Genomic DNA, 53,976 nt, shown 5'->3' on the forward strand with positions numbered 1-53,976 from the left:
TGCGCATCGGCCGGAAAGAACGACTCCACCGCGAGTTCCTGCAACGTGATGTCGACCGGCGTGCCGAAGATGGTGGTGGTGCTGATGAAGCTCAGCACGCCGTTGGGCGTCACGAGCTGGAACGGCACCACCACGCCCGACAGCTCGCCGCCCGCGGGCGGGGTGTCGTGGCCGACGTGGGGCACGGGGTAGGCCGCGAGCTCGTCGTGCAGCTCGACCAGCACGCGGTCGCCGGTGGCGGCGATCTGCTGCTGGAGCCGCTCGAGCAGGTGGGCGCGCCACTGCGCGAGGTTGGCGATGCGCGAGGCCAGCCCGTCGGGCCGCAGGCTCAGGCGCAGCACGTTGACCGGCGGCGTCACCAGCTCGGCCGACGCGCCTTCCATCAACAGCGGCACCAGTGCGTTGTAGGCCACCAGGTTCCAGTGGCGGTCCACCGCCAGCGCGGGGAAGGGTTCGTGGCCCTTGAGCACCAGGTCGACCGCGCGGCGCGCCGAAGCCATGGCCGGGTCGTCGAGCGAGCGCTGGCGGTACATGGGCGCGAAGCCCGCGGCCACCAGCAGCGCGTTGCGCTCGCGCAGCGGCACCTCCAGCCGCTCGGCCAGCCGCAGCACCATCTCGCGGCTGGGCGCGGCACGGCCGGTTTCCACGTAGCTCAGGTGCCGGGTCGAGACCTCGGCCTCCTGCGCCAGGTCGAGCTGGCTCAGGCGGCGGTGCGTGCGCCAGTGCCGCAGGTGCACGCCGAAGGGATCGCGCGCGCCCGGCTGGCCGGGCTTCGTGGGGTGGGGGCGGGGGGTGTTCATGGGGCCGCATTCTGGCGCGCGGGCCGCGCGTCGCCATGACCTGGCAGGTCATGGACGCTGTGCGCCGGTCCCGGAATCATCGACCCCAACGCAGCAGGACAGTCTTGCGGCGTACCACCCGAACCGAAGGAGAAACCTCATGACCGCACGTTCCACGCTCTTCGCCTCGCCGCGTTTCCTGCCCCGCGTGATGTGGGCCGACGCCGCCTCCTGCGCCGGCACCGGCGCGCTGCAGGTCGCTTTCACCGACACCCTGGCCCGCCTCACCGGCTTGCCGGCGGCGCTGCTGCTGGGCACCGGGGTGTTCCTGCTGGCCTATGCGGCGGCCGCCGCCTTCATGGCCAGCCGCGCCACCCCGCCGCGCACGCTGATCGGCGTGGTCATGCTCGGCAACCTGGGCTGGGCCGTGGGCTGCGCCGCCTTGCTGGCCGGCGGCCTGTTCCCGGTGACGGCCCTGGGCGTGGCCTGGGTGCTGGCGCAGGCGGTCTGCGTGCTGGTGCTGGCCGAGCTGCAATGGAGCGGACTGCGCGCGAGCCGGCCGGCGGCCCGGATGGCACTGGCCTGAACGCCTTCCGTCCGCATGCCGTCGAGGCGCCCGCGGGGCGCCTTTTTCATGGCCGCTCGAGAGGGCTTTTTGTCAATGGCGGCCATAGCCTTCGGTGGCCTTCCGAAGCGATGCCTGACTACAGCAATTGACATTCATCCCTGCTAACCTTTGAGGCGCTTCACGAACACATTCCCCAAGGAGTCCCACACATGGCCAAAGCACCGGCTCACGCCTTTGCGTCCACCCTCAAGACCTTCAAGACCGCATCGGGCAAGGCCGGCAAGTACTGGTCCCTCAAGGAACTGGCCAAGCAGCACCCGAGCGTCGAGCGGCTGCCGGTGTCGATCCGCATCGTGCTCGAGTCGGTGCTGCGCAACTGCGACGGCCAGAAGGTGTCGGCCAAGCATGTCGAGGAACTGGCCCACTGGGCGCCGAACGCCGAGCGCACCGACGAGATCCCCTTCGTCGTGACCCGCGTGGTGCTGCAGGACTTCACCGGCGTGCCGCTGCTGGCCGACCTGGCCGCCATGCGCAGCGTGGCCGCCAAGCTCGGCAAGTCTCCCAAGACCATCGAGCCGCTGGTGCCGGTCGATCTGGTGGTCGACCACTCGGTGATGGTCGACTACTACGGCACGCCCAAGGCGCTCGACCTCAACATGAAGCTCGAGTTCCAGCGCAACAACGAGCGCTACCAGTTCATGAAGTGGGGCATGCAGGCCTTCGACACCTTCCGTGTCGTGCCGCCCGGCTTCGGCATCGTGCACCAGGTCAACCTCGAGTACTTCGCGCGCGGCGTCTACTCGAACCCGAACGACAAGGGCGACGTCCCGGTCTACTACCCCGACTCGCTGGTCGGCACCGACAGCCACACGACCATGATCAACGGCGTGGGCGTGGTCGGCTGGGGCGTGGGCGGCATCGAGGCCGAGGCCGCGATGCTCGGCCAGCCGGTCTACATGCTCACGCCCGACGTGGTGGGCTTCGAGCTCACCGGCAAGCTGCGCGAGGGCGTGACCGCCACCGACCTGGTGCTCTACGTCACCTCGATCCTGCGCGCCGAGAAGGTGGTGGGCAAGTTCGTCGAGTTCTTCGGTCCGGGCGCCGCCTCGATCGCCGTGCCCGACCGCGCCACCATCGGCAACATGGCGCCCGAGTACGGCGCCACCATGGGCTTCTTCCCGGTCGACGAGATGACCGTCGCCTACTTCGAGGGCACGGGCCGCACCAAGGAGGAGGTCGAGCGCTTCGAGGCCTACTACAAGGCGCAGGGCCTGTTCGGCATGCCCAACCCCGGCGACATCGACTACACCAAGGTCGTGCGCCTCGACCTCGGCACCGTCTCGCCGAGCCTGGCGGGCCCGAAGCGGCCGCAGGACCGCATCGACCTGGGCCACCTGTCGACCAAGTTCTCGGAGCTCTACAGCAAGCCCAACGACGCCAACGGCTTCAACCAGCCGGCCGACAAGCTCAAGCTGCGCTATCCGCTCGCGCCGGCCGGTGCCGGCAACGACGAGGAAACCGCCGCGCCCGCCCCGGGCGCGCCGCGCGACCTGGTCGAGATGGTGGCCAACCGCACGACCAAGGCGGCCGCGCACGTGAGCGCCACCGCGCCGGCGGCGCCGTCCAAATCCAAGGGCGAGGTGACCATCGGCAACGGCGACGTGCTGATCGCCGCGATCACCTCGTGCACCAACACCTCGAACCCGAGCGTGATGCTGGCCGCGGGCCTGCTGGCCAAGAAGGCGGTGGAAGCCGGCCTCTCGGTCAAGCCGCACGTCAAGACCTCGCTGGCGCCCGGCTCGCGCATCGTGACCGAGTACCTCGAGAAGGCCGGCCTGCTGCCCTACCTCGAGAAGCTGGGCTTCTACCTCGCGGGCTACGGCTGCACCACCTGCATCGGCAACGCGGGCGACCTCACGCCCGAGATCAACGAGATCATCACGAAGAACGACCTGATCGGCGCGGCCGTGCTCTCGGGCAACCGCAACTTCGAGGCGCGCATCCATCCGAACCTCAAGGCCAACTTCCTGGCCTCGCCGCCGCTGGTGGTGGCCTTCGCGATCGCGGGCAACGTGATGGTCGACCTGATGACCCAGCCGGTGGGCAAGGGCAAGGGCGGCAAGGACGTCTACCTCGGCGACATCTGGCCCACGCCGAAGGAGATCGACGAGAACCTGCGCTATGCGATGAACGCCAAGTCGTTCCGCGCCAACTACGACAAGGTCAAGACCGACCCGGGCAAGTTCTGGAGCAGCATCAAGGGCACCACGGGCCAGGTCTACGACTGGCCCACCTCGACCTACATCGCCGAGCCGCCGTTCTTCGAGGGCTTCAAGATGAAGCCGCATGCCGCGGACGCGGGCTTCAAGGGCGCGCGCATCATGGCGCTGTTCGGCGACTCGATCACCACCGACCACATCTCGCCGGCCGGCTCGATCAAGGAAAGCTCGCCCGCGGGCATCTGGCTCAAGGCGCACGGCGTGCCCAAGGCCGACTTCAACAGCTACGGCTCGCGCCGCGGCAACCACGACGTGATGATGCGCGGCACCTTCGCCAACGTGCGCATCAAGAACCTGATGATTCCGCCGGACGCCAACGGCACGCAGGAAGAGGGCGGCGTCACGCTGTTCCAGCCAGGCAACGAGAAGATGTTCATCTACGACGCGGCCATGAAGTACATCGCCCAGGGCACGCCCACGGTGGTGTTCGGCGGCGAGGAGTACGGCACCGGCTCGTCGCGCGACTGGGCCGCCAAGGGCACGCAGCTCTTGGGCATCAAGGCCGTGGTGGCGCGCAGCTTCGAGCGCATCCACCGCGCCAACCTGGTCGGCATGGGCGTGCTGCCGCTGCAATTCCGCGGCGCGGATTCCTGGCAGACGCTGGGCCTCACGGGCGACGAGCAGATCGACGTGGTGATCGGCGGCGAGCTCAAGCCGCAGATGGACGTGAAGCTGGTCGTGCACCGCCCCGACGGCACGCACCAGGAGGTAACGGTGCGCCTGCGCATCGACACGCCGATCGAGGTCGACTACTACAAGCACGGCGGCATCCTGCCCTTCGTGCTGCGGCAGCTGCTGGCCGCCTGATTTCGGTGACGCGCGTCGGACTGATCTCCGACACCCACGGCCTGCTGCGCCCGCAGGCCGTGGCGGCCCTGCAAGGCTGCGACTTCATCGTGCATGGTGGCGACATCGGCAGTCCCGCCATCCTCGAGGCCCTGCGCGCGATCGCGCCGCTGACCGTGGTGCGCGGCAACAACGACCGCGAGGCCTGGGCCGAGGGCATTGCCGAAACCGAGCGCGTGGCCTTCGGCGGCGTGCATCTCTATGCCATTCACGACCTCGCGCAGCTCGCCATCGACCCGGCCGCGGCCGGCGTGCGCGTGGTGGTCTCGGGCCATTCGCACAAGCCGAAGATCGAGGAACGCGGCGGCGTGCTCTACGTGAACCCGGGCAGCGCGGGGCCGCGGCGCTTCAGCCTGCCGATCGCGGTCGCCGAGCTGCGCATCGAGGGCGGCGCGGTCGATGCGCGCATCGTCGAACTGCCGGTCTGACCCGTCCCGTCACAGAGCTTTCATTACCATCCGGTAAGAAAAGCCCATCGGATGAGAATGGTTCTTGTTTGATGGGTTATCCTCGTCCGCTCCTCCGTGGAGTCGACATGCAGCGCCGCTGATCGCGCCGGTTCCGGAGGGCTCCTCTCGCCCTGATTTCCGAAGCCGATGCTCATCCCCTTTCTCATCATGCTGCGCGAAGGCATCGAAGCCGCGCTGATCGTCGGCATCGTCGCCAGTTACCTCAAGCAGAGCGGGCGCGGCGCGCTGATGCCCGCGGTGTGGGTCGGCGTGCTGCTGGCCACCGCGCTGTCGCTGTTCGCGGGCGCCGGGCTGCAACTGCTCGCGGCCGAGTTCCCGCAGAAGCAGCAGGAGCTGTTCGAGGGCGTGGTCGGGCTGATCGCGGTGGTGATGCTCACTTCGATGGTGTTCTGGATGCGCAAGGCCGCGCGCTCGATCAAGGGCGAGCTGCAGGCCTCGATCGACCAGGCGCTCGCCAAGGGCTCGGACGGCCAGGGTTGGGCGCTGATCGGCATGGTGTTCCTCGCGGTCGCGCGCGAAGGCCTGGAGTCGGTGTTCTTCCTGCTCGCGATCTTCCAGCAGAGCAGCGGCTGGGAAGCGCCCGTGGGCGCGCTCGCCGGCATCGCGGTGTCGGTGGTGGTCGGCTACGGCCTCTATTCGGGCGGCGTGCGGCTCGACCTGCGGCGCTTCTTCCGCTTCACCGGCCTGTTCATCCTGCTGGTGGCCGCGGGCCTGCTGGCCGGCGTGCTGCGCAAGCTGCACGAGGGGGGCGTCTGGAATCACCTGCAGACGGTGGTCTTCGACATGAGCGAGACCCTGCCGATGGACAGCCCGCTGGGCGCCGTGCTGTCGGGCCTGCTCGGCTACCAGGCCGCGCCCGTGGTGGGCGAGGTCGTCGTCTACCTGGCCTTCCTGGCCGTCGCCCTGTTCTTCTTCCTGCGTCCGGCCGCGCCGGCGCCACGCGCGGCCGCGGCCCGCTGAAACCCCTCGATGTCCTCTTCCTCTCCCGAATCCAAGGCACCTTCTTCCCACCTGATGCGCGTGGCGGTCGCCGCGTCGGCCCTGCTGGCGCTCGCCGGCCTCGCGGCCTTCTGGTATGCCTCCAACCACGCGCGCCAGGCGCCGCCGAAGGCCGCCGACAACGCGGTCACCGTCACGATCCGCGGCAATGTCTGCGAGCCCAACGAGATCACGGTGCCGGCCGGGCGCACCACCTTCACCATCGTCAACCAGTCGAACCGCGCGCTCGAGTGGGAGATCCTCGACGGCGTGATGGTGGTGGAGGAACGCGAGAACATCGCGCCGGGCTTCTCGCAGACCATGACGGTGAAGCTGCAGCCCGGCGATTTCGCGATCACCTGCGGCCTCCTGAGCAACCCGCGCGGCAAGCTGCGCGTGACACCCTCGGCCGCCTCCGAGGCCGAGGCGGCGCGGCCTTCGCTGGTCAACTACGTGGGCGCGCTGGCCGAGTACCAGACCTTCCTGCGCCTGGAGGCCGGCTCGCTCGAGGACGCGGTGCGCGCGCTGGCCGACGCGGTCCAGGCCGGCGACCTGCGGCAGGCGAGGGCGCTCTATGCGCCCGCCCACCAGGCCTACAAGCGCATCGAGCCAATGGCCGAGCTGTTCGCCGACCTCGACACGCGCATCAACGCGCGCGCCGACTACTTCGAGAAGCGCGAGGCCGATGCCGGCTTCACGGGCTTCCACCGCATCGAGTACGCACTGTATGGCCAGAACGACCTGAAGCCGCTCGCGCCCGTGGTGGCGCAGCTGATCGCCGACATCGGCGTGCTCAAGGAGCGGCTGCGCGGCCTGAACATGCCGCCCGAGCGGCTCGCGAGCTCGGCCTCGAAGCTGCTGCGCCGCGTGGCCGACAACCTGCCCGCGGGCGGCGAGGACCACTACGGCCATGCCGAACTCGCGAACCTGCAGGGCAGCTACGAAGGCACGAAGAAGATCGCCGACCTGCTGCAGCCGCTGCTGGTAAAGGCCGCGCCCGCGCTGCAGAAGAGCCTGGACGAACGCTTCGCCGCCTTCGACGCCGCGCTCGCGCCGTACCGCGAAGGCGAGGGCTTCAAGCCCGCGCCGCTCGACGAGGCGCAGCGCAAGGCCCTGGCCGAACCCGTGCGCGCGCTGGCCGAGGAACTGGCCAAGGTGAATGCCGCGCTCGGCCTGGAATGAGGCTGCTGCCGACCGACCTCTCATGACCACGAAGAACGAATCTCTCCCCACCGACGGGCCACCCGCCTCCCCGCACCGCCGCCGCATGCTCGGCGCGGCCGGTGCCGCCTTCGCCGGACTGGCCGCGGCCGCGCATGCCGCCGCGCCTTCGGGCCCGCCCAGCGCGCCCGACGCCGGCGCCCAGGTCACCGACGCGCCGCAGAGCACCCACACGCAGGACCGCGTGCCTTTCCGCGGCAAGCACCAGGCCGGCATCGTCACGCCGCGACCGACGGCCGGCATGATCGCCTCCTTCTTCGTGCTGGCCGAGAACCGCGCCGACCTCGAGCGCCTGTTCCGCACCCTGACCGAGCGCATCGCCTTCCTCACGCAGGGCGGCCCGCAGACCGATCCCGATCCCAAGCTGCCGCCCGCGGGCTCGGGCATCCTCGGGCCGGTGGTGCAGCCCGACGGGCTCACCGTCACCGTCTCGGTCGGCACCTCGCTGTTCGACGAACGCTTCGGCCTCGCGTCGAAGAAGCCGAAGCGGCTGAACCAGATGCAGCGCCATCCGAACGACGCGCTCGATGCCGCGCTGTGCCATGGCGACCTGTCGATCCAGTTCTGCGCCAACACGCCCGACACCAACATCCACGCGCTGCGCGACATCATCAAGAACACGCCCGACCTGCTGGTGCTGCACTGGAAGCAGGAAGGCACCGTGCCGCCGATCCCGGCCGTGCCCGGCAAGCCGGCCGAGAGCGCGCGCAACTTCCTCGGTTTTCGCGACGGCTCGGCCAATCCCGACTCGGCCGACGACACGCTGATGGACCGCATCGTCTGGGTGCCGCCCGGCGGCGACGAGCCGGCCTGGGCCGTGGGCGGCAGCTACCAGGCGGTGCGCATCATCCGCAACTTCGTCGAGCGCTGGGACCGCACGCCGCTGCAGGAGCAGGAGGCCATCATGGGCCGGCTCAAGCCCACGGGCGCGCCGATGGATGGCGGCAGGACCGAGCACGACGTGCCCGACTACGCGAAGGACCCCGAGGGCAAGACCACGCCGCTCGACGCGCACATCCGGCTGGCCAATCCGCGCACCAGGGCGTCCGACAAGAACCTCATGCTGCGGCGGCCCTTCAACTATTCGAACGGCGTCACCAAGTCGGGCCAGCTCGAGATGGGCCTCTTGTTCATCTGCTACCAGGCCAACCTCGAGGACGGCTTCATCGCGGTGCAGACGCGCCTCGACGGCGAGCCGCTCGAGGAATACATCAAGCCCATCGGCGGCGGCTTCTTCTTCACGCTGCCGGGCGTGCGCGACGAGGCCGACTGGCTCGGCCGCAGCCTGATGGCGGCCTGAGCGCGCCGCGCGCCCCCAAAAAGTTTTTTCACCACCGTCAGAACCCAAGGAGATCCATGACCGTGCAGTTCCGCCGTCGCTTCCTCGCCACCTTCCTCGCAGGCATCGCCGGCCTCTACGCCGCCGGCGCGCAGGCCGCCGTGTCGCCGCTCGAGCTGGTCGGCCCGATCTCCGACTACAAGATCTACGTGGCCGAGAACGTGCGCAAGCTGGCCGCGGACACCCGTGCCTTCACCGCCGCGGTGAAGGCCGGCGACATCGAGAAGGCGAAGAAGCTGTACGCGCCGACGCGCACGAGCTACGAGCGCATCGAGCCGGTGGCCGAGCTGTTCAACGACCTCGACAAGTCCATCGACTCGCGCGCCGACGACCACGAGAAGGCCGAGAAGGACCCGGCCTTCGGCGGCTTCCACCGCATCGAGTACGGCCTGTGGGTGCAGAAGAGCACGAAGGAACTGAACCCCGTGGCCGACAAGCTGCTGGCCGACGTGCTCGAGCTGCAGAAGCGCCTGGGCGCGCTGACCTTCCCGCCCGAGAAGGTGGTGGGCGGCGCCGCCGTGCTGATGGAGGAGGTCGCGGCCACCAAGATCTCGGGCGAGGAGAACCGCTACAGCCACACCGACCTGTGGGACTTCCAGTCCAACTTCGAGGGCGCCTTCAAGATCGTCGAACTGCTGCGTCCGCTGGTGGCGAAGGAGAACAAGGCCTTCTCGGACAAGGCCGACGCCAACTTCAAGGTGGTGTTCGACACGCTCGCGAAGTACCGCACGCCCGACGGCGGCTTCGAGACCTATTCGAAGCTCAGCGAGCGCGACCGCAAGCTGCTGGCCGGCCGGGTCAACACGCTGGCCGAGGACCTGTCGAAGCTGCGCGGCATGCTCGGCCTGAACTGACCCGGTTCCGCCGGGGTCGAAACGGCCCGGCGCCCGGCGCGGTCGGCGCGTTTGTGGGGTCTTGGTCAGGTTTACGCGATTGAGAATTGATAGCATCCTGGTTTTGCTAACTGGCGCTCCCGGGGTTCCGAGCGCACTCCCACCGTGCAAACCAACAACACTGCGGCTACGCAGGCCTCCGCAGGCCTGCGCCTCGATCAGCTTCCCGACCACCAGTGGGCCACCGTGCTCGACGTCGCCCGCCCCGACGGCGCGGAGGACCGCGAGCTGGTGCTGCGCCTGACCGAGATCGGCTTCGTGCCGGGCGAGTCGGTGCGCATCGTCGCCAGCGGCATGCCGGGCCGCGAGCCGATCGCGGTGCGGCTGGGCCACACCACCTTCGCGCTGCGTCGCCACGAGGCCGCGCTGATCCACGTGGCGCCGGGCGCCGAGGTGGCCGGAGGTGCGCGCCATGGTTGAAGCCGTGATCCAGGGCCCGGGCGGTTTCGCCGCCACCGGCCAGCCCAACCGCATCGCGCTGCTGGGCAATCCCAACTGCGGCAAGACCGCGCTGTTCAACCTGCTGACCGGCAGCCGCCAGAAGGTCGCCAACTACGCGGGCGTGACCGTCGAGCGCAAGGAAGGCAGCCTGCGCACGCCCGCGGGCCGCCGCGTGTTCGTGCTCGACCTGCCCGGTGCCTACAGCCTCAACGCGCTGTCGGCCGACGAGGCCGTCACGCGCGACGTCGTCACCGGCCAGAGCCAGGAAGCGCTGCCCGACCTGCTGGTCTGCGTGACCGACGCCACCAACCTGCGCCTGAACCTGCGCCTGGTGCTCGACGCCAAGAAGCTCGGCCTGCCGATGGTGGTCGCGCTCAACATGACCGACATGGCGCGCAAGCAGGGCATCGCGGTCGACACGGCGGTGCTGTCGCGCGAACTCGGCCTGCCGGTGATCGAGACCGTCGGCGTGCAGTCCGGCGGCGCGAAGGCGTTGCTGGCCGTGCTCGACACCCCGGTGGCCGCGGCCACGCCGCAGCCCTGGCAGGCGCCCGGCCTCGACGACGTGCTCGCCACCCAGCGCGAGGTGCGCCGCATCCTCGGCCTGGCGGTGAAGGAGCCCGCGAGCAGCCTGGTCACCAGTGACCGCATCGACCGCATCGTGATGCATCCGGTCTGGGGCATGCTGGTGCTCGCGGTCACCATGTTCCTGATGTTCCAGGCCGTGTTCAGCTGGGCCAACGTGCCGATGGACGCCATCAAGGCGGCCACCGAAGGCCTGGGCGAGCTGCTCAAGGCCCACATGCCCGAGGGCATGCTGCAGAGCCTGCTGGTCGACGGCGTGATCGCGGGCGTGGGCGGCGTGATCGTCTTCCTGCCGCAGATCCTGATCCTGTTCCTGTTCATCCTGGCGCTGGAGGATTCCGGCTACCTGCCGCGCGCGGCCTTCCTGCTCGACCGCGTGATGGGCACCGTGGGGCTGTCGGGCCGCTCGTTCATTCCGCTGCTGTCGAGCTTCGCCTGCGCCATCCCGGGCGTGATGGCCACGCGCACCATCAGCAACTGGCGCGACCGCATCACCACCATCATGATCGCGCCGCTGATGACCTGCTCGGCGCGGCTGCCGGTCTATGCGCTGCTGATCGCGGCCTTCATCCCGGCGCGCACCGTGGGCGGCGTGTTCAACCTGCAGGGCGTGGTGCTGTTCGCGCTCTACGTCTTCGGCATCGTCTCGGCGATGCTGGTGGCCTGGGTGATGAAGCGCTTCCGCGACAACACGCAGCGCTCCTCGCTGATGATGGAACTGCCGGCCTACCGCTGGCCCAATCCGCGCAACCTGCTGCTGGGCCTGTACGAGCGCGCATGGATCTTCATCCAGCGCGTGGGCACGATCATCCTCACGCTGACCATCCTGCTGTGGTTCCTCTCGACCTTCCCGTCGCCGCCCGAGGGCGCGACCGGACCGGCGATCCAGTACAGCCTGGCCGGCATGATCGGCCGCGGCCTCGAGCACATCTTCGCGCCCATCGGCTTCAATTGGCAGATCTCGATCGCGCTGGTGCCGGGCATGGCCGCGCGCGAAGTCGCGGTGGGCGCGCTGGGCACGGTCTACGCGCTCTCGGCCACCGGCGACGACGTGGCCGGCGCGCTCGAGCCGCTGATCGCCGGCAGCTGGTCGCTCGCGACCGCGCTGTCGCTGCTGGTCTGGTACGTGTTCGCGCCGCAATGCATCTCGACCCTGGCCACGGTCAAGCGCGAGACGGGGCAATGGAAGTACGTGTGGATCATGGCGGGCTACCTGTTCGCGCTGGCCTACATCGCGTGCTTCATCACCTACCACGTTGCGGTGGCTCTCGGGGCGGGGTAAAACCGCCTCTGAAAGGCTAGCTTCCATGGCACAAGAACTGATCGTCGGATTGATCGTCGCGAGCGCCGCGTTCTACGCGGTCTGGCGCTGGATGCCCGCGGGCTGGCGCCGCAGCGCCGCGCGCAAGGTCGCCACCGGCACGCAGCGCGCCGGCCTCGTCGATGCCGAGCGCGCCGAGCAACTGGCGGCCTCGCTCGCCAAGACCTCGGGCTGCGGCTCGTGCGACAGCTGCAACAGCTGCGGTCCCAAATCCCCCCAGGCCCCGGCTTCCTCCTCCGCTTCTTCGTCCTCCGCGCGCTGAGGCCGATGCCCGCGCACATCCTCGTCGCCGGCGGCGGCATCGGGGGGCTGGCCACCGCATTGGCGCTGGCCGGCGGTGGCCATCGCGTCGACGTGTTCGAGCAGGCCGCCGCCTTCGGCGACATCGGCGCCGGCGTGCAGCTCGGCCCCAACGTCACGCGGCGCCTGTCGCAGCTCGGCCTCGAAAGCTCCCTCGCCCGGGTCGCCGCGCAGCCCGAAGCGCTGGTGGTGCGCAGCGCCGGCAGCGGCGCCGAGATCGGCCGGCTCGCGCTCGGCGCCGCCATGCGCCAGCGCTACGGCGCCCCCTACCTCTGCATCCATCGCGCCGACCTGCATGGGCTGCTGCTCGATGCCGTGCGCGCGCGCGGCACCGGCGCGCTCGTGACCGGCGCGCAGATCGAGCGCGTGGAGCTCAGCGACGAGCTCGTGTGCGTCTCGAGCAGCGACGCGCGCGCCTGGGAGGGCGAGGCGGTGGTCGGTGCCGACGGCCTCTGGAGCGTGGCGCGGCGGCGCCTGGACGCGGCCTCGGCCGGCCAGCCGCCGCGCATCACCGGCCACACCGCGTGGCGCGCGCTCGCGCGGCAGGACGCGCTGCCGCCCGCGCTGCGCCGCGGCGGGGTCGAGGTGTGGCTCGGGCCGCAGCTGCATGCGGTGGCCTATCCGGTGCGTGCCGGCGAGTGGCTCAACGTGGTGGTCATCGCCGAATCGGCGCCGGCCGGCAATGCGCACGATTGGGACCAGGCCAGCAGCCTCGCGGCGCTGCAGGCCGCCGCGGGCCGCACGGGTGCCTCGTTGCAGGCCTTGCTCGAAGCCATGCCGGGCTGGCGCGCCTGGAGCCTCAGCGATCGCCCGCCGCTGGTCTCGGCCGCCGAGATGGCGCACGAGCGGCTGGCGCTGGTCGGCGATGCCGCGCATCCGATGGTGCCGTACCTCGCGCAGGGCGCTGGCATGGCGATCGAGGATGCGGTGGCGTTGTCGGAGGCCCTGGGCGAGGGCGGCAGCGACGCCGTGCCTGCGGCCTTCGCGCGCTACGCGGCCGCGCGCTGGCAGCGCAATGCACAGGTGCAGGCGAAGGCGCGGCGCAACGGCCAGATCTTCCATGCCAGCGGGCCGGTGCGGCTGGGCCGCGACCTCGCGATGCGCGCGCTCGGCGAGCGGCTGCTCGACCAGCCCTGGCTGTACGGCGGCTAGAACCGCGGCGGCTAGAGCCTGAACGACTGCAGGTGCTCGATGCGCTCGGCCAGCCCCTCGGGCCCGAGGTAGTGCCCCATCGAGCCGCTGCGCACCTGCATCAGCGTGCCCTCGAGCTCGGCCAGCAGCGCATCGCGGTCGACGATGAAGGCGGCCGGCACGTCGATGCCCGCGCGCGCGCAGGCCTCGGCGATCAGCCGCGCGCTCGCGGGCGCGCCGCAGGCCACGCAGGCGACCACTGCCGTCATGTTGGGCTCCGCGCCGTTGGCCAGCAGCGCGGTCGTGAGCTCGGGCGAGATTTGCCCGTCGATGTTCGCGAGCACCTCGGCCGAGACCGGTGCCCCCGCGCGCACCAGCGCCGCCGCGGCCGCATAGGCGCTGCGACTCACCGCCATGTCGGTGGCCAGCGCGCTGCCCTGCAGCGGTCCTTCGAAGCGCACGCCCGCGGCCGCGAGCTCGACCACCAGCGCCGCGTCGTCGACCGCAATCGCATGGCGCAGCGCCGTGCGCGCCACCGCGGGCTGGCGGCGCAGGCTGCCCTCGGCCAGCGGCGTGCGCCAGTCGACCACGGCGCGGCAGTAGAAGGTGACCAGCTTGTCCATCAGGTCGATGTCCAGCCCGTGGGCCTGGTGGCGATCGTCGACGTAGGCCAGCAGCGCGTGGCCCGAGTAGCAGTCGCCGGTGGGCGCGAGCGGGTCCTCGTCGAGGTGCAGCGCGGCGAAGGCGCCGAACAGGTCGCTCGCGACCACGCTCAGGCCGTCCTCGTGCAGCGCATGGGTCCAGGCCGGCGGCAGGCCCTGCTTCCAGGCCACGACCTGCCCGTGCTCCGCGCCCGGCTCGACCACCGTGTAGATGCGGTCGCAGTACTCGAAGCCGCCGAAGGGCAGGTGCGCGAGCTTGCCGCGCCAGCGCAGGCCATGGGTCTGCGCGCCTTCCTCGGCCAGTTCCTGCTCGTGCTCGATCCAGCCCTGCAGGTCGCGGTAGCCGTCGCTGCCGTCCCAGAACAGCTCCGACCAGCTGATGTTCTCGATGTTGCCGTTCATCTCGAGCGCGAGGTCGTAGTCGAGGCGCCCGCCGGCCGTGAGCCGCCACAGCGCGAGCAGCGGTTCGGGCAGCGGGCCCGCGCACATCGCCTGGATCGCCGAGATGCGGTGCGCCGGCATCGGCGGCTGCGCCTCGAAGATCACCCGCTCCGCGAACAGCACCACGCCGTGTTCGCGCAGGGTGTCGAGCTCATCGGCCGAAAACTGGATGTCGTTCATGGCGGCGCCTCCGTGGTTCCCAAAAATGTAGCGTGCTGGGCGGGAGCGGCAAGGGGTGGCACCCGGGGGTGCCGCCGAGAATCTACAGGTCGGTGCGCAGCTTCCAGATCTCGGGGAACAGCACCACGTCGAGCATCTTGCGCAGGTAGCTCACGCCGCCGGTACCGCCGGTGCCGCGCTTGAAACCGATCACGCGTTCGACGGTGGTGACATGGCGGAAGCGCCAGAGCCGGAAGGCATCCTCGATGTCGGTGAGCTTCTCGCCGAGCTGGTAGAGGTCCCAGTGCCGGTGCGGCTCGCGGTAGACCTGCAGCCAGGCCGCCTCGACGCCGTCGCTGGCCTCGTAGGGCTGGGTCCAGTCGCGCTCGAGGCGGTCGGCGGGCACCGGCAGGCCATGGCGCGCGAGCAGGCGCAGCGACTCGTCGTAGAGCGAGGGCGAGCGCCAGGCGGCTTCGACCTGGGCCAGCAGGTCGGGGCGGTGCGCATGCGGCTTGAGCATGGCGGGGTTCTTGTTGCCGAGCGCGAACTCGATGCAGCGGTACTGCGCGCTCTGGAAGCCGCTCGAGCTCGCGAGATAGGGGCGCATCGCGGTGTACTCGGGCGGGGTCATGGTCGACAGCACGGTCCAGGCGCCGACCAGCTGTTCCATGATGCGGCTCACGCGCGCCAGCATCTTGAAGGCATCGGGCAACTGCTCGCTCGCGATGCAGGCGGTGGCGGCGCGCAGCTCGTGCAGCATCAGCTTCATCCAGAGCTCGCTGGTCTGGTGCTGCACGATGAACAGCATCTCGTCGTGCGCGGGCGAGAGCGGATGCTGGGCGTTGAGGATCTCGTCGAGGTGCAGGTAGTCGCCGTAGCTCATCGACGCGCTGAAATCCAGCTGCGCCTTCTCTTCGTGGACGATCTCTTCGGGGCGCTTCTCGGTGCTCATGTCACTGCGTTCTTGCGGTTGAATTCGGGGCGTCGCCACTCTCCGGTCTCGAGCACCTGCACCAGCTGTTCGACGGAGTTCCAGACGTCCTCGAAGCCGAGGTACAGCGGCGTGAAGCCGAAGCGCAGGATGTCGGGCATCTGCGCGTCGCCGGCGCGGAAGTCGCCGATCACGTTGCGTGCGATCAGCGCCTGCACGATCGCATAGGCGCCTTCGTCGCGACTGAGGCACACCTGCGAGCCGCGGCGCGCATGCTCGCGCGGCGTGACCAGCGACAGGCCGTGGCCCGCGCAGCGCTCCTCGACCAGCGCGATGAACAGGTCGGTGAGCGCGAGCGACTTGGCGCGCAGCGCGCCCATGCCGCCGCGTTCGCCGTCGAAGGGTTCGGCCGCGAGCACGGTGTCGAGGCCGCATTCGAGCGCCGACAGCGAGACGATCGGCTGCGTGCCGCAGAGGTAGCGCGCCACGCCCGGCGCGGGCCGGTAGTGCGGCGTGAACTCGAACGGCGCCGCATGGCCCCACCAGCCCGACAGCGGCTGCTCGAAGCGATCGGCATGGCGCGTGTGCACCCACGCGAAGGCCGGCGCGCCGGGGCCGCCGTTGAGGTACTTGTAGCCGCAGCCGATGGCGTAGTCGGCCTCGGCCTCGTTGAGCGCCACCGGCACCGCGCCCGCGCTGTGGGCCAGGTCCCAGACCGCGAGCGCGCCGGCCTCGTGCGCGGCGGCGGTGATGGCCTTCATGTCGTGCATGGCGCCGGTGCGGTAGTTGACGTGCGTGAGCATCAGCACCGCGACCTCGTCGGTCAGTGCGCCGGGCAGCTCGTCGGCCTCGATCAGCTTGAGCGTGAAGCCGCGCTCGCGGCACAGCGACTCGGCGATGTAGAGGTCGGTCGGGAAGTTGCTGCGCTCGCTCACCACCAGCTTGCGGCCGCTGTCCTTCTGCTGCGAGAGCGCGGCGAACAGCACCTTGTAGAGGTTGACCGAGGTGCTGTCGGTGCACACGACTTCGCCGGGCGCGGCGCCGACCAGGCGCGCTACCTTGTCGCCCAGGCGCTGCGGCAGGTCGAACCAGCTCGCGGTGTTCCAGGAGCGGATCAGGCCTTCGCCCCATTCCTTGGCCACCACTTCGGCGATGCGCGCGGGCGCGGCCTTGGGCAGCACGCCGAGCGAGTTGCCGTCGAGGTAGATCACGCCGTCGGGCAGCGTGAACTGGTCGCGCAGGGCGCGCAGCGGGTCTTGCGCGTCGAGCGCGCGGCAGTCTTCGAGGGTGGTCTTCATGGGTCTTGGCGGATCAGAGTTCGCGCAGCACGGCGCGAACGGGGGAGGCATCGGCGCTCACCAGCCTGAGCGGCAGCGCGATGAGTTCGTAGTCGCCCTCGGGCACCTCGTCGAGCACGAGGTTCTCGAGCACGCGCAGGCCGCGGCGGCGGATCGCCTGGTGGCTGTCGAGCGTCTTGCTGTCGGCCGGGTCGATGCTCGCGGTGTCGATGCCGATGAGCTTCACGCCCATGGCCGCGAGGCGCTCGACCGTGGAGGGCGCGTAGGCGGCGAGCTGGCCGTCCCAGCGATCGACCGGCATCGCGGCATAGGTGCGCACCAGCACCCGCGGCGGCAGCTGGCTCGTGATCGCGTGGGCGATGTGGGCCCATTCGACCAGCGGGCCGCGGCCGATGGCGTGGATCACGCGGCAGGGGCCGATGAAGGCGTCGAGCGAGACGTCGCCGATGGTGGCGCCCTCGGGGTCGTAGTGCAGCGGCGCATCGGCGTGCGAGCCCACGTGCGGCGACATCGTGATCGCGCTCACGTTGACCGGACAGCCCGGCCCGATGGTGGCGCACCACTGTTGCGTATAGGGCGTGTCGCCCGGAAACACCGGGCTGCCCGCGTGCACGGGGGCGGAGATGTCCCAGAGTCGTCGTGGTGCGGTCATGGTGGCTGAATCGGTGTCACGAAGGGTGGGGTTCGGGTGGCAACAATGCCGGTGGGCCGAGGCAGCCAGTGTGGGCCGGATGCCGGCTTGCCACAAGCCGTTGCGCGGAGCCGGATGCTATTCGCAAGAGCTGCTTGAAGTCGAGAAGTTATCCATAGGTTCGAATGAAATTGGATAATCCATTCTCAAACGACCGAATCTGGAAAAAATCATGCAAGCTGACCTCGATCGCACCGACCTCCAGCTGCTGCGCGCGCTGCAGGACAACGCCCGCCTGACCTCGGGCGAGCTCGCGCAGATGGCGCACCTGTCGCAGTCGCCGTGCTGGCGGCGCGTGAAGAAGCTCGAGGACGACGGCGTGATCGGCGGCTACCACGCGGGCCTGAACCGGCGCGCGCTGGGCTTCGGCGTGATGGCCTTCGTGATGGTGGGCATCGACCACCAGACCGAGATCTCGTCGCGCGCCTTCGAGGACGCGGTCTGCGCCATTCCCGAGGTCGTGATGTTCCACGGCATCTCGGGGCCCGAGGACTTCATGCTGGTGGTGGTGGCGAAGGACCTCGACGCCTATTCGGAGCTGCTGCAGCGCAAGCTGCACCGCCTGCCGGGCGTGCGCCACGTGCAGACCTATTTCTCGCTGCAGGAATTCAAGGGCCGCGTGGGCGGCCTGCCGGTGCCGGCGGCCTGACGCTCAGTGCAGGGTGTCGGGCAGCGCGCCGAGCCCGTGGCGCAGCCGCGCGCGCTGGCAGGCGTCGCTGCCGGCCTGCAGCTCGTGGCAGGGATTGGGCCGCCACTCGTAGATGCCGCAGGCCACCGACTGGCCGATCCTGCCGGTGAGGGCCGCGCAGCGCGCGGGCGTGTGATCGGTGCCGCGCATGCGGCACAGCGTGTCGTTGACCTCGACGGCCAGGCCCGAAGGCACCCGGCCGCCGTTGTCGTCGAGCTCGTGCACGCTGAAGTCGACGCGGTAGCTGGCGCAGCAGGCGCCGCATTGCTGGCAGGCGTTCATGGCGGGCCGGTGCTGCCGAAGCGGAAGAAGAGGGCGCTCAGAGCCTGCCGAGCAGCAGGAACTCCATCAGCGCCTTCTGCGCATGCAGGCGGTTCTCGGCCTCGTCCCAGACCACCGACTGCGGGCCGTCGATGACCTCGGCCTGCACTTCCTCGCCGCGGTGCGCGGGCAGGCAGTGCATGAACAGCGCGTCGGGCTGGGCCACGCGCATCATCTCCTCGTCCACGCACCAGTCGGCGAAGGCCTTGCGGCGCGCCTCGTTCTCGGCCTCGTAGCCCATGCTGGTCCAGACGTCGGTGGTCACGAGGTCGGCGCCGCGGCAGGCTTCCATCGGGTCCTTGTAGACCTTGTAGCTGTCGCCCGAGCGGATGCCGGCGATCGACTGGTCGACCTCGTAGCCGCTGGGCGTGCTCACGTGCACGGTGAAGCCGAGGATCTCGGCCGCCTGCAGCCAGGTGTTGGCCATGTTGTTGCCGTCGCCCACCCAGGCCACCGTCTTGCCCTGGATCGAGCCGCGGTGCTCGATGTAGGTGAAGATGTCCGCGAGGATCTGGCAGGGATGGAACTCGTTGGTCAGGCCGTTGATGACCGGCACGCGCGAATGCGCGGCGAAGGCATCGATCTTGGTCTGCTCGTAGGTGCGGATCATCACCAGGTCGACCATGCGGCTGATGACCTTGGCGCTGTCCTCGATCGGCTCGGCGCGGCCGAGCTGGCTGTCGCCCGTGGTCAGGTGCACCACGCTGCCGCCGAGCTGGTACATGCCGGCCTCGAAGCTCACGCGGGTGCGCGTGCTGGCCTTCTCGAAGATCATGGCCAGCGTGCGGTCGGTCAGCGGCTGGTGCTTCTCGTAGGTCTTGAACTTCTTCTTGATGACCGCCATGCGGTCGAACAGGTAGGCGTACTCGTCGGCCGAGAAGTCCGAGAACTGCAGGTAGTGGCGGATGGCTGGCGTCGCGCTGGCACTCGTCATTTGGGGGCGGGCTCCGAGAGGAAGGTCTTCACGATCGGCGCGAGGATGGCGACGATCTCGTCGGCCTCGGCGATGCTCAGGATCAGCGGCGGCACCAGGCGGATCACGCTGTCGGCGGTCACGCTCAGCAGCAGGCCGGCGTCGCAGGCGCGGTTGAGGATCGCGCCGCAGGGACGGTCGAGCTCGATGCCCAGCATCAGGCCCTGGCCGCGCACTTCCTTCACGCCGGGCAGGCCGCCGAGTTCGCGCTCGAGCGCGGCCTTCAGGTGGGCGCCGACGTTGGCGGCGTTCTCGAGCAGCTTCTGCTCTTCCATGATGCGGATGGTCTCGATGCCGGCGCGCATGGCGAGCGGGTTGCCGCCGAAGGTGGTGCCGTGGTTGCCGGGGCCGAAGATGTGGGCGGCCTTGGGGCCGGCCACCACGGCGCCGATCGGCACGCCCGAGCCCAGGCCCTTGGCCAGCGGCATGACGTCGGGCTTGATGCCGGCCCACTGGTGGGCGAACCACTTGCCGGTGCGGCCCATGCCGCACTGCACCTCGTCGATCATCATCAGCCAGTCGCGCTCGTCGCACAGCGCGCGTACCTGCTTCAGGTACTCGATGCGCATCGGGTGGATGCCGCCTTCGCCCTGGATGGTCTCGAAGAACACGGCGACCACGTTGGGGTTGCCCTCGGTGGCCTTCTTCAGGGCCTCGATGTCGTTGAGCGGCACGCGGATGAAGCCCTCGACCAGCGGGCCGAAGCCCTTCTGCACCTTGGGATTGCCGGTGGCCGACAGGGTGGCGATGCTGCGGCCGTGGAAGGCGGCTTCATAGACCACGATCTCGGGGCGCTCGATGCCCTTGTCGTGGCCGAACTTGCGCGCCAGCTTGAGGGCGGCTTCGTTGGCTTCGAGGCCGGTGCAGCAGAAGAAGGCGTTGGTCAGGCCCGAGATCTCGGTCAGCTTGGTGGCGAGCTTCTCCTGGCCGGTCACGTGGTAGTAGTTGGAGCTGTGGATCAGCTTGCTGACCTGGTCCTGCAGCGCGGGCACCAGCTCGGGATGGTTGTGGCCCAGCGTGTTGACGGCGATGCCGCCGAGGCCGTCGAGGTAGGCGCGGCCGTTCGTGTCCCAGACTCGGCAACCCTGACCGTGCGACAGCGCGATCGGAAGGCGGCCGTAGGTGTTCATGACGTGGGGCGAGGTGGGCTCGACGGTAGCGCTCATTCGGTTCTCCAGTAAGGGAAGGCGGATTCTAGGCGGCGAGTTTGACGCTGGCGTTGAGGATTCCGCATCACAGCAATGCCCTGCGCCCGGTGGGAAGGGGGAGGGCGCGGATAGAATCCTTGTTGCACCGCAACAGCTCGCTACGGCGTGCGGTCGCCTCTTCCCAAACGATGATTTCCCCCACCGCCACCGAGATCTTCATCCAAGGCATCACGCACGACGGCCGCACCTTTCGCCCGAGCGACTGGGCCGAGCGGCTGGCCGGCGTGATGTGTTCCTTCCGGCCCGGCGGGGCCTATCCGGGCAGCCACCTGAGCTACTCGCCGTGGTGCGTGCCGACCACCATCAATGGCGTGAAATGCGTGGTGGTGAACAGCGCGCTGCGCGAGGCCGAACCCATGGCCTGGGACTTCTGCGTGAACTTCGCGCGCGACAACGACCTGCAGGTGGCCGAGGCCTGCCTGGTGCCCGATCCGGATCACCAGCACAAGGACGGGCTCCAGCGGACCCCGCCGACGCCGGTCAAGAAGCCCTGAGCGGTCGACCGCTTTCCTTTTTCGACAAACCGTTCGCCCATGAAAAAACCGCCCGAAGGCGGTTTTTCACTTTGCTGCAGCGCACCCCGATCAAACGGCGGACCGGCGCGAACCGGTCCGGGCTTGCCTGACAGGTGTCAGGCGGCGGCCTTTTCAGGCGCGAGGGCCAGGGCCTTGACCTTGGCCGACAGGCGGCTCTTGTCGCGAGCGGCCTTGTTCTTGTGGAAGATGCCCTTGTCGGCGACCGTGTCGACGATGCTCTGGGCCTTGGCGAACAGCTCGGTCGCCTTGGTCTTGTCGCCGGCCAGAACAGCCTTTTCGACGTTCTTGACGGCGGTGCGGTACTTCGAGCGCAGCGAGGTGTTCGCTGCGTTCAGCTTGGTGTCCTGGCGGACGCGCTTGCGGCCCGACGCCAGGCGCGGGTTCTTCTTCTTGGGCTTGGTAGATGCCATGGTAGTGTTCTCTCAGTGTCTGAGGATGATGCAGCAAAGCCCTCCATTATAGGCCGGGCGACGAAATCTGGCCAGAACCGCCATTTCACGGGCTTTGCGGGGCCTACACTCCCCCCGTGTCGCTGCTCAAATCCGCCTCCACCGTCTCCCTGCTGACCCTCGCCTCGCGCATCACCGGCCTCGTGCGCGACGTGCTGTTCGCCTCGGTGTTCGGCGTCAGCGCGCTGACCGACGCCTTCAACGTCGCCTTCCGCATTCCGAACCTGTTTCGCCGGGTTTTCGGCGAGGGCGCGTTCAGCCAGGCCTTCGTGCCGGTGCTGGCGGCTACCCGCACCGAGCGGGGCGATGCCGGCGCCAGGGAACTGGTCGACCATGTCGCCACGCTGCTGACCTGGATGCTGGTGCTGGTGTGCGTGGCCGGCGTGGTCGGCGCGCCGTGGCTGGTCTGGGCCATGGCCAGCGGTCTCGCGGGCTTCGACGCCGCGGTCGTCATGACGCGCTGGATGTTCCCCTACATCGGCTTCATGTCGCTGGTGGCGCTGGCGGGCGGCATCCTCAATACGTGGCGCAGGTTCGCGGTGCCGGCGGCCTCGCCGGTGCTGCTCAACATCGCGCTGATCCTCTCGATCCTGCTCGGCGCGCCGCTGTTCCGGCGCTGGGGCATCGAGCCGATCTATGCCCAGTGCGTGGGCGTGATGGTGGGCGGCGTGCTGCAGCTCGGGCTGCAGTTGCCCGCGCTGCGCAAGCTGGGGCTGCTGCCGCGCATCGGCGCGAGCTTCAAGGCGCTGCGCACCGCCTGGGCCGACCCCGACACGCGCAAGATCGCGCGCCTCATGCTGCCCGCGCTGCTCGGCGTGAGCGTGGCGCAGATCTCGCTGCTGATCAACACGCAGATCGCCTCGCACCTGGCCACCGGCAGCGTGACCTGGGTCACCAATGCCGACCGGCTGATGGAGTTCCCCACCGCCATGCTGGGCGTGGCGCTGGGCGTGGTGCTGATGCCGCAGCTGGCCGGCGCGCGCGCGGCCAAGGACGATGCGCGCTATTCGTCGCTGCTCGACTGGGGCCTGCGCCTGGTGCTGCTGCTCGCGGCGCCGTGCGCGGTGGCGCTGCTGCTGTTCTCGCAGCCGCTGGTGGCGGTGCTGTTCCACAACGGTGCCTATGGCGGCGAGGACGTGCGCCGCACCACCGTCGCGCTGATGGGCTACGGCGTCGGGCTGGTCGGCATCGTGGCGATCAAGGTGCTCGCGCCGGGCTACTACGCCAAGCACGACACCCGCACGCCGATGCTGATCGCGGTCGGCGTGCTGATCCTGACCCAGGTGCTCAACCTGTTCCTGGTGCCGGTGCTGCAGCACGCGGCGCTGACCCTGACCATCGGCATCGGCGCGCTGGTCAACGCGAGCTGGCTGCTGGTCGGCCTGATCCGCCGCGGCAGCTACAAGCCCGAGCCCGGCTGGGGCCGCTTCGCGCTGCAGGTGCTCGCGGGCTCGCTGGTGCTGGCCGCGCTGCTGGCCTGGGCCTCGGGGCATTTCGACTGGATCGGCCTGCGCGAGCAGCGCTTCTGGCGCATCGGCCTGCTCGCGATGCTGGTGACCGGCGCCGCGCTGCTCTATTTCGCGGTGCTGGCCGCCGCCGGCGTGCGGCTGCGCAGCTTCATGCGGCGCTGAGCCTCCGACGATCGGCACCGCCGGATGCCTTGGCAATCCGCATGTCCCCCGCCTTGACGCTGCCGGCCCCGCTCCTCTACAAAGCCACATGACGACGTTCAGCTTCCAGGTCCCCACCGCACTCGAGTATTTCGAGTCGCTCGTGCAGAGCGACGACCAGTTCCCGCTGCTCGAGGCCGCCGCCAGCATCGCGCAGGACGAATACCCCGACCTCGACGTCCAGCAGGTGCTCGGCGATGTCGACCAGCTGCTGGCCCGCCTCAAGCGCCGCCTGCCGTCCGACGCCGCACCGCTCGCGCGGCTGCGCGCGCTCAACCAGTTCTTCTTCAACGACCTGAACTTCGGCGGCAACGTCAACGACTACTACGACCCCGACAACAGCTACCTCAACGCGGTGCTGCGCACGCGCCGCGGCATCCCGATCTCGCTCGCGGTGCTGTGGATGGAGCTGGCGCAGGGCCTGGGGCTGCAGGCGCGCGGCATCGGCTTCCCGGGCCACTTCATGCTCAAGGTGACGCTGCCCAAGGGGCAGGTGGTGATCGATCCCTTCACCGGCAAGTCGCTCTCGCGCGAGGAACTCAGCGAGCGGCTCGAGCCCTACAAGCGCGGCAACGGCCTGGTCGGCGAATTCGACGTGCCGCTGGGCCTGTACCTGCAGCCCGCGAGCTCGCGCGAGATCATCGGCCGCATGCTGCGCAACCTCAAGGAAGTACACCGCGCGCAGGAGGACTGGCAGCGGCTGATCGCCGTGCTCGACCGCATCATCGCGCTGCTGCCCGAGGCCTGGGGCGAGTACCGCGACCGCGGCATCGCCCATGCCGAGCAGGGCAGCACGGCCGCCGCGGTGCGCGACCTCGAGGCCTACCTGGCCCATGCCGAGGACGCGCTCGACATCGACGCCATCGCGGAGCGCGTGGCCGCGCTGCGGCGCGCCGCCAGCTGATGGCCACCCGGGCGGGCCCCACCGGCGCGCCCGCCCTCGGCGCCGTGCACGGCTTCCATGGCATGGAGCCGGTGCTGCCGGTGGCCGATGTCGGCCGCGCCGCGCGCTGGTTCTGCGAGGTGCTGGGCTTCGAGCTCGACTTCATCGCGGGCGAGCCGCCGAGCTACGGCCGCGTCAGGCAGCTGCCGGCCGGCGCCGGCCAGCCGATCTACCTGCGCCTGTGGCAGACCGGCGCGCGCGAGCCGCGTCCCTGGCGCGGCGAGTTCGTGATCCAGGTCGGCCACGACATCGACGGCCTGCATGCGGCCTACCTGAAGCGCGGCGTCACGGTCATCGAGGCGCCGGTGTCGCAGCCCTGGGGCACGCGCGAGTTCGCGATCCGCGAGCCCGACGGGCATGTGCTGCGCTTCTGCGGCCGCCCGTAGCGCCGGGCTCGCTGAAATTGAAACGCTTTTTTACAACTGGGCCGGTCGATTCCTGTCGATCCGGCCGGCCGTCGCTCGACGTGTCAACAGGAGCAGGCAGATTCGAGACTTCGACGCCGTTCCCGATTTACTTCCAACCCCTCTAGGAGCAACGACATGCGATTCATGATTCTGGTCAAGGCCAATGCGGATTCCGAAGCCGGCGTGATGCCCAGCACCGAGATCCTCACCGCGATGGGCAAGTACAACGAGGAACTGGTGAAGGCCGGCGTGCTGCTGGCGGGCGAGGGCCTCCATCCCAGCTCGAAGGGCGTGCGCGTGCGCTGCGAGGGCCCGACCAAGCGCACCGTCATCGACGGCCCTTTCGCCGAAACCAAGGAGTTGCTGGCCGGCTTCTGGCTGTTCCAGGTGAAGTCGAAGGAAGAGGCCATCGAGTGGATCAGGCGCAGCCCGTTCCAGGAAGGCGAGATCGAGATCCGCCAGGTCTTCGAGGCCGCCGACTTCGGCGATTCGATGACGCCCGAGCTGCTCGCGCAGGAAGACCGCCTGCGCGCCGAGACCGAGGCCCGCACCAAGCCCGGCCACTGAATCCAGGAGAACCGCCATGCGATTCATGCTGCTGATGATCCCCCACGGCTACGAGAACGCCGCGCCCGGCACCATCCCCGACGACGTCGACGCGGTGTCGGCCATGATGGCCTACAACGCATCGATGCAGGAGGCGGGCATCCTGATCAGTTGCGACGGCCTGCATCCACCCTCGATGGGCGCGCGCGTGAGCTTCCCGGGCCGCAAGCCCACGGTGGTCGACGGCCCCTTCGCCGAGGCCAAGGAAGTGCTCGGCGGCTTCTGGATCATCGACGTGCCCTCGCGCGCCGCCGCCATCGAATGGGCCACGCGCTGCCCCGGCGGCGAGAACGAGGTCATCGAGGTGCGCCAGATCCAGGAGGTCGAGGACTATCCGGCCGAGGTGCAGGCGCTGACCGCCGAGGCCTTCCCCTCGATGCAGACCCTCAAGAAGCCCGCGAACTGAGCCGGTGAGCCACGACCCGCGCACCGCCGCGATCCATCGCACCGTCGAGGCGGTGTGGCGCATGGAGTCGGCCAGGATCATTGCCACCGTCGCGCGCATGGTGCGCGACGTGGGCCTGGCCGAGGAGCTGGCCCAGGACGCGCTGGTCTCGGCGCTCGAGCAATGGAGCGAATCGGGCGTGCCCGACAACCCCGCGGCCTGGCTCACCGCCGTGGCCAAGCGCCGCGCGCTCGACCGCCTGCGCCACCTGCAGTTGGCCGAGCACAAGGCCGGCGAGATCGGCCGCGAGCTCGATGCGCGGCACGAGATCGCGCAGGCCGATTTCGCCGAGGCGGTCGACACCGCGCTCGACGACGACATCGGCGACGACCTGCTGCGGCTGGTCTTCACCGCCTGCCACCCGGTGCTGTCGACCGAGGCGCGCGTGGCGCTCACGCTGCGCCTGCTCGGCGGCCTCGCCACCGACGAGATCGCGCGCGCCTTCCTGGTCACCGAGCCCACCGTCGCGCAGCGCATCGTGCGCGCCAAGCGCACCCTGGCCGAGGCGCGCGTGCCCTTCGAGGTGCCGCGCCGCGCCGAGTTCGAGCCGCGGCTGGCCTCGGTGCTCGAGGTGCTCTACCTGATCTTCAACGAGGGCTATGCCGCCACCGCGGGCGACGACTGGATGCGGCCCGCGCTGTGCGAGGAGGCGCTGCGCCTGGGCCGCATCGTGGCCGAGCTGATGCCCGCGGCGTCGGAAGTGCACGGGCTGGTCGCGCTGATGGAGATCCAGGCCTCGCGCACCGCCGCGCGCGTCGGGCCATCGGGCGAGCCGGTGCTGCTGCTCGAGCAGAACCGCGCGCGCTGGGACCACGTGCTGATCCGCCGCGGCCTGGCCGCGCTGGCACGCGCCGAGGCGCTCGGCGGCGCGCTCGGCCCCTATGCGCTGCAGGCCGCCATCGCCGCCTGCCATGCGCGGGCGCGCACGGCCGAGCAGACCGACTGGGGCCGCATCGCCGCGCTCTACGACGCGCTGGCCCAGCTCGCGCCTTCGCCGATCGTCGAGCTCAACCGCGCGGTCGCGCTGTCGATGGCCTTCGGCCCGGCCGCGGGGCTCGAGGTGGCCGATGCGCTGCTGGCCGAGCCTGCGTTGCAGGGCTACCACCTGCTGCCGGCGGTGCGCGGCGACCTGCTGTTCAAGCTGGGCCGGCTCGACGAGGCGCGGCGCGAGTTCGAGCGCGCGGCCGGCCTGACGCGCAACGGCCGCGAGAAGGCGCTGCTGGCGGCGCGCGCACGCGCCTGCCTGGGCTGACTCAGCCGCGCGCCAGCCCGGCCGCGTCCGACGGCGAACCCGGCAGCCCGAACTGGTGCCAGGCGCGGCGCAACTGCGTGTCGGAACCGAAGCCCGACAGCTCGGCCGCCCGCGTGACGCTGGCGCCCGAGGCCAGCGCCAGTTGCGCGGCCGCCAGCCGCAGCCGGCGCAGGTAGGCCAGCGGCGCCACGCCCGCGTGCTCGACGAACAGCCGCGTGAGGTGGCGCGCCGAGGTGTGGGCCACCTCGGCCATGCGCGGCACGTTCCAGTCGGCCTGCGGCCGTTCGCTGACCGCGTCCTGCACGCGGTGCAGGGCGGCGTGCAGGTGGTTGCGGTAGGCCAGGAAGGGCGACAGCTCCGGGTCGTGCGGGCCGCGCCGCAGCGCCACCACCATGGTCTGCGCGACCTGCGCCGCCAGCGCCTCGCCGCAGGTGTCGGCGATGCGGTGCAGCAGCAGGTCGATGCCGGTGGTGACGCCGGCGCTGCTGTAGACCGGCGGGTCGAGCACGAACACCCGGTTGCCCACCACCTCGCAGCGCGGTTCCACGGCGCGCAGCTCGTCGAGGTGATGGTGGTGCGTGGTGGCGCGCCGCCCGGCCAGCGCGCCGGCATGCGCGGCCAGCAGGCTGCCGGCGCAGATGGTCAGCAGCTCGAGCCGCCCCGCCTCGAGCCGCAGGCCGCGCAGCCAGTGCAGCAGGTCCTGGGTCTCGGGCGTGTCGATCGGGATCGTGTCGCCCGGCATGCCGACCAGCACCACCCAGGCGGCGCCGTCGGCACCATCGGCGGTGAGCAGGTCCGGCAGCGGCGCCAGCCCGGTCAGCGCGATGCCGACCGAGCCGACCGTGTCGGGCCGCGGGCTCGCGAACTCGATCGCGAAGCGCGGCGGCGCCCCGCTGGCACGCAGCCGCTGGTTGGCGATGCGCAGCGCTTCGGCCGGCCCGGCCCAGTCGAGCACCAGGCTGCCGGGCAGCAGCACGAAGACGACGCGGATCAGGGGGGGTTGTGCGTCCATGCGTAGTCCATCTGGCGCGCGGTGCGCTCGGCCAGTTCGCGGCCGGCCAGGCGCTCGACCAGGTGCAGGCTCATGTCGATGCCGGCGCTGATGCCGGCCGAGCTCAGGATCCGGCCTCCGTCGACCCAGCGCACGCCTTCGCGCACCTCGAGCGCCGGGAAGCGCTCGCGCAGATCGGCCAGGTCCTCCCAGTGCGTGGTGACGGCCTGGTCGGTGACCACGCCGCTGGCCGCGAGCAGGAAGACGCCGGTGCAGACCGAAGCCACCAGCCGCGCGCCCGCGGCCTGCCGCGCGATCCACTGCAGCGTGGCGGCGCTCGCGAGCGGCGCGTCGACCACGCCGCCGGGCACGAGCAGCAGGTCGGCCTGCGGCGCGTCGGCCAGGTCGTGCGCGGCCAGCAGCCGCAGCCCGGCGCGCGCCTGCACCGGCCGCGCGGGCGCGCCCTCGGCCACGGCCGCGACCTCGAAGGGCGCCGGTTCGTCCGGCCGCAGTCGCCGGTGCACGCGGGTCGCGGTGGTGAACACCTCGAACGGGCCCGCGAAGTCCAGGGCCTCGATGCCGTCGAAGGCCAGGATCAGCACGCGCAGCGCGGCGGCCGGCGACGGACTCATGCCGCGCGTTCCAGCGCCTGCGCCACGCCGCAGAGGGTCGCGAAGCGCCCCGCCAGCACGGTCGCCGTGCGGGCCTTGATGTCGGCGGCCGAAAGCGGCTTGCCGTCGGGCTGCACCATGTCGAAGGTCAGCGTGGCGTCGGTCACGTAGTCGACCTCCCAGCCCAGGTCGGAGGCATGGCGGGTGGTGGTCTCGCAGCACTGCTCGGTGCGGATGCCGCTCACGATCAGCCGGCCGATGCCCTGCTGGGTGAGCCAGATGTCGAGCCCGCTGTTGACCAGCGCGCTGTGGCGGTGCTTGGTGAAGGTGGCGGCGGCGTCGAAGCCGGCCAGGCCCTCGATCGGGCGCACGAAGCCCGATTCGACCGCGAAGGGGTTGGCGGCGGTGGTCGGGCCGTCGACGTGGTAGACGCGCACGATCGGCAGGCCGGCCTCGGCCGCGCCCGCGATCAGCGCGTTCTGGGCCGCGAGATAGGGCGCTGCGAGGCTTTCGTCCCAGTACGGGCGCTGGCGGAATGATTCCTGGGCGTCGATCACAATCAGACAGGTCTTCATGGCGGATTTTCCGAAGGCGAAGTGGATGATGCGCCCGATTCTTGGCGGTTTCACGCCTGAGGGCCGCTCCGGAGCGGACCAGAATCGATCAAATCAGGACATCGCCAGGCGCGCGGGGCGCCCGCCGCCTCAGACCAGGCCGCCGGCCTGCAGCTCTTTCTTGAGGTAGGCGTAGAACAGCGGCGCCGCCACCAGCCCGGCCGGGCCGAACACCGCCTCGGCCACGAACATCACGGCCAGCAGCTCCCACACGCTCATCTGCGTGCGGCTGCCCACCACCTTGGCGTTGATCACGTACTCGGCCTTGTGGATCAGGATCAGGAAGGCCAGGCAGGCCGCGGCCGTGACCGGCGACACCGACAACGCCACCAGCGTGATCACCGCGTTGCACACCAGGTTGCCCACGATCGGCACCAGCCCGGCGACGAAGGTCAGCGTGATCAGCGCGGGCGTGTAGGGCAGGTGCGGGCCCCACAGCGGCATCAGCACCAGCAGGAAGATGGCGGTCAGCAGCGTGTTGAAGGCCGCGATCCAGAACTGCGCCGCGACGATCTGGCCGAAAGCCTGGCCGAACATCGTGATGCGCTGGTGCAGCTCCTCCGCCAGCGGCCGGCGCGGCCCGCGCGCATGCGCCACCGCGGCCAGCCCGCCGATGATCAGCCCCACGTAGGCGAACAGCAGCGCCCCGAGCCAGGCGCGGCCGGTGAGTGCCAGCATGCCGGCCTGGGCGCGCATGTAGTTCGCCACCATGCGCTGGATCTCGGCCGCGCCCTCGGGCAGGTAGACCGCGATCTCGGGCGGCAGCTTCAGCCGCAGCTCGAGCACGGTGCGCGCCGTGTAGTCGAGCAGCTCGCGGTACTGGTCGGGTGCGTCGATGACGTATTCCCGCGCCTGCGACAGCCCCACGGTGACCAGCGCGATCGGCGCCAGCAGCACCAGCGTGACCGCCAGCACGCGCGCGATGCCGTCGCCGCGCGCGCGCAGCGGGGCGAAGCGCGCCAGGCCGCGGCCGATCAGCCGCGCGAAGAAGCGCGTGGCCAGGAAGCCGATGCAGGCGCACAGCAGCCCCGGCAGCAGGTGCTGCCACATCACGAGCATCAGGCCCGCGAGCATCAGCAGGTAGCTGGCGATCACCACGTTGCGCGGGGCGCTGCGTGGCGGCACGGGGGCGATGGGAGCGGTGGGCAGGGGCTTGGTCATCCGGGAGGGCGCTTGCGCGTCGAAACCCGGTGGGTTCAGGCGACGACCACGGCGGCGCCTTCGCCGCGCTCGGCGATCGCGCCGATCTCGTGCACCGTCTCGCCGGCCGCGCGCAGCGTGGCGGCGCAGGCGGCGGCCTCGGCCGCGTCGATCACCACCACCATGCCGATGCCGTTGTTGAAGGTGCGGTTCATCTCGATGTCGTCGATGCCGGCCACCTTCTGCAGCCAGGCGAACAGCTCGGTCTGCGGCCAGCTGCCCTTCTTCAGGTGGGCGGCGGTGCCCTCGGGCAGCACGCGCGGGATGTTCTCGAGCAGGCCGCCGCCGGTGATGTGGGCCAGCGCCTTGATCGGGTGCTTGCCGAGCGCCTCGAGCACCGGCTTCACGTAGAGGTGGGTGGGCTCCATCACGGCCTCGCGGAAGGGCTTGCCGTCGAGCGTGGCGGGCAGCTCGGCGCCGGCACGTTCGATCACCTTGCGCACCAGGCTGAAGCCGTTGGAATGCACGCCGGCCGAGGCCAGGCCCAGCACCACGTCGCCGGGCTTGACGTTCTGGCCCGTGAGGATCTTCGACTTTTCGACCGCGCCGACCGCGAAGCCCGCCAGGTCGTACTCGCCGGCCGGGTACATGCCGGGCATCTCGGCGGTTTCGCCGCCGATCAGCGCGCAGCCCGAGAGCTCGCAGCCGCGCGCGATGCCGCCGACCACCGCCGCGGCGGTGTCGACGTCGAGCTTGCCGCAGGCGAAGTAGTCGAGGAAGAACAGCGGCTCGGCGCCCTGCACCAGCACGTCGTTGACGCTCATGGCCACGAGGTCGATGCCGACCGTGTCGTGCATGTTCCATTCGAAGGCCAGCTTGAGCTTGGTGCCCACGCCGTCGGTGCCGCTCACCAGCACCGGCTCCTTGTAGCGCTTGGGCACCTCGAACAGGGCGCCGAAACCGCCGATGCCGGCCAGCACGCCTTCGCGCAGGGTCTTCTTCGCGAGCGGCTTGATGCGGTCGACCAGCGCGTCGCCGGCATCGATGTCGACGCCGGCGTCCTTGTAGCTGAGCGGAGTGGGCAGAGGGGAGGTCATGGCTGGTTGGAAGCGAGAGGAATGGAAAGCGCGCCGGCCGCGATGGCACCCCGGGGGGAGGGTCAAAGGGCGAAACGGCCGGGCCGATAGAATTCCGGACGATTTTACGGGCGTTGACCGCCCCCTCCATGAACCTTCCCGGGATGAAACAGCTCGCGCTCGATATCGGCATCGCGACGGGCCCCAGCTTCGACGCCTTCTTTGCCGGCCCGAACGAGGCGGCGCTGCGGCACCTGCAACTGTGGGTGGGCGGCGCCGGCAGTCCGGCGCTCCACTCGCCCGTGCCCACCTACCTGTGGGGCGAAAGCGGCAGCGGCAAGACCCACCTGCTCGAATCGGTGCGCGTGGCGCTGCGCGAGCAGGGCGCCAGCGTGGGCTGGCTGCACGCCGGCCTGCTGGAGCCGCCCGAGTTCGACGAGCGCTGGGTCGCCGTGCTGCTCGACGAGGTGCACCTCTACACCGCCGTGCAGCAGCACGCGGCCTTCAACTGGTTCGTCAATGCGCAGAGCCTGCAGCGCGGCGTGGTGGCCGCGGGCGCGCTGCCGCCGGCCGATCTGCCGCTGCGCGAGGACCTGCGCACCCGCCTCGGCTGGGGCCACGTGTTCCATCTGCAGGTGCTCGGCGAGAGCGAGCGGCGCGCCGTGCTGCGCCAGGCCGCCGATGCGCGCGGCGTGATGCTGTCCGACGATGTCCTCGACTACATGCTGCACCGCTTCAGCCGCGACCTCGGCAGCCTGATGGAGCTGCTCACGCAGCTGGACGGCTATGCGCTGCAGACGCAACGCGCGATCACCATTCCGTTGATCCGCTCCATGCTCGAAAACGAATAAGAAGAACCCTTCTCAACCAATGATCAAGAAATTCATCGACAAGCTGCTCGGCAAATCCGCCGGCGGCGCACAGGGAAAGAGCCGCTTCGGCAAGCGCGAGGAAGTGCCGGCGGAGGTTCACCGGATCGATCCGGCCCTGGTCGACGAACGCGCGAAGAATGTGGTCACCACCCTGCAGCAGGCCGGTTTCGAGGCCTACGTGGTGGGCGGCGCGGTGCGCGACCTGCTGCTCGGCCTGCGGCCCAAGGACTTCGACGTGGCGACCAATGCCACGCCCGAGCAGGTCAAGGGGCTGTTCCGCCGCGCCTTCATCATCGGGCGGCGCTTCCGCATCGTGCACGTGGTGTACGGGCGCGGCCGCGAGCACGAGGTGATCGAGGTCTCGACCTTCCGCGCCTACATGGACGCGGCCGCCGCCGGCCAGGTCAGCGGCAACGAGCGCACCAGCAAGGGCGAGCTCGCGGGCATGACCCATGCCGTGGACGCCAGCGGCCGCGTGCTGCGCGACAACGTCTGGGGCCCGCAGGAGGAAGACGCCGCGCGCCGCGACTTCACCGTCAACGCGATGTACTACGACCCGGCGCGGCAGGTGGTGATCGACTACCACCACGGCATCCGCGATGCCCAGAAGCTGGTGCTGCGCATGATCGGCGACCCGGCCGTGCGCTACCGCGAGGACCCGGTGCGCATCATCCGCGCCATCCGCTTCTCGGCCAAGCTCGCGGCCCTGGGCTTCAAGCTCGAGCCCAAGACCGGCGCGCCGCTGGTCGAGTCGAGCAAGCTGCTGGCCGACGTGCCGCAGAGCCGCCTGTTCGACGAGATGCTCAAGCTGCTGCAGACCGGCCATGCGATTGCCACCGTCGAGCAGCTGCGCAAGCTGGGGCTGGCCAGGGGCATCTATCCGCTGCTCGACGTGGTGGTGGAGCGCGCCGACCTGCCGTTCGTGAAGGCCGCGCTGCAGGACACCGACCGCCGCGTCGGCGAGGGCAAGCCGGTGGCGCCTAGCTTCCTGCTGGCTTGCGTGCTGTGGGCCGACGTGCGCGACGGCTGGGCCCAGCGCCAGGAAGGCCGCAACGGCCAGCGCGCGCAGCCGCCGTTCCCGGCGCTGCAGGACGCGATCGACGACGTGTTCAACGCGCGCATCGGCGACGTCTCGGGCCGCGGCAAGCTGGCCGCCGACATGCGCGAGATCTGGATGATGCAGCCGCGCTTCGACAAGCGCACCGGCTCCACGCCCTACAGCCTGGTCGAGCAGGCGCGCTTCCGTGCCGCCTTCGACTTCATGCGCCTGCGCGCCGACGTGGGTGAGGTGAGCGAGGCCATCGCCGAGTGGTGGCAGGAGTTCAGCACCTCGGACGACACGCGGCGCCAGGACCTGCTGGACCAGGTGCGCGACGAACAGAAGACGCGCCAGCGCGTGCGGGTGCGCAACACCGCGCCCGCGGCCGGTCCCGTGGTCGTCAAGAGCGCCGCCGCGCGCGGCGACGAGCGCGCGGACGACGAGGCGGCCGACGGCGAAGCCGGTGCTGCCGTGCCGCCCGATGGCGAGGCGGCCGCGCCGCGCAAGCGCCGGCGCCGCCGCAAGCCGCGTACCGGTGGTGAGGGCGGCGCGCCAGCCGCGTCCGAATGAGTACCACCGGGCGCCCGTCGGGCGGCAAGGGCGCGGGCGGCCGCAAGCCCGCGGGGGGCGGCGAGGGCCGTCGCCAGGCACCGCGCGATGCCCGCGATGGCGATCGCAAGCCCGGCGGCCGCGGCGCCAGTTCCGCCGGCCCGGCCCGCAAGGGCGCCGCGCCGGCGCGCAGGCCGGCCGGTCGCTCGGGCGGCTCCGGCCCGGCCCGGCCTCCGAGCCGGTCCCGCGACGAGTACCCCACGGTCCAGGCCTTCATCGCGATCGGTGCCAACCTCGGCGATGCCGCCGCGGCGGTGCGCGCCGCGATCCTCGCCATCGGCGCGATCGAGCGCACCACCGTGACGGCCAGCTCCTCGCTCTATCGCAGCGCGCCGGTCGATGCCACCGGCCCCGACTTCATCAATGCCGTGGTCGCGGTGCGCACCGGCCTCACGGCCGAGGCGCTGCTGGCCGACCTGCAGCAGCTCGAGCTCGAGGCCGGGCGCGAGCGGCCGTTTCCGAATGCGCCACGCACCCTCGACCTCGACCTGCTGACGCACGGCAACACGGTCAAGGACACGCCCGCGCTCACGCTGCCGCATCCGCGCATGCGCGAGCGCGCCTTCGTGCTGAAGCCGCTGGCGGAGATCGCGCCCGACAAGGTGCCGCGCGCCGCGCTGGCGCGCGTGTCGAAGCAGGTCATCGAGCGGCTGCGCGACACCGATCCCCAGGCTTGAGCGGGCCGCCAGGGCGGGCCTCGATCCCGCCGGCGTCGCGCCGGTGATGCTGCTGGCGGCTGCGCGGCAGCCACGCCGCGCGCATATACAACGAAAAGATCAACCCCCCAAGGTCCGGATCGCACGATCCGCCCGTTTAAACTTCGCGGGTTTTTCATCAAGGCGTCATGAAACTGTGATTGACGTCCTCCAGGAGTCGCCATGTTCGGCAAGCTGCTGCCCCGCGAGGGCAATTTCTTCGAGATGTTCAACCAGCACGCCGAGCGCATCGTCGAGGCGGCCCGGGCGTTCGAGCAACTCGTCACCAACTACAACGACGTGCACCTGCGCGAGCAGTACAACCGCGACGTCGACAACGCCGAGCGCGCGGCCGACCGCGTCACGCACGACGTCAACCGGCTGATCCACAAGACCTTCATCACGCCGATCGACCGCGAGCAGATCCACAAGCTCATCAACACCATGGACGACGTGGCCGACCTGATCCAGGACTCGGCCGAGACCATGGCGCTGTACGACGTGCGCCACATGACCGAGGAGATCGTGCGCCTCACCACGCTGAGCGTGAAGTGCTGCGACCGCCTCAAGGACGCCGTGAAGTACCTCGGCAAGATCGCCGACCCGGCCGTGGCCGAGGCCACCCTGAAGACCTGCGAGGAGATCGACCGCCTCGAGTCCGACGCCGACCGCGTGATGCGCAGCGCCATGAGCAAGCTGTTCCGCGAGGAGCCCGACGTGCGCGAGGTCATCAAGCTCAAGGCGATCTACGAGCTGCTCGAGACGATCACCGACAAGTGCGAGGACGTGGCCAACGTGATCGAGGGCATCGTCCTCGAGAACTCCTGAGCGGGCACGACCGATGGCAACGGTGCAGGTCGCCCTCTGGGTGGTGATGGTGCTGGTCGCGCTCGCGATCCTGTTCGACTTCATGAACGGCTTCCACGATGCCGCCAACTCGATCGCGACCGTGGTGTCCACGGGCGTGCTGCGGCCCGGCCAGGCCGTGGTGTTCGCCGCCTTCTTCAACCTGATCGCGATCTTCGTCTTCCACCTGAGCGTGGCCGCCACCGTGGGCAAGGGCATCGCCCAGCCCGGCGTGGTCGACGTGCACGTGGTGTTCGGCGCGCTGATCGGCGCCATCAGCTGGAACCTCGTCACCTGGTACTACGGCATCCCCAGCAGTTCCTCGCATGCGCTGATCGGCGGCATCGTCGGCGCCGTGATCGCCAAGACCGGCACCAGCGGCCTCGTCGCCTCGGGCATCTGGAAGACCGTGGCCTTCATCTTCGTCTCGCCGGTGCTGGGCTTCCTGCTCGGCTCGCTGATGATGGTGATCGTGGCCTGGACCTTCCGCCGCGCAACGCCTTCGCGCATCGACCGCTGGTTCCGGCGGCTGCAGCTGGTCTCGGCCGGCGCCTACAGCCTGGGCCACGGCGGCAACGACGCGCAGAAGACCATCGGCATCATCTGGATGCTGCTGATCGCCACCGGCTACGCCTCGGCTGGCGAGGCCGAACCGCCGACCTGGGTCATCGTGAGCTGCTATGCCGCGATCGCGCTGGGCACCATGTTCGGCGGCTGGCGCATCGTCAAGACCATGGGCCAGAAGATCACCAAGCTCAAGCCCGTGGGCGGCTTCTGCGCCGAGACCGGCGGCGCGCTCACGCTGTTCCTGGCCACCGCGCTGGGCATTCCCGTGTCGACCACCCACACCATCACCGGCGCCATCGTCGGCGTGGGCTCGGCGCAGCGCGCGAGCGCGGTGCGCTGGGGCGTGGCGGGCAACATCGTGTGGGCGTGGATCTTCACGATCCCGGCATCGGCGTTCGTGGCGGCGATTGCTTACTGGGTGAGCTGGCAGATCTTCTGAGTCCGGTTCTTCGGGGTGCATCGACATCGCCCCGATGCCGCGCGATCGCCGTGCGGCGCAGTGCGTTTCAGCACATCTTTCTGAGCCTGTTGTTATCGCGCCAAAGAGTCCCGTTTCCGTGAACGGACTCTAAGGGTTGTCACGGACTCTTCACCCGCGCACGAGACCATCACTGCACCCGATTGCAGATGCATCGCGTGCAACGTCGCTCGGAGCCGGTCCCACGCCGGCGCCGCATGAAACGCGATCCGATGCACGCGAGAAACCGCGGCGAGCCGCCGCGGAATCCCCGGTGTCCCCCCGTTCCGGGGTGGTTCCTCGAAGAACCGCCCAGGACGCTTGTTGTGCTTAAGAAAGAGGAAGCTGAAATGAAAAAATCCCTGGTGGCATTGGCCGCCGTGCTGGCGGCCGGCGGAGCGGCTGCTCAATCGTCGGTGACGCTGTTCGGCGTGGTCGATGCGAGCGTGAGCAACTACTCGACCAAGAGCGAGTACCGTGGCACGAACCCGCTGCTCTACGGCGCTTCGCGCAAGCAGAGCCAAACGGCCCTGGCGAACGGCAGCAGCAGCTCCAGCCGCCTCGGTTTCCGCGGCACGGAAGATCTGGGCGGTGGCCTGGCAGCGAGCTTCTGGCTCGAATCGGGCATCACCAACGATGACGGCAAGACCGGCGTGGCCGCGTTCGACCGTCGCTCCACCGTGAGCCTGTCGGGTGGCTTCGGCGAAATCCGCCTCGGCCGCGACTACACGCCCACCTACTGGAACGACAACGTGTTCGATCCCTTCGGTCTGCGTGGCGTGGGCACGAGCCTGATCAGCCGCGTCGGCGACTCGCTGTCGCGCAAGGCAGGCACCGCGCCCAACGGCGCTTCGGCCAGCGACAACTACGCGCGCGCCAGCAACAGCATCGGCTACTTCCTGCCGCCGAACCTCGGTGGCTTCTATGGCCAGTTCCAGTACGCGCTGCACGAGAACGTCAAGTTCGACGAGAACGTGATCGAGTCGCCCTCGAAGCGCGGTTCGTACTTCGGCGGCCGCGTCGGCTATGCCAACGGCCCGCTGGACGTCGCCGTTTCCTACGGCCAGGACAACAAGGACACCACGCCGCTGACCGCGACCACGGTCCTGACCCCGGCGCTGGCTTCGCAAGCGTTCAAGAACCGCATCAACACCTTCAACCTCGGCGCGAGCTACGACCTCGGCGCGGCGAAGCTGTTCGGCGAGTACTCGCAAGTCCGCAACAAGTTCGACACGGCCACCGCCCTGGGCGCCCTGACCTTCGTCGACAGCGTGACCGACAAGTACGACGGCTTCCTGCTCGGCGTCAGCGTGCCGGTGGGCCCGGGCCAGATCAAGGCTTCGTACGGCTACGTGAAGTACAAGGCCGGCCAGAACGGCTTCGTGAACCCGGCCACCGCGCTGTTCGGCAACCCCGAGCTGTCGACCAAGGCCAACCAGTTCGCGCTGGGCTACGTGCACAACCTGTCGAAGCGCACCGCCCTGTACGCCACGATCGCCCGCGTGCGCATCAAGGATGGCCAGAACAACACGGCCGTGTTCAACCGCGTGACCACCGGAGGCGCTCCGGCCTACCTGGCGACCGCCGGCTGGGCACCGCGCTCGTCGACGGGCTACGACTTCGGGCTGCGCCACAGCTTCTGATTCCCGCGTCTTTTTTGTCTCCAAGGTTTGCCACCCGGCTCTGGTCGGGTGGTTTTTTTGGTTGGTACCCGGCGTCGGCGCCGGGTGCCAATCCCCGGATCTACTGGGAAATCTTCCGTCCCTCTTCGACCTGGTGCTCGAAGTAGCGCTGGAAGCTGAACACGATGCTCGCCATGAGGATCGTGCTGCCGAAGAACAGTGCCAGCACCACCGCGCCGATGGTGGCCCAGCTCGTGCGACCCGGTTCCGCGTCGGGTGCCGCGCCCGCGTTGTAGCGCGCATTCCACTTCTCGGGCGTCATCAGGCCATAGACGATGGCCGTGAGCGCGCAGCCGGCGATGGTGAAGCCGAGGAAAGGGATCAGCACCCAGCTCCAGCCGTCGTCCACGCCGAACATGCGCACGCGCTCGATGCCGTAGAGGCCCAGCGCGGTCGGGATCGGCAGCAGCCAGCCGAGCCAGTCGCCCAGTCCGCGCAGGTAGAAGCGGTGCAGGCCCAGCGGGCCGCCCAGGAAGGCCAGCCAGGCCGTGGTCGTCTTGCTTTTCATGCGGTGCTCGATCCTGCTTTCGTTGCTTCGTTCATTCGGGATGGGTGCTGCTGCCCGCGCCGATGCTCTTTTCCATCAGCACGACGTCGCGCCACTGGCCGAACTTCCAGCCGCAGTCCTTGAGCACGCCGACCTGGGTGAAGCCCTGGCCGCGGTGCACGCCGATCGAGCCGGCATTGGCCGAGTCGCCGATCACCGCGATCAGCTTGCGCACGCCGGCGGCCTCGGCCGCCTCGCACAGGGCGGCCAGCAGCCGCGCGCCCAGGCCCTGGCCGCGCGCGGCCTCGGCCAGGTAGATCGAGTCCTCGGCCGAGAAGCGGTAGGCCGGGCGCGGCTTGAACCAGTTGCAGTAGGCGAAACCCAGCAGCGCGCCGTCGCGCTCGGCGACCAGGTAGGGCAGCCCCTTGCCCAGCACGTCGGCACGCCGGGCGGCCATCTCGGTGGGGGAGGGCGGCTCGGTCTCGAATGTGCCCGTGCCGTGCAGGACATGGTGGGCGTAGATGGCGGCGATCGCCGGGATGTCGTCTTCCCGGCTGGGGCGGATCGTTGTCATGAGGGGAAATTGGAGCGGCGAAATGGCCGTGAATGGGCCGGAAACTGGCCAGTGCAGGCAAGAATTCTCGGCCGGAACACGGTGCGGGCTATAATCGTGGGCTTTTCAGCGTGTCGCTGGCCGGGTGGCCATGTCGCGTGTCTCGACGCTGGAAGAACATCGTGAGCAGGTTTTCATCTTCAAACACGAAGGCCTGCGACCCACCCAAGGATAAATCATGGTCGTCATTCGACTCTCCCGTGGCGGTGCCAAAGGCCGTCCGTTCTTCAACATCGTCGTGTCGGACAAGCGCGTTCGCCGCGATGGCCGTTTCATCGAGCGCCTGGGTTTCTACAACCCGACCGCCAAGGAAAACGAAGAAAGCATCCGTATCGCTCAGGACCGCCTGACGTACTGGAAGAGCGTCGGCGCCCAGCCCTCGCCCACCGTCGCGCGCCTGATCCGTCAAGCCGCCGCGGCCGCTCCCAAGGCTGCCGCCTAAGCAGCCCGGCCACCGGCGATGCTGCCCGCGCTCGAAGCCGCCGAATTGCCGGCGGACGCGATCGAAGTAGGCCGCATCGCCGATGCCTGGGGCATCAAGGGCTGGTTCAAGGTCCTGCCCCACAGCGCCCAGCCCGAGGCGCTTTTTTCTTCCAAGCGCTGGTTCCTGCAGGCCCCCGGGGCTTCGGCGGCCACCGCTTTCCGGCTCGCGATCAGCGAAGCCAAGGAACACTCCGACTGCATCGTCGCCTCGTCGCGTGACGTGCCCGACCGCAACGCGGCCGAGGCGCTGCGTGGCGCGCGCGTGTTCGTGCCGCGCTCGAGCTTTCCGAGCACCGCCGACGACGAGTACTACTGGGTCGACCTGATCGGCCTCGAGGTGGTCAACCGCGAAGGCATCGTGCTCGGCGCGGTGCGCGAACTGCTCGCCACCGGCCCGCAGACCACGCTGGTGATCGCGGCCGAGCAGGACGGCAAGGCCATCGAGCGCATGGTGCCGTTCGTCTCGGCTTTCGTCGACGGCGTCGACCTCGCGGGCCGGCGCATCACGGTCGACTGGCAGCCCGACTACTGACCCCGGCCCCGCCGCCGCGGTCCGCGCGCATGCGCTTTGACATCCTCACGCTGTTTCCCGAGCTGTTCGCGCCTTTCATGGCCAGCGGCGTGACGCGCCGCGCCTACGAATCGAAGCAGGTCGAGGTGGTGCTGTGGAATCCGCGCGACTACGCGAGCGGCAACTACAAGCGCGTGGACGACCGCCCGTTCGGCGGCGGCCCCGGCATGGTGATGATGGCCGAGCCGCTGTCGGCCTGCCTCGCCGCGGCGCAGGCCGCGCGCGGCGTGCCGGCGCCGGTGGTGCTGTTCTCGCCGATCGGCGAGGCGCTGCGCCACGAATCGGTCGAGCGCTGGTCGGCCAGCGAGGGCGCGGTGCTGATCTGCGGCCGCTACGAAGGCATCGACCAGCGCTTCATCGACGCCCATGTCACGCACCAGGTCAGCCTCGGCGACTTCGTGCTGTCGGGCGGCGAGATCCCCGCGATGGCGCTGCTCGACGCGGTGGCGCGGCTGCAGCCCGGCGTGCTGGGCGACGAGGCCAGCCATGTGCAGGACAGCTTCAATCCCGCGCTCGACGGCCTGCTCGACTGCCCGCACTACACGCGGCCCGAGCAGTGGAACGGGCAGGGCGTGCCGGCGCCGCTGATGTCGGGCCACCATGCGCAGATCGAGCGCTGGCGCCGCGACCAGCGGCTGGCGATCACCGCCCGGGAACGCCCCGAATTGATCGACGCGGCCCGCTCCGCCGGACGCCTGAACGCCGCCGATGAGGCGGTGCTCAAAAAAAAGCTATAATCGCAGGCTCCCCGATCCTCTGGCCGGCCGCGTCCGGTGCGAAGTCATCCCGCATGACTGCGCCAACGACGCCTTTTGTGCAGCGCGGACACGATCGATATCAGGAAATCATGAACCTCATCCAGACTCTCGAGCAGGAAGAAATCGCTCGCCTCGGCAAGACCATCCCCGATTTCATGCCCGGTGACACGGTCATCGTCAGCGTGAACGTCGTCGAAGGCACCCGCAAGCGCGTGCAGGCCTACGAAGGCGTGGTGATCGCCAAGCGCAACCGTGGCCTCAACAGCGGCTTCACCGTGCGCAAGATCTCCAGCGGCGAAGGCGTGGAACGTACCTTCCAGACCTACAGCCCGCTGATCGCCAACATCGAAGTCAAGCGCCGCGGCGACGTGCGCCGCGCCAAGCTGTACTACCTGCGCGACCGCAGCGGCCGTTCGGCTCGCATCAAGGAAAAGCTGCCCGGCAAGTCGTCGAGCGCCGCGGCCGCGTAAGCTGCCCGCAGGCTTGCCTGTTGCGAAAAAGCCGCCGCTCTGGCGGCTTTTTGCGTTTTGCCCCCGTTTCCCTTTCGTCCGTTCACCCTTCGCCTCACGATCGATCACTTGACCGCCTCCAGCGCCGCCCCGTCCATGTCCTCCGCCACCTCCGAACCCGTCAATGCCGTCGTGCCCACGATGCTGCCGCCATTCGACCCGCGCAAGGTCCCGGTGGTGGGTGGCGGCACGGCCGACGGGCTGCCCGCGGTGGCGCTGGAGCAGCTGACGGCGCAGGCGCTGCGCGCGCGCTTCGCTTCGCCGCCGGCCTGGGCGCCCGAACTGCGCCGCGAGCCGCGCATGACCGGCCGCGAGCCCGCGCAGGCGGCCGTGCTGGTGCCGATCGTGCAGCGCCCGCAGGGCCCGACCGTGCTGCTCACCGAGCGCACCGCGAACCTCTCGACCCATTCGGGACAGGTCGCGTTCCCGGGCGGCCGCGTCGATCCCGAGGACGCCAACATCGCGGCCGCCGCGCTGCGCGAGGCCTGGGAAGAGGTCGGCCTGTCGGCCAGCTACATCGAGGTGCTCGGCAGCCTGCCGACCTACACCACCGTGACCTCGTTCATCGTCACGCCGGTGGTGTCGCTGGTCGAGCCCGGCTTCGAGCTCACCATCAATCCCTACGAGGTCGCGCAGGCCTTCGAGGTGCCGCTGGGCTGGCTCATGGACCCGGCCAACCACCGCCGCCATGCCGTGCCCGCGGGCGACGGGACGCAGCGGCACTGGTACTCGATGCCCTACCAGGACGGCAGCGAGGAGCGCTTCGTCTGGGGCGCGACGGCCGGCATGCTGCGCAATCTCTACCGCTTCCTGAGCGCCTGAGCCGCCTGAAGAAACGGCGAGTTCTGTCGGCCTCATAGGCCCGCAAGCCCCGAACGACGGGGCTGTCTCGCTATCATCTCTGGATGAGCTTCTTCGCCATCCTGTGTGCGTTGCTGATCGAGCAGGTGCGGCCGCTGGCCCCGCACAACCCCGTGTATGGCGGCGTGCTCGCATGGATGCGCTGGACCAGCCGCAACTTCGACGCGGGCAAGCCGCACCATGGATGGATCGCCTGGGGTCTCGCGGTCTTCGTGCCGACGCTGCTCGCGCTCGGCATCCACTGGCTGCTGGTGCTCACGCTGGGGCTGCCGTTCGCGGTGCTCTGGAGCATCGCGGTGCTCTACGTCACGCTGGGCTTTCGCCAGTTCAGCCACCACTTCACCGACATCCGCGACGCGCTCGACGAAGGCGACGAGCCGCTCGCGCGCTCGCTGCTCGCGCACTGGCAGGGCGTGGACGCCGCCGAGCTGCCGCGCAGCGAGATCGTGCGCCATGTGATCGAGCATTCGGTGATCGCCGCGCACCGCCACGTGTTCGGCGTGCTGGCCTGGTTCTCGGTGCTCGCCGCGGTCGGCCTGGGGCCGGCCGGCGCGGTCTTCTACCGCATGAGCGAATTCGTCGCGCGCTACTGGGCGCACAAGAACGGCGCCGCCGTGCAGCCCTCGAGCGAATCGGTGCAACAGGCCGCCGAGGGCGCCTGGCATGCGATCGACTGGCTGCCCGCGCGCATCACGGCGCTGGGCTTCGCGGTGGTGGGCAGCTTCGAGGAAGCCATCGATTGCTGGCGCAACGATGCGCGCCGCTTTCCGAGCGAGAACGACGGCGTGATCCTCGCGGCCACCTCGGGCGCGGTCAACGTGCGCCTGGGCGGCGGCCGGCTACGGCCGATTCCCAGCGTCGATCCGCTGCCGCGCGCGCAGGCCGGCGAATCCTTCGCCGACACCCGTCGCACCGACAGCGGCAGCACGCCGGGCCGCGAGCCCGAGCCCGGCCACCTGCGCAGCGTGGTGGGCCTGGTCTGGCGCTCGGTCGTGATGTGGATGGTGCTGCTCGCGCTGCTCACGCTCGCGCGGCTGCTGGGCTGAGCCCATGGTCGACGCGATCGATCCGGTGGCGAAGCGCGCGCCCTCGTTCTGGAGCCCGCGCATCGCGGACCTCGAGCCCTACGTGCCCGGCGAGCAGCCGCGCATCCGGGACCTCGTGAAGCTCAACACCAACGAGAACCCGTATCCCCCGTCGCCGCGCGCCATCCAGGCCATCCGCGAGGCGGCCGAGAACGGCCTCGAGCTCTATCCCGACCCCACCTCGCTCGCGCTGCGTGAAGCCGTCGCGCGCCGCCACGGGCTCGCGGTCGAGCAGGTCTTCGCGGGCAACGGTTCCGACGAGGTGCTGGCCCACGCCTTCTTCGCCTTCTTCCAGCAGCGCGAGCCGCTGCTGATGCCCGACATCAGCTACAGCTTCTACCGCGTCTATGCGCAGCTCTACGGCATCGCCTGCGAGCAGTTGCCGGTCGACGAGGACCTGCGCATCGACGTCGATGCCATGGCCGATCGCGCGCGCGAAGGCTGCGCGGGCGTCGTGGTCGCCAACCCGAATGCCCCCACCGGCATCGGCCTGCCGCTGGCGCGCATCGAGGAACTGCTGCGCGCCTGTCCCGAGCGCGTGGTGCTGGTGGACGAGGCCTACGTCGATTTCGGCGCCGAGAGCGCGCTCCCGCTGATCCCGCACCATGCCAACCTGCTGGTGGTGCAGACGCTCTCGAAGTCGCGTTCGCTGGCCGGCCTGCGCGTGGGCTTCGCCTGCGGCCAGTCGCACCTGATCGATGCGCTGGTGCGCGTGAAGGACAGCTTCAACTCCTACCCGCTCGACCGGCTCGCGAGCGCCGGCGCCGTGGCGGCGCTCGAGGACGAGGACTGGTTCCGCAAGACGCGCGACGACGTCGTCGACACCCGCGAGGGACTGGTGCTGCAGCTCGAGGACCTGGGCTTCGAGGTGCTGCCGTCTCAGACCAATTTCGTGTTCGCGCGGCATCCGTCGCGCGACGCCGCCGAACTGGCCGCCGCGCTACGCGAGCGCGCGGTGCTGGTGCGGCACTTCCGCCAGCCGCGCATCGCGCAGTACCTGCGCATCAGCATCGGCACGCGCGCGCAGTGCAGCGTGCTGGTGGAGCGGCTGCGCGAGATCCTGCAGGCTCAGTAGCGCGTCTCGCTGAGCTCCGCGAACAGGTCGCCGTAGATCCTGTAGCGCGAGGCGCTGATCGGCCCGTCGTTGGCCGCCGATTCCACGTGCGCGATCACGCCGCAGCCCGGCTCGTGCAGGTGGGTGCAGTTGTAGAACTTGCACTCGCCCGCATGCTCGGCGATGTCGGGCATCAGGCCCGCGAGCTGCATCGGCGCGATGTGGTTGAGGCCGAATTCCTGGAAGCCCGGCGAGTCGATCAGCGCGGTGCTGCGCGCCGCGTCGACCCAGTACCAGGTGGTGCTGGTGGTGGTGTGCTTGCCCGAATTGAGCGCCTGCGAGATCTCGCCGGTGAGCGCGGTGGCGCCCGGCACCAGCAGGTTGATCAGCGTGCTCTTGCCCGCGCCCGAGGGGCCGAGCACCAGCGTGGTCTTGCCCGCGAGGCGCTGCATGAGCGAGGCGTGGTCGACCTCGCCCGAGGCCTTGAGCGACAGCGGCAGCACGCCGTGGTGCATGCGCCGGTAGGGCGCGAGCTTGCGCCAGGCGCGTTCGAAGGGCTCGACCAGGTCGCTCTTGTTGAGCGCGATGATCGGCGTGATGCGCTCCGCCTCGGCCGCGATCAGGGCGCGCGCGAGCTGGTGTTCGGAGAACTCGGGCTCGGCCGCGATCAAAATCAGCACGTGGTCGAGGTTGGCCGCGAAGGACTTGGTGCGGATGTCGTCCTGGCGGTAGAACAGGTTGCGCCGCGGCACCACCTGCTCGATCGTGCCTTCGTCCTCGCTGGCCTGCCAGCGCACGCGGTCGCCGACCACGGCCTGGCTCTTCTTGCCGCGCGGATGGCAGATGCGTCGTTCGCCTTCGGGCGTCTCGACCAGGCAGTGGCGGCCGTGGCTCGCCACCACGAGGCCGTCGTGCAGCGCATCGGCCGAGGCTCGGCCCTGCTGGCGCTCGCGGCCCGGCTTAGCCAAAGGCGATCGCTCCGGTCATGCCGTGGGCGCGGCCGCCAGCAGCGCATCGGCCTGGCGTGCGCAATCGAAGTCGGTGACCGAGATGCCGCCGACGTCGTGCGTGTTGAAGCGCACCACGCAGCGGTTGTAGTGCACCGACAGGTCGGGGTGGTGGTCCTGCGTGTGGGCCACCATCGCCAGTGCATTCACGAAGGCGATGGTCTCGAAGTAGTTCGTGAAGCCGTAGGTCTTCTCGATCGCGACGTTCGCGCCGTCGCCGCTGAGCTTCCAGCCTTCGAGCCGCGCCAGCGCCGAGACGATCTCGGTCGCGCTCAGTGCCTTGCGGGGGATGGACTTCCAGTCCTTGATCTTCAACATGCTGGCGGTGCTCATGGCGCTGCTTTCGAAAAGAGGTGCGGGGAGACGGAAAAGAGATGGCGCTCAGGCGGTCGCCAGCATGCGCGCGAGGCGCTCGGAGGCGGGCGGGTGGGAGTAGTAGAACTTGACGAACACCGGGTCGGGCGTGAGCGTCGAGGCGTTGTCCTGGTAGAGCTTGAGCAGCGCGGCCGAGAGGTCGGCGCCGCTGGTCTGGGCGATGGCATAGGCGTCGGCCTCGAACTCGTGCCTGCGCGACAGCCGCGCCGACAGCGGCGCGACGAAGAAGCCGAACACCGGCACTGCGAGCATGAACAGCAGCAGCGCCAGCGCGCTGTTGGGCGCCGCCGTCGACATGTTGGGCTGCACGCCCAGGCCGGTGTAGAACCAGGCCTGGGTCGAGACCCAGCCCAGCAGCGCGAAGCCCGCGAGGCTCAGCGCGAACATCGCGACCAGCCGCTTGACGATGTGGCGGTGCTTGAAGTGGCCGAGCTCGTGCGCGAGCACCGCCTCGACCTCGCCGGCGTTGAGCTGGCGCAGCAGGGTGTCGTAGAACACCACGCGCTTGCTGGCACCGAAGCCGGTGAAGTAGGCGTTGGCATGTGCGCTGCGGCGGCTGCCGTCCATCACGAACAGGCCCTTGGCGCGGAAGCCGCAGCGGCTCATGAGCGCGGTGACGCGGGCCTTGAGCGTCGGGTCGTCGAGCGGCTGGAACTTGTTGAAGATCGGCGCGATGAACATCGGGTAGACCAGCATCAGCAGCAGGTTGAAGCCCATCCACGCGGCCCAGGCCCAGAGCCACCACAGCGTGCCCGTGGCGCCCATGATCCACAGGATCAGCGCCGCGATCGGCAGCCCGATGGCCGCGCCGACCAGCGTCGAGACGACCGTGTCGCGCAGCCACAGGCCCCAGGTCATCTTGTTGAAGCCGAAGCGCTCCTCGAGCCTGAAGGTCTGCCACAGCGTGAACGGGAGTTCGAGCAGGCCGCCGACGGCCGCGAAGGCCGCCAGCAGCGCCAGCTGCTGCACCATGCCGCCGCCGAGCCAGGCCAGCAGCAGCTTGTTGAGCAGGTCGAGGCCGCCGAGCAGGGTCCAGCCCAGCAGCAGCGCCGTGCCCCAGGCCATCTCGATCAGCCCGAAGCGCGCCTTCGCCACCGTGTAGTCGGCCGCCTTCTGGTGCGCCGAGAGGCTGATCGTCTGCGCGAAGGCCTCGGGCACCTCGCCGCGATGCCGCGCCACGTGCCGGACCTGCCGCGAGGCCAGCCAGAACTTCACGAGCAGGCCGGCCACCAGCGCGGCGGCGAAGGCGAGGGTGAAGAGGAGCGAATAGGACATAGGGGGCGGAGTTTAGTCCCCGCACCCAAGGCCCCAGGACCATCGGCGACAATCCCGCGATGCCCGAATCCACCGCCTCCACGGCCGCCGCAGCGGTCCCCACCCTGAAGAAAAGCGACCAGAACCTGGTCTGGCTCGATTGCGAGATGAGCGGGCTCGACCCCGAGAAGGAACGCCTGCTCGAGATCGCCGTGGTCATCACCGGCCCCGACCTCACGCCGCGCATCGACGGCCCGGTGCTGGTCATCCACCAGAGCGACGCCGTGCTCGACGGCATGGATGCCTGGAACAAGGGCACACACGGCCGCAGCGGCCTGATCGACAAGGTCAAGGCCTCCACCGTCGACGAGGCCGCTGCCGAGCAGCAGCTGATCGAATTCATCGCGCGCTACGTGCCCAAGAGCGGCTCGCCGATGTGCGGCAACACCATCGGCCAGGACCGGCGCTTCCTGGTCAAGTACATGCCCAGGCTCGAGGCCTACTTCCACTACCGCAACCTCGACGTCAGCACGCTCAAGGAGCTCGCCAAGCGCTGGAAGCCCGCGGCCTACAACGCCTTCAAGAAGCAGCAGGCCCACACGGCGCTGGCCGACGTGCACGAATCGATCGAGGAACTGGCGCACTACCGCGAGACCTTCCTGCGCCTGACCGACTGAGGCTCGGAGGGCCGGAACAACGGCCGAATATCCGATTGCGCACGGGGATTAGGTAAAAACCCCGATGCATGTCATAATCGTGGGCTTCGCTGACCGGGGTGCCCGGCCATTCTCCAAGAGTGGCGCGTGCATGAGCAGAATCGGTTCCCCGCCGGCATATCCCGCATCTCCCTATCTTGCACACCGCGCCCGATCGCATGGATCGATCAAAAAGGGCCGCAGCCTCGGGTTTCAGAACCGGAAGCTGAATGTCGTTGGATGGTTGATGTTTTTAACCACCAACGGGGCGCCGCCCACGGCAGCGCTCGCGTTTGAAATTTGACATTCATGACCGACGCTTTTGAAGCGCAGGGCGAGCTCGCGCCTGTGCAATCGATTCACAACAACGAATTCTCCGCTGTCACCTCCGAAGTGCCCGTGCTCGAGGCGCTCGACGCCGCCAGCACCGAGGCCAACGAAGTCCTCGAGGTCGCCGATCAGGACGCGCAGACGTCCGACGCGCCCGAGGCACCGCGCGGCCCCAACGGATTCATTCCGCTGGGCCTCGCACCCGAACTGATCGCCGCCGTCGAGGACCTGGGCTTCCACCAGCCCACGACCGTGCAGGAAAAGGTGATCCCGCTGGCCCGCGGCGACGAATCGGCCCGTTTCGTCGACCTGATGGTCTCGAGCCAGACCGGCAGCGGCAAGACCGCGGCCTTCCTGCTGCCCGTGCTGCACACGCTGATCCGCCGCCAGGCCGAAGCAGCCGCCGCCGAGCGCGCCGAATTCGAGCGCCTGACGGCCGAAGCCGCCGAACGCGGCGAAGCGCCGCCCAAGCGGCCCAAGCGCGTCAACCCGACCAGCAACCGCAACTTCAAGGCCGCCACGCCCGGCGCCCTGGTGCTGTGCCCGACGCGCGAACTCGCGCAGCAGGTCGCGCACGACGCCATCGAGCTGGTGCGCCACTGCCGCGGCCTGCGCATCGCCAACGTGGTGGGCGGCATGCCCTACCAGTTGCAGATCGCGCGCCTGCAGAACGCCGACCTCGTGGTCGCCACGCCGGGCCGCCTGCTCGACCTGCAGCGCTCGATGCAGATCAAGCTCGACAAGGTCAAGTTCCTGGTGGTCGACGAGGCCGACCGCATGCTCGACCTGGGCTTCGCCGACGACCTGGCCGAAGTCAACCAGCTCACCATCGAGCGCCAGCAGACCATGATGTTCAGCGCCACCTTCGCGCCGCGCATCCAGCAACTGGCCACCCGCGTGATGCGCGAACCGCAGCGCGTGACCATCGACAGCCCGCAGGAAAAGCACGCCAACATCAAGCAGGTGCTGTTCTGGGCCGACAACGCCACCCACAAGCGCAAGCTGCTCGACCACTGGCTGCGCGACACCAGCATCAACCAGGCGATCGTGTTCGCCAGCACCCAGGTCGAGTGCGACGGCCTCGCCAACGACCTGCAGCAGGACGGCTTCAGCGCCGTGGCGCTGCACGGCGCGCTGAGCCAGGGCCTGCGCAACCGCCGCCTGATGGCGCTGCGCCAGGGCCAGGTCCAGATCCTGGTGGCGACCGACGTGGCCGCGCGCGGCATCGACGTGCCGACCATCACCCACGTCTTCAACTTCGGCCTGCCGATGAAGGCCGAGGACTACACCCACCGCATCGGCCGTACCGGCCGTGCCGGCCGCGACGGCCTGGCGATCACCTTCGCCGAGTTCCGCGACCGCCGCCGCATCATGGACATCGAGCAGTACAGCCGCCAGCAGTTCAAGGCCGAGGTGATCCCCGGCATGGAACCGCAGCAGCGCATGCCGCAATCGCGCCCGCAGGGCGACTTCGGCGGCCGCGGCCGCGGCGGCGATCGTCGTCAGGGCAATGGCGGCGGTGGCTACCGCGGCGGCAACGGCGGCGGCTATGCCAACGCCAGCGGCTTCAACGACCGCAATGCACGCGGCCCGGCCGGCGGCGCGCCGCGCGGCGGCTTCGGTGGTGGCCAGAACGCCGGTTTCGGCGGCGGTCGCGACCGTGACGAGTCGGCCGGCTTCGGCCGCAAGCCGGGCTGGGGCGACAGCGCACCGCGCGGCAATGCCGGCGGCAGCCGCAACGAAGGCTTCGGCGCCCGCAGCGGCGGCCCGCGCAACGAAGGCGGCTTCGCGCCGCGCAACGACGGCTTCGCGCCCCGCAAGGGCCCGGGCCACGCCGGCGGCCCCGGCAAGGTGTTCGTGCCGCGCGACGCGCAGAAGCGCGCGTTCAAGCCCAGCCGCTGATCGCTTCCTCCCCTTCGCAAAGCCCGCGTTCTCCGGATCGCGGGCTTTTTGCATTGGGGGTTTGCGAGCAGTCGAAGGCGCCGATTTTGATTGACGTCTGAATTGATGAAAAGTAATGTATTGGACGCGCGCAGTCCTGCATTCCGGTTCCGCATCGTCGGTGGCCGGTTCATCAACCTCAGCTTTTCGACCCTTCGACCATGAAAATCGCGATCCTGGGTGGCGGCCATGGGGCCTATGCGGCCGCCGCCGATCTGTCCGAAGCCGGGCATGAAGTGCGGCTGTGGCGCCGCGACGCGGCCGCGCTGCAGCCGGTCATCGACAGCGGCAGCATCGTGCTCAAGGATGCGCGCGGCGTGCGCGAGGTGCCGATCGCGCTGCCCACCGCCGACATCGGCGCGGCGCTGCGCGATGCCGAACTCATCGTGCTGCCGACCCCGGCCATCGCGCAGGACTTCATCGCGCGCGCCATGGCGCCGCACCTGGTCGACGGCCAGGTGGTATTCCTGCCGCCCGGCACCTTCGGCAGCTACGTGATGGCGCGCACCGTGCGCGAGGCCGGCAACCGCGCCGACGTGGCCTGGGCCGAGACCGGCACCTTGCCCTACCTGGCGCGCAAGCATGGCGAGCGCGAGGTCAACGTCACGATCCGCGCGATCCGCCTGCCCACCGGCGTCTATCCGGCACGCAAGGCCGCGCAGGCGATCGACACCATCCGCGTGGCCTACCCGAGCGTGCACGGCTGCGGCGACGCGCTCTCGGGTGCGCTGATGAATGCCGGCCCCGTCATCCATCCGCCGCTGATGGTGATGAATGCCGCGCCGCTGCAGCACTTCGAGCGCTGGGACATCCACAACGAAGGCACGCAGCCCGCGGTGCGCGCCGTGACCGACCGGCTCGACCGCGAGCGCATCGCGGTGCGCGAGGCCTTCGGCCACGGCGGCCCGCACTATCCGCTGGCCGACCACTACGACAACGACCGCTGGATGTACGGCGATGCCCACAAGCAGCTCGTGAAGTCGGGCGACTGGCGCGAGAACATCGACCTGCACGGCCACCGCTACATCACCGAGGACACCGAGCTCGGCCTGGCCTTCCTCGCCTCGGCCGCGCGGCATGCGGGCGTCGACGCGCCCATCGCCCATGGCCTGCTCGCGATCGTCGGCGGCTTCCTCGGCCGCGACCTGCGCCAGGGGCCACGCAGCTTCGAGGCCCTGGGCCTCGCGGACCTGTCGGCCGACGCGCTGCGTCAGAGGCTGCACGATGGCGAATGAGCCGGTCCGCTTCGCCGCGGTCGGCGCGGGGCGCATGGGCCGCGGCATCGCGATCGCCTTCGCCTACGCGGGCCATCGCATCGCGCTGGTCGACCTGCGCGTGCGCAGCGAGGAGGCCTGGAACAAGCTGCACGACGAGGCGCGGCAGGAGATCGCCGCCAGCCTCGCGGGCCTGGCCCAGCTCGGCGTGATCGATGCGGCGCAGGCCGAGGCCATCGCCGCGCGCGTGCAGTACGTGCGCGCCGCGCAGGCACCGGCGGCGCTCGCGCAGGCCGAGCTGGTGTTCGAGGGCGTGCCGGAAACGCTGGCGGCCAAGCGCGAGGCCTTCGAGCAGATCAACGCCCATTGCAGCGACGACGCGATCCTGACCTCGACCACCAGCAGCATCCTGGTCACGCAGCTCGCGGCGCTGGTGCGCAGGCCCGAGCGCTTCCTCAACATGCACTGGCTCAACCCGGCCTACGTGATCCCGGTGGTCGAACTGAGCTGCCATCCGGGCACCGACCCCGCCGTGCTGGCGCGCACGCGCGAGATCATGGAGGCGATCGGCAAGCTGCCCGTGGTGTGCGGGCCCACGCCCGGCTACATCGTGCCGCGGCTGCAGGCGCTGATCATGAACGAGGCCGCGCGCATGATCGAGGAGGGGGCCGCCACCGCCGAGGAGATCGACAAGGCCACGCGCCACGGCCTGGGCCTGCGCTTCGCGGCGCTCGGCGTGGTCGAGTTCATCGACTTCGGCGGCTGCGACATCCTGCACCACGCGAGCCGCGAGATGTCGGCCTCGATCGACAAGGGGCGCTACACCGCGCCGGCCATCGTCGACCGCATGGTGCAGGAGGGGCGGCTCGGCCTCAAGAGCGGCAGCGGCTTCTATGCCTACGAAGGCACCGACACCTCGGCCTATCGCCGCGACGTGCTGTCGCGCACGCTCGGCATGCTGCGCCATGCGGGCCTCTGGCGGCCCGCGGCCGAACGCACGCTGCCATGACGCCGGCCATCCGCCGCGCCTTCGCCGATCTGTCGGTCGGTCAGGTGCACTACGCGAGCTGCGGCGCCATCGATGCACCGCCCGTGCTGCTGCTGCATCAATCGCCGCGCAGCTGGCGCGAGTACGAGACGGTGCTGCCGCTGCTCGGCGCGCGGCATCGCGCGATCGCGATGGACACCGTGGGCTTCGGCGATTCGGCCGCGGGCGGCGAGCCCGCCTCGATCGCGCACTGGGCCCGCGTCGCGGCCGAGCTGCTCGATGCGCTGCGCATCGAACGCGTCGCCGTGGTCGGCCATCACACGGGCGGCGTGATCGCGATCGAACTCGCGGCCGCGCTCGGCGAGCGCGTGCGCGCGCTGGTGCTGTCCTCGACGCCCTACACCGACGAAGCCTTTCGCCGCGCGCGCGCCGAGCGTCCGCCGATCGACGAGGTCGAGCCCAGCGAAGACGGCAGCCATCTCGCGGCACTGTGGGGCAAGCGGCAGGGCTTCTATCCGCCGAACCGGCCCGAGCTGCTCGAGGCCTTCGTGCTCGATGCGCTCAAGGTCGGCCGGCGGCTCGAGGAAGGCCATCGCGCCGTGGCCTCGTACCGCATGGAAGAACGCATCGATCGCGTGACGCAGCCCGTGCTGATCGTGCGCGCGCCCGAGGATCCGTTCGCTTCGCCGCATGCGCAGGAACTCGCGCGGCATCTGCGCCACGCGGCCAGCGTGCGCATCGCCGACATCGAAGGCGGCATGGTGCCGCTGCCCGACCAGTTGCCCGAGGCCTTCGCGCGCTGCGTGGGCGACTTCCTCGCGCGCTGAGCCTTCAGCGTTCCTCGTCGTCCTCGTCCTGCGCCGCATCCGACGGCGCATGCGCATGCAGCTGGATCATCAGCCGCAGCGTGTTCTTGAGTTCCTCCGCGCGCGTGAGGCCGAAGGGCTCGAGCACGCGGCGCTCGTGCTCGCTCGCGAGCTGCATCAGATGCTCCACCTTGGCCGCACCCTTGCGGGTGATGCGCACCAGCGTGATGCGGCGATCGCTCTCATGGGGAATGCGCTCGACCTGGCCCTGCGTCTCCATGCGGTCGAGCAGCCGCGTCACGGTCGGCTGCTTGGTCACGGTGATCTGCGCGAGCCGCCCGATGCTCACCGCATCGCCGCCCGCGAGCGAGGCCATCACGCGCCACTCCGACACCGAGAAACCCTCCTGCCGCGCCACCTCGTGGAACTCCGAGGAGATCAGCTGGCTCGCCTGCGCGAGCAGCGCGGGCAGGTAGTTGTCGACGAAGCGCTGCGGCTTCTTTTCAGTGCTTCCCATGCGTTCTCCCGATGCACATCGAACGACCCGAAAGTGGCACGCGGCTTGCGTGTCTAGGGTTATTCATGATTGTGGATAGATTCATTTCTAAACAGTATACGTACCAAGGCCCGTACAAGCACTCATCGCTTTTCTGCAGGTGATGCATGAACGGGCCACCGCCCACACGGTGACGTCGATCCAGGAAAAGAGCAAGCCATGGCCGAGCGTTCGTTTGTCGAAGAAGTGAAGAAACTGCGGCTGTCCGCCGGTGAAGTGTTCCGCGGCGAAGGCATCCTCGCCGTCACCAAGGCGCTGCTCGAATCGGGCGTGTCGTACGTCGCGGGCTACCAGGGCGCGCCGATCTCGCACCTGATGGACGTGCTGGCCGATGCGCAGGACATCCTCGCCGACCAGGG

59 protein-coding genes (3 of these 59 running past the window's edge) are annotated in these 53,976 nt (G+C 69.7%); 39 read left to right on the forward strand and 20 right to left on the reverse strand.

Annotated features, from left to right (window positions below; translation table 11 throughout):
• Positions 1-49 carry the final stretch of an acyl-CoA dehydrogenase gene (locus tag AC1HIL_RS12155; protein WP_479671884.1) on the forward strand. 2,237 nt of this gene lie to the left of the window's left edge, so only the last 49 of its 2,286 coding nucleotides appear in the window; the start codon falls outside the window, past its left edge; it ends in the stop codon at positions 47-49.
• On the opposite strand, the gene AC1HIL_RS12160 is transcribed toward AC1HIL_RS12155, so the two are convergent.
• Positions 1-800, reverse strand: the 5' portion of a protein-coding gene (locus AC1HIL_RS12160; RefSeq protein WP_261208632.1) for a helix-turn-helix domain-containing protein. The gene continues 64 nt to the left of window position 1, outside the view; the window shows 800 of its 864 coding nt (coding positions 1-800); its start codon is at positions 798-800; its stop codon lies off the left edge, out of view. The genes AC1HIL_RS12155 and AC1HIL_RS12160 overlap by 113 nt on opposite strands.
• Positions 801-939: 139 nt before the next feature.
• Here AC1HIL_RS12160 and AC1HIL_RS12165 point away from each other — a divergent pair, with 139 nt between their 5' ends.
• The 11 genes from AC1HIL_RS12165 (at position 940) to AC1HIL_RS12215 (ending at position 13,172) form a co-directional block, all read left to right on the forward strand.
• Complete coding sequence (locus tag AC1HIL_RS12165; RefSeq protein WP_261208631.1) at positions 940-1,365, forward strand: hypothetical protein; 426 nt, start codon at positions 940-942, stop codon at positions 1,363-1,365.
• 191 nt (positions 1,366-1,556) lie between these two features.
• A complete protein-coding gene (gene acnA / locus AC1HIL_RS12170; protein ID WP_057590683.1) occupies positions 1,557-4,433 on the forward strand; it encodes an aconitate hydratase in 2,877 nt (958 codons plus the stop codon).
• 5 nt (positions 4,434-4,438) lie between these two features.
• Positions 4,439-4,900 carry a metallophosphoesterase family protein gene (locus AC1HIL_RS12175; RefSeq protein ID WP_479671885.1) on the forward strand — a complete coding sequence of 154 codons (462 nt, stop codon included), beginning with the start codon at positions 4,439-4,441 and terminating at the stop codon, positions 4,898-4,900.
• Positions 4,901-5,068: 168 nt separating this feature from the next.
• Complete coding sequence (efeU, locus tag AC1HIL_RS12180) at positions 5,069-5,902, forward strand: iron uptake transporter permease EfeU (protein ID WP_479671886.1); 834 nt, start codon at positions 5,069-5,071, stop codon at positions 5,900-5,902.
• Positions 5,903-5,911: 9 nt separating this feature from the next.
• Positions 5,912-7,102 carry an iron uptake system protein EfeO gene (gene efeO, locus AC1HIL_RS12185; protein WP_479671887.1) on the forward strand — a complete coding sequence of 397 codons (1,191 nt, stop codon included), beginning with the start codon at positions 5,912-5,914 and terminating at the stop codon, positions 7,100-7,102.
• 22 nt (positions 7,103-7,124) lie between these two features.
• A complete protein-coding gene (gene efeB / locus AC1HIL_RS12190; RefSeq protein ID WP_479671888.1) occupies positions 7,125-8,441 on the forward strand; it encodes an iron uptake transporter deferrochelatase/peroxidase subunit in 1,317 nt (438 codons plus the stop codon).
• 56 nt (positions 8,442-8,497) lie between these two features.
• Entirely contained in the window at positions 8,498-9,334 is an 837-nt protein-coding gene (gene efeO, locus AC1HIL_RS12195; RefSeq protein ID WP_082321866.1) for an iron uptake system protein EfeO, read from the forward strand.
• Between the two features lie 144 nt (positions 9,335-9,478).
• Positions 9,479-9,793 carry a FeoA family protein gene (locus AC1HIL_RS12200; RefSeq protein ID WP_261208616.1) on the forward strand — a complete coding sequence of 105 codons (315 nt, stop codon included), beginning with the start codon at positions 9,479-9,481 and terminating at the stop codon, positions 9,791-9,793.
• A complete protein-coding gene (gene feoB / locus AC1HIL_RS12205; RefSeq protein WP_261208614.1) occupies positions 9,786-11,681 on the forward strand; it encodes a ferrous iron transporter B in 1,896 nt (631 codons plus the stop codon). The genes AC1HIL_RS12200 and feoB overlap by 8 nt, the downstream gene beginning before the upstream one ends.
• Positions 11,682-11,706: 25 nt before the next feature.
• Positions 11,707-11,982 carry a DUF6587 family protein gene (locus tag AC1HIL_RS12210; protein WP_057590677.1) on the forward strand — a complete coding sequence of 92 codons (276 nt, stop codon included), beginning with the start codon at positions 11,707-11,709 and terminating at the stop codon, positions 11,980-11,982.
• Positions 11,983-11,987: 5 nt separating this feature from the next.
• The gene (locus AC1HIL_RS12215; RefSeq protein ID WP_479671889.1) at positions 11,988-13,172 is read left to right on the forward strand and encodes an FAD-dependent monooxygenase; all 1,185 of its coding nucleotides are present in this window, start codon (positions 11,988-11,990) and stop codon (positions 13,170-13,172) included.
• A gap of 11 nt (positions 13,173-13,183) precedes the next feature.
• On the opposite strand, the gene AC1HIL_RS12220 is transcribed toward AC1HIL_RS12215, so the two are convergent.
• The 4 genes from AC1HIL_RS12220 to kynB all read right to left on the reverse strand — a co-directional run bounded on the left by AC1HIL_RS12220 (position 13,184) and on the right by kynB (position 17,294).
• Complete coding sequence (locus AC1HIL_RS12220; RefSeq protein WP_057590675.1) at positions 13,184-14,434, reverse strand: hypothetical protein; 1,251 nt, start codon at positions 14,432-14,434, stop codon at positions 13,184-13,186.
• A gap of 82 nt (positions 14,435-14,516) precedes the next feature.
• Positions 14,517-15,365: a tryptophan 2,3-dioxygenase gene (kynA, locus tag AC1HIL_RS12225; RefSeq protein ID WP_057590674.1), complete on the reverse strand. Its 849-nt coding sequence runs from the start codon at positions 15,363-15,365 to the stop codon at positions 14,517-14,519.
• Positions 15,362-16,642 (reverse strand): kynureninase, encoded by a 1,281-nt coding sequence (gene kynU / locus AC1HIL_RS12230; protein ID WP_479671890.1) that lies wholly within the window; start codon positions 16,640-16,642, stop codon positions 15,362-15,364. The genes kynA and kynU overlap by 4 nt, the downstream gene beginning before the upstream one ends.
• Positions 16,643-16,655: 13 nt before the next feature.
• Complete coding sequence (gene kynB / locus AC1HIL_RS12235; protein WP_057590672.1) at positions 16,656-17,294, reverse strand: arylformamidase; 639 nt, start codon at positions 17,292-17,294, stop codon at positions 16,656-16,658.
• Positions 17,295-17,505: 211 nt separating this feature from the next.
• On the opposite strand from kynB, the gene AC1HIL_RS12240 reads away from it, so the two are divergent.
• Positions 17,506-17,982: an Lrp/AsnC family transcriptional regulator gene (locus AC1HIL_RS12240; RefSeq protein WP_057590671.1), complete on the forward strand. Its 477-nt coding sequence runs from the start codon at positions 17,506-17,508 to the stop codon at positions 17,980-17,982.
• Between the two features lie 3 nt (positions 17,983-17,985).
• Here AC1HIL_RS12240 and AC1HIL_RS12245 read toward each other — a convergent pair whose 3' ends face one another.
• From AC1HIL_RS12245 to AC1HIL_RS12255, 3 genes are read right to left on the reverse strand one after another with little or no spacing between them, the layout of a single operon-like run.
• The gene (locus AC1HIL_RS12245; RefSeq protein ID WP_057590670.1) at positions 17,986-18,303 is read right to left on the reverse strand and encodes a YkgJ family cysteine cluster protein; all 318 of its coding nucleotides are present in this window, start codon (positions 18,301-18,303) and stop codon (positions 17,986-17,988) included.
• 37 nt (positions 18,304-18,340) lie between these two features.
• Entirely contained in the window at positions 18,341-19,276 is a 936-nt protein-coding gene (gene argF / locus AC1HIL_RS12250) for an ornithine carbamoyltransferase (protein ID WP_093348850.1), read from the reverse strand.
• Positions 19,273-20,481, reverse strand: a complete 1,209-nt coding sequence (locus tag AC1HIL_RS12255; protein ID WP_296742779.1) for an aspartate aminotransferase family protein — start codon at positions 20,479-20,481, stop codon at positions 19,273-19,275. The genes argF and AC1HIL_RS12255 overlap by 4 nt, the downstream gene beginning before the upstream one ends.
• 170 nt (positions 20,482-20,651) lie before the next feature.
• Here AC1HIL_RS12255 and AC1HIL_RS12260 point away from each other — a divergent pair, with 170 nt between their 5' ends.
• On the forward strand, positions 20,652-21,017 hold the full coding sequence (locus AC1HIL_RS12260) for a DUF3579 domain-containing protein (protein WP_057590667.1): 366 nt from the start codon (positions 20,652-20,654) through the stop codon (positions 21,015-21,017).
• Between the two features lie 137 nt (positions 21,018-21,154).
• Here AC1HIL_RS12260 and rpsT read toward each other — a convergent pair whose 3' ends face one another.
• Positions 21,155-21,469 (reverse strand): 30S ribosomal protein S20, encoded by a 315-nt coding sequence (rpsT, locus tag AC1HIL_RS12265; protein WP_057590666.1) that lies wholly within the window; start codon positions 21,467-21,469, stop codon positions 21,155-21,157.
• A 116-nt stretch (positions 21,470-21,585) separates the two neighbouring features.
• Between rpsT and murJ the strand changes: the two genes are divergently transcribed.
• The 6 genes from murJ to AC1HIL_RS12295 all read left to right on the forward strand — a co-directional run bounded on the left by murJ (position 21,586) and on the right by AC1HIL_RS12295 (position 26,831).
• A complete protein-coding gene (murJ, locus tag AC1HIL_RS12270; RefSeq protein WP_479671891.1) occupies positions 21,586-23,139 on the forward strand; it encodes a murein biosynthesis integral membrane protein MurJ in 1,554 nt (517 codons plus the stop codon).
• A gap of 88 nt (positions 23,140-23,227) precedes the next feature.
• Complete coding sequence (locus tag AC1HIL_RS12275; RefSeq protein WP_057590664.1) at positions 23,228-24,082, forward strand: SirB1 family protein; 855 nt, start codon at positions 23,228-23,230, stop codon at positions 24,080-24,082.
• A complete protein-coding gene (locus AC1HIL_RS12280; protein ID WP_057590663.1) occupies positions 24,082-24,507 on the forward strand; it encodes a bleomycin resistance protein in 426 nt (141 codons plus the stop codon). The genes AC1HIL_RS12275 and AC1HIL_RS12280 overlap by 1 nt, the downstream gene beginning before the upstream one ends.
• Positions 24,508-24,663: 156 nt before the next feature.
• On the forward strand, positions 24,664-25,095 hold the full coding sequence (locus tag AC1HIL_RS12285) for a YciI family protein (protein ID WP_057590662.1): 432 nt from the start codon (positions 24,664-24,666) through the stop codon (positions 25,093-25,095).
• Positions 25,096-25,111: 16 nt separating this feature from the next.
• Positions 25,112-25,540: a YciI family protein gene (locus AC1HIL_RS12290; protein ID WP_057590661.1), complete on the forward strand. Its 429-nt coding sequence runs from the start codon at positions 25,112-25,114 to the stop codon at positions 25,538-25,540.
• A gap of 61 nt (positions 25,541-25,601) precedes the next feature.
• On the forward strand, positions 25,602-26,831 hold the full coding sequence (locus tag AC1HIL_RS12295; protein WP_479672491.1) for an RNA polymerase sigma factor: 1,230 nt from the start codon (positions 25,602-25,604) through the stop codon (positions 26,829-26,831).
• 1 nt (position 26,832) lies between these two features.
• On the opposite strand, the gene AC1HIL_RS12300 is transcribed toward AC1HIL_RS12295, so the two are convergent.
• From AC1HIL_RS12300 to purM, 5 genes are all read right to left on the reverse strand, one after another.
• Positions 26,833-27,843 (reverse strand): GlxA family transcriptional regulator, encoded by a 1,011-nt coding sequence (locus tag AC1HIL_RS12300; protein ID WP_479671892.1) that lies wholly within the window; start codon positions 27,841-27,843, stop codon positions 26,833-26,835.
• Positions 27,822-28,454 (reverse strand): DJ-1/PfpI family protein, encoded by a 633-nt coding sequence (locus tag AC1HIL_RS12305; protein ID WP_479671893.1) that lies wholly within the window; start codon positions 28,452-28,454, stop codon positions 27,822-27,824. Before AC1HIL_RS12305 ends, AC1HIL_RS12300 begins: the two co-directional genes overlap by 22 nt.
• Entirely contained in the window at positions 28,451-29,008 is a 558-nt protein-coding gene (locus AC1HIL_RS12310; RefSeq protein ID WP_296730580.1) for a cysteine hydrolase family protein, read from the reverse strand. Before AC1HIL_RS12310 ends, AC1HIL_RS12305 begins: the two co-directional genes overlap by 4 nt.
• 129 nt (positions 29,009-29,137) lie before the next feature.
• Complete coding sequence (locus AC1HIL_RS12315; protein ID WP_057590656.1) at positions 29,138-30,208, reverse strand: AI-2E family transporter; 1,071 nt, start codon at positions 30,206-30,208, stop codon at positions 29,138-29,140.
• Between the two features lie 35 nt (positions 30,209-30,243).
• On the reverse strand, positions 30,244-31,284 hold the full coding sequence (gene purM, locus AC1HIL_RS12320; RefSeq protein WP_057590655.1) for a phosphoribosylformylglycinamidine cyclo-ligase: 1,041 nt from the start codon (positions 31,282-31,284) through the stop codon (positions 30,244-30,246).
• 143 nt (positions 31,285-31,427) lie between these two features.
• On the opposite strand from purM, the gene hda reads away from it, so the two are divergent.
• From hda to AC1HIL_RS12350, 6 genes are all read left to right on the forward strand, one after another.
• Positions 31,428-32,114, forward strand: a complete 687-nt coding sequence (hda, locus tag AC1HIL_RS12325) for a DnaA regulatory inactivator Hda (protein WP_314733633.1) — start codon at positions 31,428-31,430, stop codon at positions 32,112-32,114.
• 19 nt (positions 32,115-32,133) lie between these two features.
• On the forward strand, positions 32,134-33,744 hold the full coding sequence (gene pcnB, locus AC1HIL_RS12330) for a polynucleotide adenylyltransferase PcnB (protein ID WP_261208599.1): 1,611 nt from the start codon (positions 32,134-32,136) through the stop codon (positions 33,742-33,744).
• Complete coding sequence (gene folK, locus AC1HIL_RS12335; protein ID WP_479671894.1) at positions 33,741-34,460, forward strand: 2-amino-4-hydroxy-6-hydroxymethyldihydropteridine diphosphokinase; 720 nt, start codon at positions 33,741-33,743, stop codon at positions 34,458-34,460. The genes pcnB and folK overlap by 4 nt, the downstream gene beginning before the upstream one ends.
• Positions 34,461-34,661: 201 nt before the next feature.
• Positions 34,662-35,306, forward strand: coding sequence for a DUF47 domain-containing protein (locus AC1HIL_RS12340; RefSeq protein ID WP_261208593.1), 645 nt, complete (start codon positions 34,662-34,664; stop codon positions 35,304-35,306).
• 13 nt (positions 35,307-35,319) lie between these two features.
• Positions 35,320-36,330, forward strand: coding sequence for an inorganic phosphate transporter (locus tag AC1HIL_RS12345; protein ID WP_057590651.1), 1,011 nt, complete (start codon positions 35,320-35,322; stop codon positions 36,328-36,330).
• Positions 36,331-36,698: 368 nt separating this feature from the next.
• On the forward strand, positions 36,699-37,991 hold the full coding sequence (locus AC1HIL_RS12350) for a porin (RefSeq protein WP_057590650.1): 1,293 nt from the start codon (positions 36,699-36,701) through the stop codon (positions 37,989-37,991).
• A gap of 100 nt (positions 37,992-38,091) precedes the next feature.
• On the opposite strand, the gene AC1HIL_RS12355 is transcribed toward AC1HIL_RS12350, so the two are convergent.
• Together AC1HIL_RS12355 and AC1HIL_RS12360 are read right to left on the reverse strand one after the other, a co-directional pair.
• Positions 38,092-38,538, reverse strand: coding sequence for an NINE protein (locus AC1HIL_RS12355; protein ID WP_057590649.1), 447 nt, complete (start codon positions 38,536-38,538; stop codon positions 38,092-38,094).
• A 31-nt stretch (positions 38,539-38,569) separates the two neighbouring features.
• Positions 38,570-39,091, reverse strand: a complete 522-nt coding sequence (locus AC1HIL_RS12360) for a GNAT family N-acetyltransferase (protein WP_261208591.1) — start codon at positions 39,089-39,091, stop codon at positions 38,570-38,572.
• 217 nt (positions 39,092-39,308) lie between these two features.
• Here AC1HIL_RS12360 and rpsP point away from each other — a divergent pair, with 217 nt between their 5' ends.
• From rpsP to hisC, 7 genes are all read left to right on the forward strand, one after another.
• A complete protein-coding gene (gene rpsP / locus AC1HIL_RS12365) occupies positions 39,309-39,572 on the forward strand; it encodes a 30S ribosomal protein S16 (protein WP_057590647.1) in 264 nt (87 codons plus the stop codon).
• 18 nt (positions 39,573-39,590) lie between these two features.
• Positions 39,591-40,145, forward strand: coding sequence for a ribosome maturation factor RimM (gene rimM / locus AC1HIL_RS12370; RefSeq protein ID WP_057590646.1), 555 nt, complete (start codon positions 39,591-39,593; stop codon positions 40,143-40,145).
• A gap of 29 nt (positions 40,146-40,174) precedes the next feature.
• Positions 40,175-40,921, forward strand: a complete 747-nt coding sequence (gene trmD, locus AC1HIL_RS12375; protein ID WP_479671895.1) for a tRNA (guanosine(37)-N1)-methyltransferase TrmD — start codon at positions 40,175-40,177, stop codon at positions 40,919-40,921.
• Between the two features lie 110 nt (positions 40,922-41,031).
• The gene (gene rplS / locus AC1HIL_RS12380; protein WP_057590644.1) at positions 41,032-41,412 is read left to right on the forward strand and encodes a 50S ribosomal protein L19; all 381 of its coding nucleotides are present in this window, start codon (positions 41,032-41,034) and stop codon (positions 41,410-41,412) included.
• A 135-nt stretch (positions 41,413-41,547) separates the two neighbouring features.
• Positions 41,548-42,273: a CoA pyrophosphatase gene (locus tag AC1HIL_RS12385; protein WP_261208588.1), complete on the forward strand. Its 726-nt coding sequence runs from the start codon at positions 41,548-41,550 to the stop codon at positions 42,271-42,273.
• 83 nt (positions 42,274-42,356) lie between these two features.
• A complete protein-coding gene (locus AC1HIL_RS12390; RefSeq protein ID WP_479671896.1) occupies positions 42,357-43,358 on the forward strand; it encodes a CobD/CbiB family protein in 1,002 nt (333 codons plus the stop codon).
• 4 nt (positions 43,359-43,362) lie between these two features.
• On the forward strand, positions 43,363-44,472 hold the full coding sequence (gene hisC / locus AC1HIL_RS12395; protein WP_479671897.1) for a histidinol-phosphate transaminase: 1,110 nt from the start codon (positions 43,363-43,365) through the stop codon (positions 44,470-44,472).
• Here hisC and rsgA read toward each other — a convergent pair.
• The 3 genes from rsgA to AC1HIL_RS12410 are packed head-to-tail and all read right to left on the reverse strand — an operon-like array spanning position 44,466 to position 47,108.
• Positions 44,466-45,419, reverse strand: coding sequence for a ribosome small subunit-dependent GTPase A (gene rsgA, locus AC1HIL_RS12400; RefSeq protein ID WP_479671898.1), 954 nt, complete (start codon positions 45,417-45,419; stop codon positions 44,466-44,468). The two genes, hisC and rsgA, sit on opposite strands and share 7 nt — an antisense overlap.
• Positions 45,420-45,434: 15 nt before the next feature.
• Positions 45,435-45,791, reverse strand: a complete 357-nt coding sequence (locus AC1HIL_RS12405; RefSeq protein WP_057590639.1) for a 4a-hydroxytetrahydrobiopterin dehydratase — start codon at positions 45,789-45,791, stop codon at positions 45,435-45,437.
• A gap of 48 nt (positions 45,792-45,839) precedes the next feature.
• A complete protein-coding gene (locus tag AC1HIL_RS12410) occupies positions 45,840-47,108 on the reverse strand; it encodes a M48 family metallopeptidase (protein ID WP_479671899.1) in 1,269 nt (422 codons plus the stop codon).
• Between the two features lie 59 nt (positions 47,109-47,167).
• Between AC1HIL_RS12410 and orn the strand changes: the two genes are divergently transcribed.
• From orn to AC1HIL_RS12435, 5 genes are all read left to right on the forward strand, one after another.
• Positions 47,168-47,764, forward strand: a complete 597-nt coding sequence (gene orn / locus AC1HIL_RS12415; protein ID WP_261208570.1) for an oligoribonuclease — start codon at positions 47,168-47,170, stop codon at positions 47,762-47,764.
• A gap of 327 nt (positions 47,765-48,091) precedes the next feature.
• Positions 48,092-50,014, forward strand: coding sequence for a DEAD/DEAH box helicase (locus AC1HIL_RS12420; protein WP_261208561.1), 1,923 nt, complete (start codon positions 48,092-48,094; stop codon positions 50,012-50,014).
• 200 nt (positions 50,015-50,214) lie between these two features.
• Complete coding sequence (locus AC1HIL_RS12425) at positions 50,215-51,288, forward strand: NAD/NADP-dependent octopine/nopaline dehydrogenase family protein (protein ID WP_261208543.1); 1,074 nt, start codon at positions 50,215-50,217, stop codon at positions 51,286-51,288.
• A complete protein-coding gene (locus AC1HIL_RS12430) occupies positions 51,278-52,276 on the forward strand; it encodes a 3-hydroxybutyryl-CoA dehydrogenase (RefSeq protein ID WP_479671900.1) in 999 nt (332 codons plus the stop codon). Before AC1HIL_RS12425 ends, AC1HIL_RS12430 begins: the two co-directional genes overlap by 11 nt.
• Positions 52,273-53,082 carry an alpha/beta fold hydrolase gene (locus AC1HIL_RS12435; RefSeq protein WP_479671901.1) on the forward strand — a complete coding sequence of 270 codons (810 nt, stop codon included), beginning with the start codon at positions 52,273-52,275 and terminating at the stop codon, positions 53,080-53,082. Before AC1HIL_RS12430 ends, AC1HIL_RS12435 begins: the two co-directional genes overlap by 4 nt.
• Before the next feature lie 4 nt (positions 53,083-53,086).
• Here the strand turns inward: AC1HIL_RS12435 and AC1HIL_RS12440 are convergent, their stop codons facing one another.
• The gene (locus tag AC1HIL_RS12440; RefSeq protein ID WP_057590632.1) at positions 53,087-53,578 is read right to left on the reverse strand and encodes a MarR family winged helix-turn-helix transcriptional regulator; all 492 of its coding nucleotides are present in this window, start codon (positions 53,576-53,578) and stop codon (positions 53,087-53,089) included.
• Positions 53,579-53,776: 198 nt separating this feature from the next.
• On the opposite strand from AC1HIL_RS12440, the gene AC1HIL_RS12445 reads away from it, so the two are divergent.
• A protein-coding gene (locus AC1HIL_RS12445) for an indolepyruvate ferredoxin oxidoreductase subunit alpha (protein WP_261208492.1) crosses the window boundary here: on the forward strand, positions 53,777-53,976 show its start. 1,972 nt of this gene lie beyond the right edge of the window; only the first 200 of its 2,172 coding nucleotides appear in the window; it begins with the start codon at positions 53,777-53,779; the stop codon falls past the right edge of the window.

This window comes from Variovorax sp. ISS6 (assembly GCF_056523145.1).

Bases quoted from the DNA above. Each gene is read 5' to 3' on its own strand.
- AC1HIL_RS12285 (WP_057590662.1), top strand. From the start codon at position 24,664: ATGCGATTCATGATTCTGGTCAAGGCCAATGCGGATTCCGAAGCCGGC.
- AC1HIL_RS12165 (WP_261208631.1), top strand. From the start codon at position 940: ATGACCGCACGTTCCACGCTCTTCGCCTCGCCGCGTTTCCTGCCCCGC.
- rpsT (WP_057590666.1), bottom strand. From the start codon at position 21,469: ATGGCATCTACCAAGCCCAAGAAGAAGAACCCGCGCCTGGCGTCGGGC.
- rplS (WP_057590644.1), top strand. From the start codon at position 41,032: ATGAACCTCATCCAGACTCTCGAGCAGGAAGAAATCGCTCGCCTCGGC.
- AC1HIL_RS12315 (WP_057590656.1), bottom strand. From the start codon at position 30,208: ATGACCAAGCCCCTGCCCACCGCTCCCATCGCCCCCGTGCCGCCACGC.
- orn (WP_261208570.1), top strand. From the start codon at position 47,168: ATGCCCGAATCCACCGCCTCCACGGCCGCCGCAGCGGTCCCCACCCTG.
- AC1HIL_RS12405 (WP_057590639.1), bottom strand. From the start codon at position 45,791: ATGAGCACCGCCAGCATGTTGAAGATCAAGGACTGGAAGTCCATCCCC.
- rpsP (WP_057590647.1), top strand. From the start codon at position 39,309: ATGGTCGTCATTCGACTCTCCCGTGGCGGTGCCAAAGGCCGTCCGTTC.
- kynU (WP_479671890.1), bottom strand. From the start codon at position 16,642: ATGAAGACCACCCTCGAAGACTGCCGCGCGCTCGACGCGCAAGACCCG.
- AC1HIL_RS12255 (WP_296742779.1), bottom strand. From the start codon at position 20,481: ATGAGCGCTACCGTCGAGCCCACCTCGCCCCACGTCATGAACACCTAC.
- AC1HIL_RS12350 (WP_057590650.1), top strand. From the start codon at position 36,699: ATGAAAAAATCCCTGGTGGCATTGGCCGCCGTGCTGGCGGCCGGCGGA.
- trmD (WP_479671895.1), top strand. From the start codon at position 40,175: ATGCGCTTTGACATCCTCACGCTGTTTCCCGAGCTGTTCGCGCCTTTC.
- AC1HIL_RS12300 (WP_479671892.1), bottom strand. From the start codon at position 27,843: ATGGACGCACAACCCCCCCTGATCCGCGTCGTCTTCGTGCTGCTGCCC.
- AC1HIL_RS12420 (WP_261208561.1), top strand. From the start codon at position 48,092: ATGACCGACGCTTTTGAAGCGCAGGGCGAGCTCGCGCCTGTGCAATCG.
- AC1HIL_RS12355 (WP_057590649.1), bottom strand. From the start codon at position 38,538: ATGAAAAGCAAGACGACCACGGCCTGGCTGGCCTTCCTGGGCGGCCCG.
- AC1HIL_RS12340 (WP_261208593.1), top strand. From the start codon at position 34,662: ATGTTCGGCAAGCTGCTGCCCCGCGAGGGCAATTTCTTCGAGATGTTC.
- folK (WP_479671894.1), top strand. From the start codon at position 33,741: ATGAGTACCACCGGGCGCCCGTCGGGCGGCAAGGGCGCGGGCGGCCGC.
- AC1HIL_RS12360 (WP_261208591.1), bottom strand. From the start codon at position 39,091: ATGACAACGATCCGCCCCAGCCGGGAAGACGACATCCCGGCGATCGCC.
- efeU (WP_479671886.1), top strand. From the start codon at position 5,069: ATGCTCATCCCCTTTCTCATCATGCTGCGCGAAGGCATCGAAGCCGCG.
- AC1HIL_RS12275 (WP_057590664.1), top strand. From the start codon at position 23,228: ATGACGACGTTCAGCTTCCAGGTCCCCACCGCACTCGAGTATTTCGAG.
- efeB (WP_479671888.1), top strand. From the start codon at position 7,125: ATGACCACGAAGAACGAATCTCTCCCCACCGACGGGCCACCCGCCTCC.
- AC1HIL_RS12435 (WP_479671901.1), top strand. From the start codon at position 52,273: ATGACGCCGGCCATCCGCCGCGCCTTCGCCGATCTGTCGGTCGGTCAG.
- feoB (WP_261208614.1), top strand. From the start codon at position 9,786: ATGGTTGAAGCCGTGATCCAGGGCCCGGGCGGTTTCGCCGCCACCGGC.
- kynB (WP_057590672.1), bottom strand. From the start codon at position 17,294: ATGACCGCACCACGACGACTCTGGGACATCTCCGCCCCCGTGCACGCG.
- pcnB (WP_261208599.1), top strand. From the start codon at position 32,134: ATGATCAAGAAATTCATCGACAAGCTGCTCGGCAAATCCGCCGGCGGC.
- AC1HIL_RS12430 (WP_479671900.1), top strand. From the start codon at position 51,278: ATGGCGAATGAGCCGGTCCGCTTCGCCGCGGTCGGCGCGGGGCGCATG.
- AC1HIL_RS12260 (WP_057590667.1), top strand. From the start codon at position 20,652: ATGATTTCCCCCACCGCCACCGAGATCTTCATCCAAGGCATCACGCAC.
- AC1HIL_RS12425 (WP_261208543.1), top strand. From the start codon at position 50,215: ATGAAAATCGCGATCCTGGGTGGCGGCCATGGGGCCTATGCGGCCGCC.
- AC1HIL_RS12290 (WP_057590661.1), top strand. From the start codon at position 25,112: ATGCGATTCATGCTGCTGATGATCCCCCACGGCTACGAGAACGCCGCG.
- kynA (WP_057590674.1), bottom strand. From the start codon at position 15,365: ATGAGCACCGAGAAGCGCCCCGAAGAGATCGTCCACGAAGAGAAGGCG.
- AC1HIL_RS12295 (WP_479672491.1), top strand. From the start codon at position 25,602: ATGGAGTCGGCCAGGATCATTGCCACCGTCGCGCGCATGGTGCGCGAC.
- AC1HIL_RS12440 (WP_057590632.1), bottom strand. From the start codon at position 53,578: ATGGGAAGCACTGAAAAGAAGCCGCAGCGCTTCGTCGACAACTACCTG.
- acnA (WP_057590683.1), top strand. From the start codon at position 1,557: ATGGCCAAAGCACCGGCTCACGCCTTTGCGTCCACCCTCAAGACCTTC.
- rimM (WP_057590646.1), top strand. From the start codon at position 39,591: ATGCTGCCCGCGCTCGAAGCCGCCGAATTGCCGGCGGACGCGATCGAA.
- efeO (WP_479671887.1), top strand. From the start codon at position 5,912: ATGTCCTCTTCCTCTCCCGAATCCAAGGCACCTTCTTCCCACCTGATG.
- efeO (WP_082321866.1), top strand. From the start codon at position 8,498: ATGACCGTGCAGTTCCGCCGTCGCTTCCTCGCCACCTTCCTCGCAGGC.
- AC1HIL_RS12345 (WP_057590651.1), top strand. From the start codon at position 35,320: ATGGCAACGGTGCAGGTCGCCCTCTGGGTGGTGATGGTGCTGGTCGCG.
- AC1HIL_RS12280 (WP_057590663.1), top strand. From the start codon at position 24,082: ATGGCCACCCGGGCGGGCCCCACCGGCGCGCCCGCCCTCGGCGCCGTG.
- argF (WP_093348850.1), bottom strand. From the start codon at position 19,276: ATGACGAGTGCCAGCGCGACGCCAGCCATCCGCCACTACCTGCAGTTC.
- hda (WP_314733633.1), top strand. From the start codon at position 31,428: ATGAAACAGCTCGCGCTCGATATCGGCATCGCGACGGGCCCCAGCTTC.
- AC1HIL_RS12390 (WP_479671896.1), top strand. From the start codon at position 42,357: ATGAGCTTCTTCGCCATCCTGTGTGCGTTGCTGATCGAGCAGGTGCGG.
- AC1HIL_RS12210 (WP_057590677.1), top strand. From the start codon at position 11,707: ATGGCACAAGAACTGATCGTCGGATTGATCGTCGCGAGCGCCGCGTTC.
- AC1HIL_RS12305 (WP_479671893.1), bottom strand. From the start codon at position 28,454: ATGAGTCCGTCGCCGGCCGCCGCGCTGCGCGTGCTGATCCTGGCCTTC.
- AC1HIL_RS12245 (WP_057590670.1), bottom strand. From the start codon at position 18,303: ATGAACGCCTGCCAGCAATGCGGCGCCTGCTGCGCCAGCTACCGCGTC.
- AC1HIL_RS12385 (WP_261208588.1), top strand. From the start codon at position 41,548: ATGTCCTCCGCCACCTCCGAACCCGTCAATGCCGTCGTGCCCACGATG.
- purM (WP_057590655.1), bottom strand. From the start codon at position 31,284: ATGACCTCCCCTCTGCCCACTCCGCTCAGCTACAAGGACGCCGGCGTC.
- AC1HIL_RS12310 (WP_296730580.1), bottom strand. From the start codon at position 29,008: ATGAAGACCTGTCTGATTGTGATCGACGCCCAGGAATCATTCCGCCAG.
- AC1HIL_RS12240 (WP_057590671.1), top strand. From the start codon at position 17,506: ATGCAAGCTGACCTCGATCGCACCGACCTCCAGCTGCTGCGCGCGCTG.
- AC1HIL_RS12215 (WP_479671889.1), top strand. From the start codon at position 11,988: ATGCCCGCGCACATCCTCGTCGCCGGCGGCGGCATCGGGGGGCTGGCC.
- hisC (WP_479671897.1), top strand. From the start codon at position 43,363: ATGGTCGACGCGATCGATCCGGTGGCGAAGCGCGCGCCCTCGTTCTGG.
- AC1HIL_RS12220 (WP_057590675.1), bottom strand. From the start codon at position 14,434: ATGAACGACATCCAGTTTTCGGCCGATGAGCTCGACACCCTGCGCGAA.
- AC1HIL_RS12410 (WP_479671899.1), bottom strand. From the start codon at position 47,108: ATGTCCTATTCGCTCCTCTTCACCCTCGCCTTCGCCGCCGCGCTGGTG.